The sequence below is a fragment of the Sporosarcina sp. NCCP-2716 genome (assembly GCF_023707985.1).
Classification (GTDB): domain Bacteria; phylum Bacillota; class Bacilli; order Bacillales_A; family Planococcaceae; genus Sporosarcina.
On the sequence record NZ_BRCF01000002.1, the window covers coordinates 126,109 to 180,576 of the forward strand.

69 protein-coding genes, 5 tRNA genes and 1 riboswitch (1 of these 75 only partly in view) are annotated in these 54,468 nt (G+C 51.5%); of the genes, 5 read left to right on the forward strand and 69 right to left on the reverse strand.

The window, feature by feature from the left end; translation table 11 throughout:
* Positions 1–46: 46 nt before the first annotated feature.
* The 5 genes from NFU03_RS04375 to NFU03_RS04395 form a co-directional block, all read right to left on the reverse strand.
* Complete coding sequence (locus NFU03_RS04375) at positions 47–361, reverse strand: DMT family transporter (protein ID WP_285835415.1); 315 nt, start codon at positions 359–361, stop codon at positions 47–49.
* Entirely contained in the window at positions 361–702 is a 342-nt protein-coding gene (locus NFU03_RS04380; protein ID WP_251636444.1) for a DMT family transporter, read from the reverse strand. The genes NFU03_RS04375 and NFU03_RS04380 overlap by 1 nt, the downstream gene beginning before the upstream one ends.
* A gap of 68 nt (positions 703–770) precedes the next feature.
* A riboswitch (guanidine-I (ykkC/yxkD leader) is annotated at positions 771–870 on the reverse strand.
* Positions 871–1,018: 148 nt separating this feature from the next.
* Positions 1,019–1,639 (reverse strand): FMN-binding negative transcriptional regulator, encoded by a 621-nt coding sequence (locus tag NFU03_RS04385; RefSeq protein WP_251636447.1) that lies wholly within the window; start codon positions 1,637–1,639, stop codon positions 1,019–1,021.
* A 2-nt stretch (positions 1,640–1,641) separates the two neighbouring features.
* Complete coding sequence (paiA, locus tag NFU03_RS04390; RefSeq protein ID WP_251636449.1) at positions 1,642–2,178, reverse strand: spermidine/spermine N(1)-acetyltransferase; 537 nt, start codon at positions 2,176–2,178, stop codon at positions 1,642–1,644.
* Between the two features lie 4 nt (positions 2,179–2,182).
* A complete protein-coding gene (locus NFU03_RS04395) occupies positions 2,183–2,656 on the reverse strand; it encodes a MarR family winged helix-turn-helix transcriptional regulator (RefSeq protein ID WP_251636451.1) in 474 nt (157 codons plus the stop codon).
* A gap of 117 nt (positions 2,657–2,773) precedes the next feature.
* Here NFU03_RS04395 and NFU03_RS04400 point away from each other — a divergent pair, with 117 nt between their 5' ends.
* Positions 2,774–3,415: a YczE/YyaS/YitT family protein gene (locus tag NFU03_RS04400; protein ID WP_251636453.1), complete on the forward strand. Its 642-nt coding sequence runs from the start codon at positions 2,774–2,776 to the stop codon at positions 3,413–3,415.
* A 110-nt stretch (positions 3,416–3,525) separates the two neighbouring features.
* On the opposite strand, the gene NFU03_RS04405 is transcribed toward NFU03_RS04400, so the two are convergent.
* The 3 genes from NFU03_RS04405 to NFU03_RS04415 form a co-directional block, all read right to left on the reverse strand.
* A complete protein-coding gene (locus NFU03_RS04405) occupies positions 3,526–3,669 on the reverse strand; it encodes a tyrosine-type recombinase/integrase (protein WP_285835410.1) in 144 nt (47 codons plus the stop codon).
* 62 nt (positions 3,670–3,731) lie between these two features.
* Positions 3,732–5,357, reverse strand: coding sequence for a sensor histidine kinase (locus NFU03_RS04410; protein WP_251636455.1), 1,626 nt, complete (start codon positions 5,355–5,357; stop codon positions 3,732–3,734).
* Positions 5,345–6,922, reverse strand: coding sequence for an amidohydrolase (locus tag NFU03_RS04415; RefSeq protein WP_251636457.1), 1,578 nt, complete (start codon positions 6,920–6,922; stop codon positions 5,345–5,347). The genes NFU03_RS04410 and NFU03_RS04415 overlap by 13 nt, the downstream gene beginning before the upstream one ends.
* 100 nt (positions 6,923–7,022) lie before the next feature.
* Between NFU03_RS04415 and NFU03_RS04420 the strand changes: the two genes are divergently transcribed.
* Together NFU03_RS04420 and NFU03_RS04425 are read left to right on the forward strand one after the other, a co-directional pair.
* Positions 7,023–7,463: a YtoQ family protein gene (locus NFU03_RS04420; RefSeq protein ID WP_251636458.1), complete on the forward strand. Its 441-nt coding sequence runs from the start codon at positions 7,023–7,025 to the stop codon at positions 7,461–7,463.
* Between the two features lie 141 nt (positions 7,464–7,604).
* Positions 7,605–10,418 carry an ATP-binding response regulator gene (locus NFU03_RS04425; RefSeq protein WP_251636459.1) on the forward strand — a complete coding sequence of 938 codons (2,814 nt, stop codon included), beginning with the start codon at positions 7,605–7,607 and terminating at the stop codon, positions 10,416–10,418.
* A gap of 277 nt (positions 10,419–10,695) precedes the next feature.
* On the opposite strand, the gene NFU03_RS04430 is transcribed toward NFU03_RS04425, so the two are convergent.
* From NFU03_RS04430 to NFU03_RS04490, 13 genes are all read right to left on the reverse strand, one after another.
* A complete protein-coding gene (locus NFU03_RS04430; protein WP_251636460.1) occupies positions 10,696–11,076 on the reverse strand; it encodes a response regulator transcription factor in 381 nt (126 codons plus the stop codon).
* A 20-nt stretch (positions 11,077–11,096) separates the two neighbouring features.
* The gene (locus NFU03_RS04435; protein ID WP_251636461.1) at positions 11,097–12,698 is read right to left on the reverse strand and encodes a GGDEF domain-containing response regulator; all 1,602 of its coding nucleotides are present in this window, start codon (positions 12,696–12,698) and stop codon (positions 11,097–11,099) included.
* A gap of 104 nt (positions 12,699–12,802) precedes the next feature.
* The gene (gene glmM, locus NFU03_RS04440) at positions 12,803–14,152 is read right to left on the reverse strand and encodes a phosphoglucosamine mutase (RefSeq protein ID WP_251636462.1); all 1,350 of its coding nucleotides are present in this window, start codon (positions 14,150–14,152) and stop codon (positions 12,803–12,805) included.
* A 39-nt stretch (positions 14,153–14,191) separates the two neighbouring features.
* Positions 14,192–15,550, reverse strand: coding sequence for a CdaR family protein (locus NFU03_RS04445; RefSeq protein ID WP_251636463.1), 1,359 nt, complete (start codon positions 15,548–15,550; stop codon positions 14,192–14,194).
* Entirely contained in the window at positions 15,543–16,382 is an 840-nt protein-coding gene (cdaA, locus tag NFU03_RS04450; protein ID WP_285835411.1) for a diadenylate cyclase CdaA, read from the reverse strand. The genes NFU03_RS04445 and cdaA overlap by 8 nt, the downstream gene beginning before the upstream one ends.
* Before the next feature lie 132 nt (positions 16,383–16,514).
* Positions 16,515–17,153 carry an anti-sigma factor family protein gene (locus tag NFU03_RS04455; RefSeq protein ID WP_251636464.1) on the reverse strand — a complete coding sequence of 213 codons (639 nt, stop codon included), beginning with the start codon at positions 17,151–17,153 and terminating at the stop codon, positions 16,515–16,517.
* An 11-nt stretch (positions 17,154–17,164) separates the two neighbouring features.
* The gene (sigW, locus tag NFU03_RS04460; protein ID WP_251636466.1) at positions 17,165–17,728 is read right to left on the reverse strand and encodes an RNA polymerase sigma factor SigW; all 564 of its coding nucleotides are present in this window, start codon (positions 17,726–17,728) and stop codon (positions 17,165–17,167) included.
* Between the two features lie 211 nt (positions 17,729–17,939).
* Positions 17,940–18,848, reverse strand: a complete 909-nt coding sequence (gene rocF / locus NFU03_RS04465) for an arginase (RefSeq protein WP_251636467.1) — start codon at positions 18,846–18,848, stop codon at positions 17,940–17,942.
* Between the two features lie 153 nt (positions 18,849–19,001).
* A tRNA-Gln gene (locus NFU03_RS04470) sits at positions 19,002–19,073 on the reverse strand.
* Between the two features lie 83 nt (positions 19,074–19,156).
* A tRNA-Tyr gene (locus tag NFU03_RS04475) sits at positions 19,157–19,241 on the reverse strand.
* A gap of 61 nt (positions 19,242–19,302) precedes the next feature.
* A tRNA-Glu gene (locus NFU03_RS04480) sits at positions 19,303–19,377 on the reverse strand.
* Positions 19,378–19,407: 30 nt separating this feature from the next.
* Positions 19,408–19,483, reverse strand: a tRNA-Thr gene (locus tag NFU03_RS04485).
* Between the two features lie 13 nt (positions 19,484–19,496).
* Positions 19,497–19,571 (reverse strand) — tRNA-Asn (locus tag NFU03_RS04490).
* 178 nt (positions 19,572–19,749) lie between these two features.
* Between NFU03_RS04490 and NFU03_RS04495 the strand changes: the two genes are divergently transcribed.
* On the forward strand, positions 19,750–20,412 hold the full coding sequence (locus NFU03_RS04495) for a polysaccharide deacetylase family protein (RefSeq protein WP_251636468.1): 663 nt from the start codon (positions 19,750–19,752) through the stop codon (positions 20,410–20,412).
* Positions 20,413–20,451: 39 nt separating this feature from the next.
* Here NFU03_RS04495 and NFU03_RS04500 read toward each other — a convergent pair whose 3' ends face one another.
* Positions 20,452–21,129: a KinB-signaling pathway activation protein gene (locus NFU03_RS04500; RefSeq protein WP_251636469.1), complete on the reverse strand. Its 678-nt coding sequence runs from the start codon at positions 21,127–21,129 to the stop codon at positions 20,452–20,454.
* A 139-nt stretch (positions 21,130–21,268) separates the two neighbouring features.
* Here NFU03_RS04500 and gerD point away from each other — a divergent pair, with 139 nt between their 5' ends.
* Complete coding sequence (gene gerD / locus NFU03_RS04505) at positions 21,269–21,868, forward strand: spore germination lipoprotein GerD (protein ID WP_251636470.1); 600 nt, start codon at positions 21,269–21,271, stop codon at positions 21,866–21,868.
* Between the two features lie 17 nt (positions 21,869–21,885).
* Here the strand turns inward: gerD and NFU03_RS04510 are convergent, their stop codons facing one another.
* The 47 genes from NFU03_RS04510 to rpoC all read right to left on the reverse strand — a co-directional run.
* A complete protein-coding gene (locus NFU03_RS04510) occupies positions 21,886–22,944 on the reverse strand; it encodes an Mrp/NBP35 family ATP-binding protein (RefSeq protein ID WP_251636471.1) in 1,059 nt (352 codons plus the stop codon).
* An 80-nt stretch (positions 22,945–23,024) separates the two neighbouring features.
* Positions 23,025–23,738, reverse strand: a complete 714-nt coding sequence (locus tag NFU03_RS04515; protein ID WP_251636473.1) for an N-acetylmuramoyl-L-alanine amidase — start codon at positions 23,736–23,738, stop codon at positions 23,025–23,027.
* A 101-nt stretch (positions 23,739–23,839) separates the two neighbouring features.
* Positions 23,840–24,136: a rhodanese-like domain-containing protein gene (locus NFU03_RS04520; RefSeq protein ID WP_251636475.1), complete on the reverse strand. Its 297-nt coding sequence runs from the start codon at positions 24,134–24,136 to the stop codon at positions 23,840–23,842.
* A 98-nt stretch (positions 24,137–24,234) separates the two neighbouring features.
* Positions 24,235–25,047 carry a mechanosensitive ion channel family protein gene (locus NFU03_RS04525; RefSeq protein WP_251636477.1) on the reverse strand — a complete coding sequence of 271 codons (813 nt, stop codon included), beginning with the start codon at positions 25,045–25,047 and terminating at the stop codon, positions 24,235–24,237.
* 18 nt (positions 25,048–25,065) lie between these two features.
* Positions 25,066–26,316 carry a mechanosensitive ion channel family protein gene (locus tag NFU03_RS04530; protein WP_251636478.1) on the reverse strand — a complete coding sequence of 417 codons (1,251 nt, stop codon included), beginning with the start codon at positions 26,314–26,316 and terminating at the stop codon, positions 25,066–25,068.
* A 1,055-nt stretch (positions 26,317–27,371) separates the two neighbouring features.
* Positions 27,372–28,253 (reverse strand): nuclease-related domain-containing protein, encoded by an 882-nt coding sequence (locus NFU03_RS04535; RefSeq protein WP_251636879.1) that lies wholly within the window; start codon positions 28,251–28,253, stop codon positions 27,372–27,374.
* A gap of 1,026 nt (positions 28,254–29,279) precedes the next feature.
* Positions 29,280–29,672: a 30S ribosomal protein S9 gene (gene rpsI, locus NFU03_RS04540; RefSeq protein ID WP_251636479.1), complete on the reverse strand. Its 393-nt coding sequence runs from the start codon at positions 29,670–29,672 to the stop codon at positions 29,280–29,282.
* A gap of 20 nt (positions 29,673–29,692) precedes the next feature.
* On the reverse strand, positions 29,693–30,130 hold the full coding sequence (rplM, locus tag NFU03_RS04545; protein WP_251636480.1) for a 50S ribosomal protein L13: 438 nt from the start codon (positions 30,128–30,130) through the stop codon (positions 29,693–29,695).
* A gap of 170 nt (positions 30,131–30,300) precedes the next feature.
* The gene (truA, locus tag NFU03_RS04550; RefSeq protein WP_251636481.1) at positions 30,301–31,047 is read right to left on the reverse strand and encodes a tRNA pseudouridine(38-40) synthase TruA; all 747 of its coding nucleotides are present in this window, start codon (positions 31,045–31,047) and stop codon (positions 30,301–30,303) included.
* Between the two features lie 11 nt (positions 31,048–31,058).
* Complete coding sequence (locus NFU03_RS04555) at positions 31,059–31,856, reverse strand: energy-coupling factor transporter transmembrane component T family protein (protein WP_251636483.1); 798 nt, start codon at positions 31,854–31,856, stop codon at positions 31,059–31,061.
* Positions 31,853–32,725, reverse strand: coding sequence for an energy-coupling factor ABC transporter ATP-binding protein (locus tag NFU03_RS04560; RefSeq protein WP_251636485.1), 873 nt, complete (start codon positions 32,723–32,725; stop codon positions 31,853–31,855). Before NFU03_RS04560 ends, NFU03_RS04555 begins: the two co-directional genes overlap by 4 nt.
* Complete coding sequence (locus NFU03_RS04565) at positions 32,701–33,546, reverse strand: energy-coupling factor ABC transporter ATP-binding protein (protein WP_251636487.1); 846 nt, start codon at positions 33,544–33,546, stop codon at positions 32,701–32,703. Before NFU03_RS04565 ends, NFU03_RS04560 begins: the two co-directional genes overlap by 25 nt.
* A 273-nt stretch (positions 33,547–33,819) precedes the next feature.
* Positions 33,820–34,200 carry a 50S ribosomal protein L17 gene (gene rplQ / locus NFU03_RS04570; RefSeq protein ID WP_251636489.1) on the reverse strand — a complete coding sequence of 127 codons (381 nt, stop codon included), beginning with the start codon at positions 34,198–34,200 and terminating at the stop codon, positions 33,820–33,822.
* A 32-nt stretch (positions 34,201–34,232) separates the two neighbouring features.
* On the reverse strand, positions 34,233–35,177 hold the full coding sequence (locus NFU03_RS04575) for a DNA-directed RNA polymerase subunit alpha (protein WP_251636491.1): 945 nt from the start codon (positions 35,175–35,177) through the stop codon (positions 34,233–34,235).
* Positions 35,178–35,307: 130 nt separating this feature from the next.
* Positions 35,308–35,697: a 30S ribosomal protein S11 gene (gene rpsK / locus NFU03_RS04580; protein WP_040285504.1), complete on the reverse strand. Its 390-nt coding sequence runs from the start codon at positions 35,695–35,697 to the stop codon at positions 35,308–35,310.
* Between the two features lie 24 nt (positions 35,698–35,721).
* Positions 35,722–36,087: a 30S ribosomal protein S13 gene (gene rpsM, locus NFU03_RS04585; RefSeq protein ID WP_251636492.1), complete on the reverse strand. Its 366-nt coding sequence runs from the start codon at positions 36,085–36,087 to the stop codon at positions 35,722–35,724.
* 23 nt (positions 36,088–36,110) lie between these two features.
* Positions 36,111–36,224 (reverse strand): 50S ribosomal protein L36, encoded by a 114-nt coding sequence (rpmJ, locus tag NFU03_RS04590; protein WP_076758849.1) that lies wholly within the window; start codon positions 36,222–36,224, stop codon positions 36,111–36,113.
* Positions 36,225–36,264: 40 nt separating this feature from the next.
* Positions 36,265–36,483, reverse strand: a complete 219-nt coding sequence (gene infA / locus NFU03_RS04595; protein WP_251636493.1) for a translation initiation factor IF-1 — start codon at positions 36,481–36,483, stop codon at positions 36,265–36,267.
* A gap of 418 nt (positions 36,484–36,901) precedes the next feature.
* Entirely contained in the window at positions 36,902–37,555 is a 654-nt protein-coding gene (locus tag NFU03_RS04600) for an adenylate kinase (protein WP_251636494.1), read from the reverse strand.
* 49 nt (positions 37,556–37,604) lie between these two features.
* Positions 37,605–38,897, reverse strand: a complete 1,293-nt coding sequence (gene secY / locus NFU03_RS04605) for a preprotein translocase subunit SecY (RefSeq protein ID WP_251636495.1) — start codon at positions 38,895–38,897, stop codon at positions 37,605–37,607.
* A complete protein-coding gene (gene rplO / locus NFU03_RS04610) occupies positions 38,897–39,337 on the reverse strand; it encodes a 50S ribosomal protein L15 (RefSeq protein ID WP_251636496.1) in 441 nt (146 codons plus the stop codon). The genes secY and rplO overlap by 1 nt, the downstream gene beginning before the upstream one ends.
* Positions 39,338–39,368: 31 nt before the next feature.
* On the reverse strand, positions 39,369–39,551 hold the full coding sequence (rpmD, locus tag NFU03_RS04615) for a 50S ribosomal protein L30 (protein WP_251636497.1): 183 nt from the start codon (positions 39,549–39,551) through the stop codon (positions 39,369–39,371).
* A gap of 13 nt (positions 39,552–39,564) precedes the next feature.
* Positions 39,565–40,065 carry a 30S ribosomal protein S5 gene (gene rpsE / locus NFU03_RS04620; RefSeq protein ID WP_251636499.1) on the reverse strand — a complete coding sequence of 167 codons (501 nt, stop codon included), beginning with the start codon at positions 40,063–40,065 and terminating at the stop codon, positions 39,565–39,567.
* A 22-nt stretch (positions 40,066–40,087) separates the two neighbouring features.
* Positions 40,088–40,450 (reverse strand): 50S ribosomal protein L18, encoded by a 363-nt coding sequence (rplR, locus tag NFU03_RS04625; protein WP_251636501.1) that lies wholly within the window; start codon positions 40,448–40,450, stop codon positions 40,088–40,090.
* A 33-nt stretch (positions 40,451–40,483) separates the two neighbouring features.
* Positions 40,484–41,023 (reverse strand): 50S ribosomal protein L6, encoded by a 540-nt coding sequence (gene rplF / locus NFU03_RS04630; protein ID WP_251636503.1) that lies wholly within the window; start codon positions 41,021–41,023, stop codon positions 40,484–40,486.
* Positions 41,024–41,053: 30 nt separating this feature from the next.
* Positions 41,054–41,452, reverse strand: coding sequence for a 30S ribosomal protein S8 (gene rpsH, locus NFU03_RS04635; RefSeq protein ID WP_251636505.1), 399 nt, complete (start codon positions 41,450–41,452; stop codon positions 41,054–41,056).
* Between the two features lie 28 nt (positions 41,453–41,480).
* Positions 41,481–41,666 carry a 30S ribosomal protein S14 gene (gene rpsN / locus NFU03_RS04640; protein WP_251636507.1) on the reverse strand — a complete coding sequence of 62 codons (186 nt, stop codon included), beginning with the start codon at positions 41,664–41,666 and terminating at the stop codon, positions 41,481–41,483.
* Between the two features lie 19 nt (positions 41,667–41,685).
* Positions 41,686–42,225: a 50S ribosomal protein L5 gene (gene rplE / locus NFU03_RS04645; protein WP_251636509.1), complete on the reverse strand. Its 540-nt coding sequence runs from the start codon at positions 42,223–42,225 to the stop codon at positions 41,686–41,688.
* 26 nt (positions 42,226–42,251) lie between these two features.
* Positions 42,252–42,611, reverse strand: a complete 360-nt coding sequence (rplX, locus tag NFU03_RS04650; protein ID WP_251636511.1) for a 50S ribosomal protein L24 — start codon at positions 42,609–42,611, stop codon at positions 42,252–42,254.
* A 35-nt stretch (positions 42,612–42,646) separates the two neighbouring features.
* Complete coding sequence (gene rplN / locus NFU03_RS04655) at positions 42,647–43,015, reverse strand: 50S ribosomal protein L14 (protein WP_251636513.1); 369 nt, start codon at positions 43,013–43,015, stop codon at positions 42,647–42,649.
* A 39-nt stretch (positions 43,016–43,054) separates the two neighbouring features.
* A complete protein-coding gene (rpsQ, locus tag NFU03_RS04660) occupies positions 43,055–43,318 on the reverse strand; it encodes a 30S ribosomal protein S17 (RefSeq protein ID WP_251636515.1) in 264 nt (87 codons plus the stop codon).
* 17 nt (positions 43,319–43,335) lie between these two features.
* The gene (rpmC, locus tag NFU03_RS04665; RefSeq protein ID WP_025783856.1) at positions 43,336–43,536 is read right to left on the reverse strand and encodes a 50S ribosomal protein L29; all 201 of its coding nucleotides are present in this window, start codon (positions 43,534–43,536) and stop codon (positions 43,336–43,338) included.
* The gene (gene rplP / locus NFU03_RS04670; RefSeq protein WP_251636518.1) at positions 43,526–43,960 is read right to left on the reverse strand and encodes a 50S ribosomal protein L16; all 435 of its coding nucleotides are present in this window, start codon (positions 43,958–43,960) and stop codon (positions 43,526–43,528) included. Before rplP ends, rpmC begins: the two co-directional genes overlap by 11 nt.
* A gap of 2 nt (positions 43,961–43,962) precedes the next feature.
* Positions 43,963–44,619 (reverse strand): 30S ribosomal protein S3, encoded by a 657-nt coding sequence (gene rpsC, locus NFU03_RS04675; protein WP_251636520.1) that lies wholly within the window; start codon positions 44,617–44,619, stop codon positions 43,963–43,965.
* 3 nt (positions 44,620–44,622) lie between these two features.
* Complete coding sequence (gene rplV, locus NFU03_RS04680; protein ID WP_040285487.1) at positions 44,623–44,967, reverse strand: 50S ribosomal protein L22; 345 nt, start codon at positions 44,965–44,967, stop codon at positions 44,623–44,625.
* Positions 44,968–44,986: 19 nt separating this feature from the next.
* The gene (gene rpsS, locus NFU03_RS04685; protein WP_040285486.1) at positions 44,987–45,265 is read right to left on the reverse strand and encodes a 30S ribosomal protein S19; all 279 of its coding nucleotides are present in this window, start codon (positions 45,263–45,265) and stop codon (positions 44,987–44,989) included.
* A 60-nt stretch (positions 45,266–45,325) separates the two neighbouring features.
* Positions 45,326–46,156: a 50S ribosomal protein L2 gene (gene rplB / locus NFU03_RS04690; protein ID WP_251636522.1), complete on the reverse strand. Its 831-nt coding sequence runs from the start codon at positions 46,154–46,156 to the stop codon at positions 45,326–45,328.
* 27 nt (positions 46,157–46,183) lie between these two features.
* Positions 46,184–46,468 carry a 50S ribosomal protein L23 gene (gene rplW / locus NFU03_RS04695; protein WP_251636524.1) on the reverse strand — a complete coding sequence of 95 codons (285 nt, stop codon included), beginning with the start codon at positions 46,466–46,468 and terminating at the stop codon, positions 46,184–46,186.
* Complete coding sequence (gene rplD / locus NFU03_RS04700; RefSeq protein ID WP_251636526.1) at positions 46,468–47,091, reverse strand: 50S ribosomal protein L4; 624 nt, start codon at positions 47,089–47,091, stop codon at positions 46,468–46,470. Before rplD ends, rplW begins: the two co-directional genes overlap by 1 nt.
* A gap of 25 nt (positions 47,092–47,116) precedes the next feature.
* Entirely contained in the window at positions 47,117–47,746 is a 630-nt protein-coding gene (gene rplC / locus NFU03_RS04705; RefSeq protein ID WP_251636528.1) for a 50S ribosomal protein L3, read from the reverse strand.
* A 45-nt stretch (positions 47,747–47,791) separates the two neighbouring features.
* Positions 47,792–48,100, reverse strand: a complete 309-nt coding sequence (rpsJ, locus tag NFU03_RS04710) for a 30S ribosomal protein S10 (RefSeq protein ID WP_040285481.1) — start codon at positions 48,098–48,100, stop codon at positions 47,792–47,794.
* A gap of 530 nt (positions 48,101–48,630) precedes the next feature.
* A complete protein-coding gene (gene tuf / locus NFU03_RS04715; RefSeq protein WP_251636530.1) occupies positions 48,631–49,818 on the reverse strand; it encodes an elongation factor Tu in 1,188 nt (395 codons plus the stop codon).
* Positions 49,819–49,937: 119 nt separating this feature from the next.
* Positions 49,938–52,016 carry an elongation factor G gene (fusA, locus tag NFU03_RS04720; protein ID WP_251636532.1) on the reverse strand — a complete coding sequence of 693 codons (2,079 nt, stop codon included), beginning with the start codon at positions 52,014–52,016 and terminating at the stop codon, positions 49,938–49,940.
* A 51-nt stretch (positions 52,017–52,067) separates the two neighbouring features.
* Positions 52,068–52,538: a 30S ribosomal protein S7 gene (rpsG, locus tag NFU03_RS04725; RefSeq protein WP_040285478.1), complete on the reverse strand. Its 471-nt coding sequence runs from the start codon at positions 52,536–52,538 to the stop codon at positions 52,068–52,070.
* Between the two features lie 35 nt (positions 52,539–52,573).
* Positions 52,574–52,993: a 30S ribosomal protein S12 gene (gene rpsL, locus NFU03_RS04730; protein ID WP_040285477.1), complete on the reverse strand. Its 420-nt coding sequence runs from the start codon at positions 52,991–52,993 to the stop codon at positions 52,574–52,576.
* Between the two features lie 101 nt (positions 52,994–53,094).
* Positions 53,095–53,343, reverse strand: a complete 249-nt coding sequence (locus NFU03_RS04735; protein WP_251636534.1) for a ribosomal L7Ae/L30e/S12e/Gadd45 family protein — start codon at positions 53,341–53,343, stop codon at positions 53,095–53,097.
* Positions 53,344–53,465: 122 nt separating this feature from the next.
* Positions 53,466–54,468 carry the end of a DNA-directed RNA polymerase subunit beta' gene (gene rpoC / locus NFU03_RS04740; protein WP_285835412.1) on the reverse strand. 2,597 nt of this gene lie beyond the right edge of the window, so 1,003 of the gene's 3,600 nt are visible here — the last part of the coding sequence; the start codon falls outside the window, past its right edge; the stop codon is at positions 53,466–53,468.

Consider the following 54,468-nt stretch of genomic DNA (forward strand, 5'->3'; position numbering starts at 1 on the left):
CGCGCCCGTTTGCAGAACTCAAGTTAACCACAATTATCTCACACGATTATGCGACGAGTTTAAGTCCGATTGCCGAGCATAAAACGAGCGCTATAAAAGCCATCCTTCGCCAATCTTTTGATTCGCCGAAAAACATCATACCAATTATCGCCCCACCGACAACTCCAATTCCTGTCCAAATTGCATAACCTGTTCCCATAGGAATAAATTGTAATGAATAGCTGAGTAACGCAAGGCTTGAACCAAATCCTAAAATGAGCAAGATAACCGTTGGCCAATCACGCTTTATGGAAAGTTGATTTATCATTGCAACACCAAAAGTCTCCAGTAATCCAGCTAAAATCAAGGCAAACCATGCCATCATGATTCAACCCCTTCCTTCGCCTTCTCGGGCGTGACTAATTTTAATCCAATGACCCCAAACAATAACGTTATTAATAAAATAATTTTTCCCCATTTGAATGATTCACCAAAGAAAAGCAACTCTGCAATGACAGTACCCGCTGTGCCTAATCCCACAAAAATGGCGTAAACCGTCCCAGCTGGGAGCACTTGCGCTGCTGTAATCATTAAGTAATTGCTAACTACGATCAGGATAATTGTTCCAGTCCATGTCCAAAAGTCATAAGCATGGGTTAAACCAATCACCCAAAAAATCTCCAAGAATGCTGCAATAAACACCTTTATCCAGTTTCGATTCACTAAGAAACACCTCTCTACTATTTTTTATAAATAAAAATAAAAAGCCCGGGAGAATACTGATAAACAGTATCTCCCGGGCTTTTATCCCTCCGTGGCATAGCCAAAGAGCTATGAGTTTCCTCTCGGTCCAGTCCAACAACTCGTTGCGGAACCCTAGAAAACATTTTGCTAATTCAGTTCAAGTTAGTTAATTACATGATACATTATGACGTGGCAATTTTCTACTACAATCTGGCCTCTACTTGGACATACTTGTTCGGTAATCTTGCCCGTTAGTTTAAGCACATATTTTCACGTAATCACTATGTTGTCACAGTTAAGTAAATGAATTTTTGTCTTTCATCACCTGTGCGATTTGATGAGAATTTAAATTTCTTTCCTCATTCAGTCTATCAATAATGTTATTGAAATCTTCTTCATTCCGATTTTGACTTAATTTATAAGCTGCTTGAACTTCTTGTATTTTAATTTTAAATCCAACAATACCTTTGATTTGTTTTTTTGTTTGTGGAGAAAGACTTTCCCATAAAACTGCATTTTCACGTTGTCGTTCGTACTTTTGCAATAGTAGGATAAGGTCTTCTTCTAATTCTTGATCATTCATAATACGAGCTGTTCCATACATATGAACAGCTTGATAATTCCAAGTTGGGACATTTTCATGGTTATACCAAGATGATGAAATATAAGCATGTGGACCTTGAATGATCACAAGGACACCATCAGGAGTTTCCCTAATCGTTTTCCATTGTGGGTTCCCATATGCCATGTGTCCAGTTATATAGTAATCATCTCCTTGTTTATGCAGCTGTAAAGGTAAATGAGTGGCAATTGGTTTCCCTTGTTTAGTCGTAACAAGCATACCAAAAGAGTTTGTTTGTACAAAATCACAAACTTCATCAATATTTGTGACTCTAAAATACTTCGGGATAAACATCATCATTCCCCTTTCAATGAGTTCTCAAAGGTTTTGGTCAAGATAAAGTCTATTTGTTCTTCATCACCCATGTAAAAGGAGTGGGAGCCAGTTTGAACAAAACCCATTTTCTTATAAAACGCAATTGCATTTTCATTTTTTTCCCATACACCAAGCCAGATCTTCTTTTTATCGCCCTCCTTTGCTATTTCGAAAGCTTTATTGAGTAGGTATTTTCCCAAACCATGTTTTTGAAATTTATTCTTTATATAAATTCTCTCAACTTCAAATGACTCATCACCCATTTTTTCAGATTGAGCATCATTAATGTTTACCTTTAAATACCCAGCGATTTTATTGTTAAAATAAACGAAATAAAATCCTGAAAAACTATTATCCAATTCTATTTTTAATTGGGGTATGTTAAAAGCTCTTTCCAAATAGGCATACATATTTTCTGCTGTATTCAAATCCTTAAAAGTCTCATTAAATGTTTCGGTACTAATTTCTTGTAGTTCGAGGATATCTTTATGGGTACACTTTTTTATATTTACTGTCATCTAATCATGTCTCTCCTTTACACAATAAATAATTTCTCTTATTCCCTTTTTTTACAAAATCCCAGTCTTTTTCAACATTTTCTCTCATTCTTCGAAGAAGATTACAAATGGTCTCTTCTTCTGTTTCGGAAAAACCAACTAAGGCAACGGTACTGGAGTAATCATTTTCTCTTCTAATAATAGGATAAACATTTAATCCCTTCTCTGTCGGAAAAAGCTTTTTTATTTTTTTGTTTTTTTGATCATTTTTCTTTTCAATAAAACCATTTATTTCGAGCTTTTTTAACGCTCGTGCTGCGGTTGTTCGATCTACTTTTATCATCTCAGCTAACTTTTCTTGAATAATTCCTGGATTTTCGCATACTCGTACCAGGTACAAATACTGTCCTTTTGTAAGGTCATATTCTTTAAATTCTATATTACTTATCGAATCTAATGCCCTTGCTATCATTCCAAGCTCACGAAGAATTTCATTCACCCTTATCGCTCCTTAACATATTTTTTGTTGTATGTGCAACAAAATTGGCGTATATTTAATTTAACCTATTTTTATTGTATGTGCAACAATAAAAAATTAAAAGAGAGGTCAGATAGGATGAAATATGTTTTTTATATACTAGGGATATTAATTTTGACCCTTGGTATTTCATTCACAATACAATCAGATCTAGGAGCTTCACCTTTTGATGCAGTTTTGGTAGGACTATCTATAAACGTAGGACTTACTGTTGGAAGTTGGGAAATAATAATAGCTTTATTATTAATTTGCGGTAATTCGTTATTAATTAGACAAAAACCGAAAGTTTCGGGATTGTTAACAGCTTCTATAACAGGTAGTAGTATCGACATGTGGCTTTTTTTATTGCACAATTTTATTACACCTGAATTATGGTACAGTAAGGTTGTTTGTTTCGGTATCGGCTTAGTTGTTGTAGGATTCGGAACAGCCATCTATTTACACACTAATTTTGCTCCTATCCCGATTGACCGTTTAACCTTAATCGTACAAGAATTATTCAAATCAAATATTTTTGTTTCGAGAACATTTATTTACCTCGTATTCTTAATAATGGCTCTGATTTTTAATGGACCAATTGGCATCGGAACTTTATTAACAGTTTGTTTAGGGGGGCTTATACTTAATTTCTTCATGCCACTTGCTAAAAAAGTAATAGACTACATATTACTACATTCTTGTACAACCAATTATTTAAAAGATAAGAAACGTTCAATATAGGATGGCCCGTTTGCGGAAGAGCCGATACTCCTCGGCTCTCCCCCAAACATGGAACTCTATTTCCATTCCAGCAAACGGACTATTCGAAAATCTTCTTTTTCTTGAATACTTTATGGGTAGTAGCGATTGTACAGGTCATCGCGCAGCTTGCTGCTCAGTTGTGCATAGATCCGGGTGGTTTCACTCTTCTCATGTCCCAGGAGACTTTGGATCACTTCGAGCGGCGCACCGTTGTCGATCATATGCGTATGCAAAACCGCCCGGGACAGCGGACTGTCCCCGGCGGTGAATGAGTATTGCTTGCGACTTTTTCGTTTTACAAATAGATATCGGAAAACTCGTATTTGATCAGCTCTGCCCGGTACTGGTCGCTGTTCCGCAGAGCGGGCTGGCCGGTCCCGGTGCCATTAATTTCAGTCGGCAGTTCAATGGTGAAGGTGCTGCCTTTGCCGGGTTCGCTTTCCGCCCGGATTATGCCGCCGTGAAGCTCGGCCAGTGATTTGGCGATCGGCAGGCCGAGGCCGGTGCCTTCGGCGGTGCGGTTCAAGTTGCGGTTCACCTGGACGAATTTGTCGAAGATCGTCTCCAAGTGCTCCGGGTCGATGCCGATGCCTTCATCCCGCACGGAGATGCGGACGGTGCGGGCGTCTTTCCGTTCGAGCCGGACGAGAATCTCCTCTCCCGGTAAGGAGAACTTGATGGCATTGGAGATGAGGTTGAGCAGGATCCGGTCGAACTTCGCGATGTCGACCGCCATGATCAGCTCTTCCACTTCCGGATCGAACAGAATATTGACCCCTTCGGATTTCGTGTATTCCGTGACAGAGTCCACGATCCGGTCGATCATGGTTACGATGTTATAGTTGGCGGTCTGCAGCTCATGCAGCCCCGATTCGATCTTGGAGATATCGAGGATGTTGTTGACGAGCCGGTTCAGCCGGTAGCAGTTGCTGATCGTCCGTTTGTTGACATTGCGGATCTCTTCGCGGTGTTCATCGAGACTGCCTTTCGCCACGTACAGATCGATCAGCTGTGCGCCGCTTGAGATCACGGTCAGCGGTGTCTTCAGCTCATGGGAGGTGTTGATGAACAATTCTTCCTGGTCTTTCAGCAGCTTCTCCATCGAGCGGTTTGCGAACTCTTCGTCGGAGATGTCGATGCCGAGTGCGATGATCTTCTCCACCTCGCCCTGTCCGTTGACGACCGGCTGGAAGATCGTCTTCGTATGATAGGTGATGCCGTCCTTCGTGAACTCCAGTTTGTGCAAGTAGGACGTCCGGTTTGCGACGGCTTCGTCCAGTTTCCGCACCAGCGTGTCCAAGTCTTCGGCCCGGTAGTAATTGAAGAACGGCTTGCCGATGACATCCGCTTCTGTCCGGATTTCCGGCCACTCCTCCGTGAAGGCCTTGAATGCGAACCGGTTCAGGAAGAGGATTGCTTTGCTCTTATAGGCGAAGGAAGCATAGTACAGGGAGATATCATCGACACTTTCCCGCAGTGCGAGGAATTCCTTGTCTTCAGCGGCCGCTTCCTGCCGGCTGCTGTTCTGTCTGATGAGCTGCTGCCGTTCCGTCGCTGTTGCGGTGACGTCGAAGAAGGACACGACCGTGTACTCCTCTCCCCTGTCCCCTGCAAACCGTTTCATCACCAGATCCCAATAGGTGACCGTGCCTGCTGCATTGCATATCCCGACTTCGGATTCGCGGGCGGAGATCCTGCGTTTCAGCAGTTCATCGATCGGAGGAGGAAGCTGCGGGCAAATGCCGGGCGGCCCGTCCGCCTCCATCCCGAGGAGGTGCATCGTTTCCTTGAAGTTGTTATCATGGCCGAGCAGCCGGCAATCGGGATAACTGAAGATCGCTGTTGAGCCGTCCGCCATTGTGTCAGTGCCGCAAAAGTTCTTCAGCAGAAATTCAAGCACAGGTGTTTTCATTCCGTCCATTTGTACATGATCTCTCCTGCAACGACCGTCATGACCGTCTTCGCCGTCAGCATGTCTTCGCTGTCCACCGAAAGCAGGTCGCGGTCGAGAATGGTGAAGTCGGCGTCGAAACCTGCGGCGATCTTGCCGCGGCTGTCGGCTTTGCCGATGGTTGCTGCGCTACCGGAGGTGAACAGGGCGACGGACTCGTAACGGCTCAGTCTTTCTTCCGGCAAATAGCCGTCATGCGTTTCACCCGGTTTGCGGCGGTAGGCGGCTGCGTAGATGCCGAGCAGCGGGTCGACTTCCTCGACTGGCGCATCTGACCCGCCGCCGCAGATGAAGCCGCGGTCGAGAAGCCGTTTCCAGGCGTACGCCCAGTCCATCCGGTCTTCGCCGAGCCGGTCTTTTGCCCAAGGAAAGTCGGACGGTACGAAGACGGGCTGGATGTCGAGGATGACAGGCAGTTGTGCGAGCCGGTCGACGAGATCATCGCGCAGAACGTTGACGTGGATGATGCGGTCGCGCTTGCCCGGTGCCGGCGGGTCCGCTTCGATGGCATCGAGCACTTTCTCGACCGCTTTGTCGCCGATCGTATGGACCGCGACCGCTTCGTCGTACTTACGGGCGAGTGTGACAAGGTTGCGGATTTCATCGTCTGTCAAGACCGCCATGCCGGAATTTCCAGGGTCATCCGCATACGGTTCACTGAGGAGTGCCGTACGGCCGCCGAGCGCCCCGTCGATGAAGAACTTCATCTCCCCGCCATGGATCCACGGTTCGTCGTACGCCGCCCCGTCTTCCATGAGCTGTTCAAATACGGTTGCGCGACGCAGCAGATGCGCCCGGAACTTCAGTTTTTCCGATCCGATCACGTTGCGGAACGCCTGCAGCGGATTTCGGTAATCGGCGTAGTAGCCGAGGTCGTCGGTGACGGCCCCCGTGATGCCGCGGGCGAGCAGATCTTCGACGGAAGCCTGTAGTGCACGTGTAAGCGCCGCTTCGTCCGGCACGGGGATGACGGCTTCGACGAGATCCGCCGCCCCTTCGAGCAGGAGTCCTGTCGCATTGCCGCTGCTGTCGCGGACGATCGTGCCATTGCCGGGATCAGGGGTTTCATCTGTAATGCCTGCAAGTTCCAGTGCCTTCGAGTTCGCGAGCGCTGCGTGGCGGCATGTCCGTTTCATCAGCATCGGTGCTCCGCAGACGGCGTCGAGTTCCTCTTTCGTGACGATCCGGCGGTCAGCGAAATTGTTTTCATTCCACCCGTCCGCTGTGAACCATTCGTCTGCCGGATGGTCTTTTGCCGCCACGGCAAGCTTGCGCAGCATGTCGTCTGCCGACTCTGCGTAGGACAGGTCGAGCTGGAGCGTGCGGGCGCCGTGTCCGATCATGTGCATATGGCTGTCGATGAAGCCCGGGTACATGACTGCGCCATCGAGGTCGACTTCCTGATCCGCCTGCACTTTCAAGCTTTCCGCGTCTCCTGCTGCGATCACTTTTCCGTCTTCGGTCAAGACAGCTCCGACCATTTCCCCTTCGTTTTCCATCGTATAGATCGTGCCATTATGCCAGACTGTCTTCATGTCCCCCACCGACTCCTTTTTCTTCTCAGTGTACTCTTTCCGAGAAGTTGAAGCAATATTCTGCTACACTTGGAATACTAGAGTGAAGGAGGAGATCGGATTGGAATTGGCGGTTTACTTGGCAGGAGAGATCCACAGCTCATGGCGGGAGGAGATCAAACAGAAAGCACAGGCGCTCCGGCTGCCCGTCGTCTTCTACGGGCCGATGGAAGACCATGATCGTTCGGATAATATCGGGGAGGAGATCCTCGGCAAACAGCATGACGCTGTCGCGAAGGACGCAGCCGCTTCAAGCTTCAACAACTTGCGGACGGAGCTGCTTCTTGCGAAGAGTGACTTGGTCATTGCGCTGTTCGGGGAGAAATACAAGCAGTGGAACACCGCGATGGATGCGAGCGCAGCGGTCGCAACAGGCAAGCCTCTCATCCTGATCCGTCCGCACGAACACCACCATGCGCTGAAGGAGCTATCACGCAAAGCACAAGTGACGGTCGAAACACCCGATCAGGCGCTGAAAGCATTGAAGTATATATTTGAATGAGATGGCTCATCCACCTGTCTTTCCCGTCACGCGCGGGAAAGTTTTTTCATGCAGGGGGCTTTACGGGGTTTGCACAGATGCCGATATAATGGGTATCTATTGAAACGTCTCTCAACAACTATTTCAGGATGAGGTGCACGCGTGCGCAAACAAGGGATTCGGAATTCTTTCATTAAAATCATCACACTTCTTTTCGCTGTCATGATGGTGCTGCTCGGCTGTGCGTACTTCTACAGTACGTCGGCCATCCAGAAGAACGAGGCAGCGCTGAAGCAGCAGACGGAAAAGGCAGAAGTGATCGGGGATCTGTCGGACAGCATCTCCAATCTGTTCTTCCGGGCGCGCGGGTTCTATGCGTTCAAAATGGAGAGCGAACTGGATATGGCGTACGAAACCCTCGGTCATATCCGGGAGGAGAACGAGCGCCTGCTGGAGCTGCCGCTGACCGATAAGGAGAAACAGTTCGCACAGGAGATCATGGTGTTCATCGACCATTACGAGTCGGCCGTGCTGCCGGCAGCCGTCCAGCTGGTTGAAGATGATAACTATGAAGGGCTGCGCGAACTGTCCAGCAGCGGTGCCAACTTGTCCGTCAACCAATTCATCAAGTATGCGGATCGGTATGGCAAACAAGCGGATGATGCCAGGGATGAGTTCTACAAACAGTCCGAGCAGCAGCTGAATCTGCTGTACATCACCATGGCAGCGATCGGCGTAGGCGGCCTGCTGTTCCTCATCCTGCTCAGCTGGCGTGTTGTCCGCCGTCTCATTACCCCCATCGAACTGATGACCGCTGCGACCGAGCGGTACGTGGAGGACCAAGACGTCAATTATACGCCGGACAACCGTCAGGATGAGATCGGTTCCCTGTCCCGTTCGTTTGCCGGCATGATGGGGACCATCCAGGTCAAGGAACAGGAACTCGTCGCCCAGAATGAGGAACTGCTGTCACAGCAGGACGAACTCCTTTCCCAGCAGGATGAGCTGTTCAGCCATCAGCGTCAGCTGGAGGATGCGCTGTCGGAAGCCCGCTATGCAAAAATCCGGATGGAGCGCTACAACGGGCTGAGCCATGAGATCTCGTTCTCCGACAATATCCGGGAAATTGCAGAAGCGACATTGCGCTACTTGGATACGCTGTTCGTCATCGACAAAGGGATCGTCTACGTGCCGGCGAACGACCTGCATGTGCTGCATGGCATCTCCGAGGAGGCGTATGGTGCATACGATGAAGGCCGGTCGCTCGAAGCGATGGATCGGCTGACGACGGAACCGTACTTCCAGCTGGAACGGACTCTTGACGATGGGACGGCCGTCTACGATCTGTTCGCCGGGCCTGCGGTGGAAGGCGGTTCGTACAATGCCCTGTTCGTGCTCACCCGCCGCCACCGGCCGTTCTCCGAAGACGATCAGGAGGATTTGTACAGTTTGACGAAGCGTGTGGCCCTCGCCATCGACCGGGCCGATCAGTACAATACGATCCGGCGGGAACGCCAGCTGAACCAGACGATCCTCGACAACCTCGCGGAAGGGGTGCAGTTCATCTCCCAGGAGGAGGCTCCCGTCCAAGTGAACCATGCGCTGGCGAACTTGCTGCAGCTGCCGGCAGAGGAACTTGCGATGCCGGACTGGGCGGAGCGGCTAGCGGCCCTTACGGAAGAGCCGGACAGCTTGCTGCAGTTCACCCGCCAGGCGCTCGACGGACAGGCGGACGGATTGGCGGAAACGGTCTATACACTTGCCGGTGATTCCCCGAAAGTGATCGCTCTTTACCGGTCGGCTGTCCATTACGGCGGCGACCGGATCGGCACGTTGTTCGTACACCGCGACATTACGCAGGCGTTCGAAGTCGATAAGATGAAAACCGAACTCGTCTCCACTGTCAGCCACGAACTGCGGACCCCTTTGTCGAGCATCCTCGGCTTCACTGAGCTGCTGATCGGCAAGGTGATGGACCGCGACCGGCAGTCCCGCTATCTGGACGCCATCTATAAGGAAGCGAAGCGGCTCACGTCGCTCATCAATGATTTCCTCGATGTGCAGCGTATGGAATCGGGCAATCAGGAGTATATGATGCAAGAAGTGGACGTGGCGGCAATTGCGGATCAGACAATCCAGACGCTGGCTGTCCAGCATTCCCATGATATCCGGCTCGTGCGTCTCACCGGCCGGACGCAATGCCTGGCCGACGGGGACCGGCTGATCCAAGTATTCACCAATCTGCTCAGTAATGCGGTCAAGTTCTCTCCGGACGGCGGAACCGTCACGGTGACGCTCGAAGCCCAAGGGAACGACCTGAAAGTGACCGTGCAGGATGAAGGGATCGGGATTCCGGCCGATCAGCTGAAGCACATGTTCGAGAAGTTCTACCGATTCGATAACACCTACCGGCGGAAGATCGGCGGGACCGGACTCGGGCTCGCCATCTGCCGGAAGATCATCGAAAAGCACGGCGGGGAGATTTCCGTCACTTCCGAGGAGAATGTCGGCACGGCCGTCAGCTTCACGCTGCCGCTATTGCCGCTGCAGGCACAACCCGCGGAGCATACCGGCCTCCCGGTGATCGCGGTCGTCGAAGATGATGCGAGCATCGCACTCCTGCTGGAGGAGGAGCTGAAGAACCAGCAGTATGAAGTGATCCGCTTCCAGGATGTCGCCCACTCGCTCGCTTACGCTAAAGAGCATGTGCCGGACTGCATGGTGATCGATCTGCTGCTTCCTGAGGAGCGGACCGGCTGGGATCTGATTCGCCTGCTGAAGGAAGATCCCGTTACCAGCCGTATCCCGATCATCATTTCTTCTGCGCTGGAGCGTGAGGAGCAGCTGACCCGCAAGTTCTCGATCGACCATTACATGACGAAGCCGTATCCGCTGCGGACATTATCCGAGACTGTCGCCCAGGCATTGCATGCCGATGATGGACGGATTTTGTATCCGCTGCAGGAAGAGGAGTAATAGTAATACGCCCGGGTGGATGCCCGGGCTTTTTTGTTTTGGTGCTTGAGCGTTTCCCGTTGTTGCTTGAGCGTTTCCTCCTGCTGCTTGAGCGTTTCCTCCTGCTGCTTGAGCGTTTCCTCTGGCGCTTGAGCGTTCCCCGCTGCTGCTTGAGCGCTTCTCCTGTTGCTTGAGCGTTCCACGCGGGTGCTTGAGCGTTTCTCCTGTCACTTGAGCGTTCCCCCACAAATTGAACAAAAAAATGCCGCACTCCCTGTCTAGGCAGTACGGCATTTCTTCATTGTCTGATCGGGTCTTCGAGCACTTGCTGCACGAGTGCAACCAGTTCAGCCGGACTGAACGGTTTCGGCATGAAATAATCGGCCCCCAGACGCTGCGCCAGCTCCCGGTCGGATGCCTGGGCTTTGGCCGTCAGCATGATGACCGGTATCCCGAGCTGGAGCGGTGCCAGCTGTTCGAGCACTTCGGGGCCGGTCAGTTTCGGCATCATGTAATCGAGAAGGATCGCATCGTACCCGCCGGCAGCCGCCTTGTCGAACCCTTCCTGGCCGTCCGCCGCCTCTTCCACTTCATATCCTTCGAATGACAGCGTATCCGCGATCAGCATCCTCAGGATTTCTTCATCATCCACCACTAAGATCCGTTTGCCTTCGCTCATGCCAGGCTCCCCCTTGTCCGTTAAAACATTCTCGATGCTAAGTTCTGGATGCGTGCCAGCACATCCTCTTTTTGGAAAGGTTTCATCAGATAATCATCTGCGCCGAGACGGAGGGCCGACTTGATGTCTTCGTCGCTCGTGCGGGCGGTCATCATCGACACGAGGATGTTGTTGGCATCCTTCCGACGTTTGAGCCGCTCCAACACTTCCAAGCCGTCCATGCCCGGCATGATGCCGTCGAGCAGGACGATGAAACTCGTTTCGGAATCGTACCAGTCCGCTGCCAGGAAAGACACCCCGTCTTCGAACAGGCGAACGGACAGATCGACGCCCGGCAGCGTCCAGCCCGCCAGCTCTTCTTCCAGCATCGTGCGGATGAGCAGGTCATCGTCGACGATGATCACCTGCAGTCTCCGCTTCATCTCCGCCATCGCTTTTTCGTAGACCGCCGTCCGGTCGCGTCCGGACCGCTTCGCCTGATACAGTGCCTGGTCGGCTTCTACGAGCAGTTCATCGGTGTTATGGGCATATTCCGCGATACCTGCGGAGAATGTCACGGAGAATGTGCGGCCGCCTGCCTGGAACTCCTGCTCATTGAACGCGCTGTGCAGCCGTTCCGTCAAGGTGAACGCCTTTTCTTCCCCTCCCGAAATGACGAGGACAAACTCCTCGCCGCCGAACCGGAAGATCCCGTCCGTCTCGCGCTTCACTTGGAGGGCGATGCTGCTGAACCGCTTCAGCACTTCGTCCCCCGTATGGTGGCCGTATGTATCGTTCACCGATTTGAAGTGATCCAGATCGATCATGACGACCGAGAACGGCTCACCGGCACGGATTGCCATCTTCTCGAAGTATTCCAGCACTTCGCTCAGCCGTTTCCGGTTCCCGATCCCTGTCAGCCCGTCGGTTGTGATCGACTGGCCGATCGTTTTCCGCAGCGTCTCCCGGTTGAACAGATAGGGCAGGAACAGCCGGAGGTCGAGCGGTTTCCGGATACAGTCCATCATGCCTGCTTCGTATGTTTGGATGATGACGTCATCGGTACGGCTGCTGCTCATCAGCATCGAGATCACATGGCGGTCGCTCGCGGTCTCCTGGATTTTCCTGTAGACGTCGATGCCCGTCATATCGGGCAGTTCCAAGTCGATCATCAGGAGATTCGGCTTCATGTCATAGAATTGCTGGATGCCGCGGGCGCCATTCAGGGCGACCAGCACCTGTGCCCCCAGCTGTTCCAGCAAGTCCTTCACAAACGAGATGAATTCCAGGTCATTGTCGATGACGAGGACGAATGTATTCTGGTCGAACCGTTGTGAATAGACGTCCGGCACCAGATTGCCCCGATCCTTCTTCTCGCTGCCGTTGACGAGCATCCGGATGTTCTTCTTGAAGTTTTTCAGGGAAGACACCGGTATGCCTGCCTCGTCTTCCGGCGACAGGATGTCCAGGTGGGCACTGCAGAATTCGGCGAGATCGGTGAGCCCGATCGTCCCCGACGTCCCTTTCAGCGTATGCAGGAATGTATATAATTCCGATTCCGTCACTGTCTTCTGCTGGCTCCACTGGACGAAAGACGTCTCCACCTTTTCGGAGAGCAGTCTCTGATATTTCGCGTAATCCACTTCAACACCTCCTCATTCCCATTCCCCAGGCTGTCCCCGCAGCCTTTTTGAAAAAGAACTGAAGCCCCGTATTACCGGATAACTTCAGTTCTTGAATTGTATGATTACTCGATACCCATTTCTTTCTGTACAGTGTCCACGATCCGTGAGCTGTACCGTTCGCATGCCTCTTCGGTCGGCGCTTCCACCATGACCCGTACGAGCGGCTCCGTGCCGGACGGGCGGACGAGGACGCGACCTTCGCCGGACATTTCCTGCTCCACTTCGCTGATGACTGCGGCGACTGATGCGTTATCCGTCACCTTATGCTTATCACTCACCCGCACGTTGACGAGTTTTTGCGGATAGATCGTCATTCCCTGTGTCAGCTCGGACAGTTTCTTGCCCGTGCGCTTCATGATGTTGACGAGCTGCAGCCCGGTGATCAGGCCGTCACCTGTCGTATTGTAGTCGAGCAGGACGATATGGCCCGACTGTTCACCGCCGAAGTTGTAGTTGTTCTTCCGCATCTCCTCCACGACATACCGGTCCCCGACTGCTGTCTGGGCGCTGTGCATGCCGTGTTCTTCGAGTGCTTTGTAGAAGCCGAGGTTGCTCATCACCGTTGAGACGACCGTATCCGAATGGAGCGCCCCTTTCGAGTTCAGGTAGCTGCCGATCACATACATGATCTGGTCGCCATCCACGATTGCGCCTGTTTCGTCGACTGCGATGACGCGGTCCCCGTCCCCGTCGAACGCCAGACCGATCTGCGCATTCTTCTCCACGACTAGCTTTGCGAGCTCTTCAGGATGGGTCGAGCCGACACCGTCATTGATATTCAGTCCGTTCGGCGACGCGCCCATTGTTGTAAGGTCCGCTTCCAGGTCGGCAAATACGTGTGTCGCGATCGTGGAAGTTGCTCCATGTGCACAGTCGAGGGCGATCTGCATGCCTTCGAAGTCCCCGTCGATCGTCTGTTTCAAGTATTGGATATATTTTTGGCAGCCTTCGAAGTACTCCGTGATCGTCCCGACATTTCCGCCGACCGGACGCGGCAGTGTATCTTCTTCAGCGTTCAGCAGTTCTTCGATTTCCGCTTCGAGTGCATCGGACAGTTTGAACCCGTCCGCCCCGAAGAATTTGATGCCGTTGTCAGCGACAGGATTGTGGGATGCGGAAATCATGACACCCGCCTGTGCGTTCATCGCCCGTGTCAGGTACGCGACGCCCGGCGTGCTGATGACACCGAGTGTCATGACTTCCACACCTGTCGACAGCAAGCCTGCAATCAGTGCGCTCTCGAGCATCTGACCGGAGATCCGCGTGTCTTTCCCTACGAGGACACGTGCCCCTTCCACTGAGTGCTGGGTGAGGACATGACCGCCGAAACGGCCAAGTCTGAACGCCAGCTCCGGAGTCAGCTCCGTGTTTGCAACGCCACGTACCCCATCGGTACCAAAATACTTAGTCATTTTCATTCTCCCTTTCGATCCTATCGGTTGTGCGTTCTGTTATGCCATTTCAATCATCACTGTGACATCTTTCAAATTCACCTCGTACTGTATACCCTCTGGTACTTGTACGCTAACACCAATAGTATGTTCACCAGCACTGGCAATCGAACCGGCATCCGCCGTCACGCTGACATCGGCGGCTGTCAATGCATCGACAGCCTGGGCCTCGCCTGTCACGGTCAAGGTCGCCGTCCCGTCAGCAGGTCTCGTGATCTTGCCGCTGAATTGGGGATCCAGCCCTCTCAGGCCGATCGGGATACCGGTGAATTTTTTCGTTTTTTTTTGTGCAGCCGGCGGTTCAGGCGTATTGTCTGTATCGGTGCCCGCCGCAAGATCCGAGTTGTCGCCGTCCGTTTCAGGAACTTGCGCTTCGTCACCTGCAGCTTCGCCGTCCGGGTCGTCATCCGCTGCTTCGGATGATACTTTCACGTCCACGTTGACATTGACTTTGTCGGCAGACATCTTCGTGACGCCTTTCGGTTTCGCGATGTCCACCGACTGCTTGCCGTTCCCTGAAATCCCGCTGACATCGACAGTGGCGGTCACTTGTTCCACCGCATCGATGGTCTTACGGGGACCATACAAGGTGACGGTCTTCTCATCCGCCACGAGTGAATTCACAGTGACCCCGTCCTTCGGCTTGCCCGTCGGTTTCACGACAACGGGGACTTCTTTGTGATACGCTTCGACTTCCACTTTGACCGTCACTTCTTCCGGCTCGATCGCTACATTCAATTTGTTGAGATCCCGGTCGAGCACTCGTACGCGGCCCTTCTGTTCGAAGGATTTGCTGATCTCCTCTTCCCCTGTCACGGAGACTTTGACAAAACTGATCTCATCCACGACACTTTTGGCGCCAGTCACTTCGATGACCGATGGATCCACTTCCATCTTGACGAGCGTGTAGTCTTCCGCCAGCATCTTATCGTTCATTTCCGCATCGACGCGGAAGGATTTCGTTACTTTTTCTTCGATGTTCACTTCGATGGTCGCTGGATCGAGCTTGACGTTGAGCTTATCGGAGATATTCTCGTGCTGGATCTGCACGGTATGTCTGCCCATCGGCATGCTCCGCAGATCGACTTTCAGTGCAAAGTCTTTCATGAGCTTCGTAGACTGGACGAGGTTCGAAGGTCCTTTGATGGACATGTTGACGGTCTCCGGCACGCCTGTCACTACATAGTTCTCGTTGTCATAATACACTTCGACCGGCACGTCCATGATCGTATCGGCCGTGTCACCGGCATTTGCGCGCGATGTCTTTTCCAGATCAGCACGGACGGAAAAGAACAGGAACAGCGCAAGTGCCAGGGCTGTCATCCGTAAAAACCAGGGACTGTCCATGAATTTATCCATTTTTCCGCTTCCCCCATTTCCAAATGGAGTTTACTGCACTGACAGCTGCCGTATCACCGAACCATGCCTGGCGGACGATGCGTTCGAATTCTTCCATCGATACGTTCCGGTTGATGTCCCCGTCGATGGTGACACTGACCGCGCCAGTCTCTTCGGAAACGACGATCGTGAAGGCATCTGTCACTTCACTGATACCGAGCGCCGCCCTGTGCCGGGTCCCGAGTTCTTTGGAAATGAACGGGCTTTCCGACAGCGGCAAGTAGCAGGCGGCGGCCGCAATCTTGTTTTTCTGTACGATCACCGCTCCGTCATGCAGCGGTGTATTCGGGATGAAGATGTTGATCAGCAGTTCCGAGGATATGTACGAATTCATCGCAATCCCGGTCTCGATGTATTCACTGAGCCCCGTCTCTTTCTCCACGGTGATCAGTGCGCCGATCCGCCGTTTCGCCATGTAGCTCACCGACTTCGTGAAGGCCTCGATCAGCCGGTCACGCTCTTCTTCTTCCTGCATCTGCGTCCGGGCGAACAGGCGGCCCCGGCCCAGCTGTTCCAGTGCGCGGCGCAGTTCCGGCTGGAAGATGATGATGATGGCGAGGAATCCCCACGTGAGCACCTGCTCCACCATCCACTTGAGCGTATCGAGACCGAGCAGATCCGTCAGAATCCGGACAATCAGGATTACGAAGATCCCTTTCAGCAGCTGGACTGCTTTTGTTCCTTTGATAATTGTTATGAGCTTGTAGACCACAAACCAGACGAGAAGCACATCCAAAATGGATTTCAATACTTCCACCGCGTTCATATTCGTAATCATTCCCCAATCCGGCATGCGCTTCCCCTACCTTTACAGACAAATTTCCAGTGTACCTTCAGTATACCATACAGCACTGGCCGTACAGTATTCAGACGGTGTGCGCGGCCGGGAAGTTGCGGATACGAAAAGAGACGGGCTCGGCCCGTCTCATTCATCGATAGGTGGTTCCGTCTTCTCCGGTTTCAGGCCTTTGAAGGCGGTCTTGATCTTATACCAGAGCCAGTCGAACAGCTCATCGATCTCTTCGATATTGCCCGTGACGACCGCGGTGGACGCCATGTACTTCTCTCCGCGTATCACGGTGACATTCCCGTCGACTTCGCCTTCGATCCGCAAGTCGCCGTTTTTGACGACAAGGTCGCCCTTGACGACTTCACCCGCCGGCACGACGACCGTATCCCCTTCGATGACGAGGTTCGGCTGCATCGTGACGGAGAATTGCTCGTTTGTATTATAGCTGGAGAAGAGGGCTGCGCTCATTAAAACGAGGAATAGCGCGGCTGCCGACAGCATCGGGTGCTGGCGCAGCCAGCGTTTCGCCCCTGTTTTCTTCCTGCGGCCCGTTTTCGGCAGGCTCGCCATGACACCGGCAGCGAACCCTTCCGGTGCTTCGAGCGGCTGTGCCAGGTTCAAGAAAGTGACCGTGCCGTTCAGCTCGTCGAAAAGCTGCCTGCAGTCCCCGCATGTCTTCAGATGATCCTGCAGCTCGCGCTCGTATTCCGGCGCAATCTCTCCATCCAGGTACTCGTGCATATACTGGACAACTTCAATCGGACATTTAGTCATCCTAATCCCTCCTACATTGTACCTATCTGTTTTCGTAAAGCGTCCCGCCCCCGGTGCACCCTCGTCTTGACAGTGCCGAGCGGCAGATCCAAGATATCCGCAATCTCCTGCAGCGGGAGTTCCTCCATGTAACGGAGCGTGATGACCGACCTGTATTTCTCCGGCAGCCGGCCGATTTCGTACTGGACCCGTTCCTGGGTCTCCATCCGTTCCACTTCGTCTTCCGGCAGTTCATCCGCCGCGGCGATCTGCGAATACATATCGAGCCCCTCTGTACCCGGGACTTGCGCATCCAGCGAGTAATCCGGTTTCTTCTTCCGGATCCTATCGATACAGAGATTCGTCGCAATCCGGAAAATCCACGTGGAGAACTTGCGTTTCTGATCGAATGTGTGAAGGTTGGAATACGCACGGACAAATGCTTCCTGGGCAATGTCCTGTGCTTCTTCCCGGCTGCCGAGCATCCGATAGCAGACGTGGTACAAGCGATGCTGAAACAGGAGTACAATCTCTTCAAAGGCGTCCTGGTTGCCTTGCAAAACTTCATTTATCCGTTTATTGATCAATTCATCCAACGACTCTCATCCTCCGCTTCCACTGCGGCTGTCCCTTCCTCTACGGATGAAGGGGTCTACAGGTTTCATTCATTCCACATTTTATTTTACCAAATTCCCGGATATTTTTCTCTGTTTTTTCTAAAGCTTGACAACACATAAAAAAGCTGCCCGTATGCGTCACTCTCGTGAAGCGTACGGGCAGCCGGTTATTCAGTTGTCCTGCAGCGGTTTACAGCAGTTTTTCGCCGAACAGCGAACCGATCAGGCCGACTGCTACATCCGCAGTGGCATTTTTGTCGTCGAGGATCGGGTTGACTTCCACGAATTCAGCAGATGTCAGGAGACCTGTATCCTGGAGCATCTCCATTGCGAGATGACTTTCCCGGTAGCTGATTCCGCCTGGTACCGGCGTTCCAACGCCTGGTGTGTACAGCGGGTCAAGGCCGTCCAAGTCGAGTGACAGGTGAAGTCCGTCAATATTGCGTGATTTCAAATAGCTGATCGCTTCGTTCATGACAGCCGTCATGCCGTCACGGTCGATTTCGTGCATGGTGAACACACGGATGCCCAATTCCTTGATCATTTCCCGTTCGCCCGGGTCCACGGACCGCGCGCCGATAATGACGACGTTTTCAGGCTTGATCTTCTGGCCATCTTTGTACAGGTTGACGAGACGCTCATGGCCGATTCCGAGGCTTGCAGCAAGCGGCATGCCGTGGATATTGCCGGATGGCGACGTGTCTCCTGTATTGATATCCGCGTGGGCATCATACCAGATGACACCGAGGTTGCTGTAATGGTCGGCAAGACCGGCAAGTGTGCCGATCGCCATGCTGTGGTCGCCTCCGAACACAAGCGGGAACCGATCGGATTTCACGATTTCAGACACACGCTCTGCAAGTTCCGTGCAGGCTGCTGTCACTTCCTCCAAGTTCTTCAAACCGCTTGTCTCCTGTCCGACGCGCTCCCCTGCCGGAATGTTGACATCACCTGTATCCGTAACGCTGTGCCCGATCGCTTCCAGACGCTCCTTCGCTCCTGCATAACGGATGGCGCTCGGCCCCATATCTACGCCTCTGCGGCTTTGTCCGTAGTCCAGCGGTACACCAAGAAGTGAAATATTCATTTGTTCGTTCATTAATCGTTCCCCCTGAAGTTTACTTTGTGTGTCGTTTTTATTGTAGCCGCTTCAGGCAAATGGCTCAACCGCGCATTTTTTAGAATATTTATTCAGTGGAAGAAGTCACAAAAAAACCCTTCCACGATCAGTGGAAAGGTTCACAAAGATTAGCTGGGGTAGCTGGATTCGAACCAACGAGTGACGGAGTCAAAGTCCGTTGCCTTACCGCTTGGCTATACCCCAATAATGAAAAAAATCGGCTCATCACTGCGCCGTGTGGGTTCTCTTACAGAATACCCTGTTTCATCAAAGTTATTCAATTGAAATGGTGGTGGGGGACGGATTCGAACCGCCGAACCCGGAGGGAGCGGATTTACAGTCCGCCGCGTTTAGCCACTTCGCTACCCCACCAAAGAAAATCAGATAAGTGTGCATGGCAACAGCACTTATCAGTATGAAACTGGAACAAACATGGTGACCCCTACGGGATTCGAACCCGTGTTACCGCCGTGAAAGGGCGGTGTCTTAACCGCTTGACCAAGGGGCCGTCATTCTATGTATGACGGAAATCGAAAACTGGAGCTTCCAACCGGATTCGAACCGGTGACCTCTTCCTTACCATGGAAGCACTCTACCTGCTGAGCTATGGAAGCAAGGACATGGAAATGGCTCCGCAGGTAGGACTCGAACCTACGACCGATCGGTTAACAGCCGATTGCTCTACCACTGAGCTACTGCGGAATAGTGTTATATGATTTTCAAGGACAAGAAAAATTATATCATATCCTTCTCGGAAAGCAAGCATCTATTGAAAAACCTGCTGCCCGGCTGAGGACTTTTACATAATAGCACGGCGCCGCATAATGGTCAAGACCTTCTCATAAAGTACAGTAGTATCTCCAGATGAAAGGGGCCCGCCGTGCTGAAGAAAGTAATTTTCACCCTAGCGCTTTGCGCGCTGCTGTTCGCTCTATTGCCCGCCACTATTACCGCGCCGAAGATTCTTCAGGTGTTCCACGTCGTGAAGGAACCGGACGTCATCACAAGGGGGACCCAAGGATCCGCACTGACCATTGACCTGTCGTTCGGGGATGAACCCGTCGAAGAATGGCTCGCCCGTCTGGAGGCCCCCTACCCGCTGCTGATGATCGATCCGTCATGGGCGGAACGGTTCCCGGACTCGGCCCGTCTCATCGTAAAGAAAAACATCCCTGTCGCCCTCCTCGGAAGTGCCGGCGCCTCCTATGAAGAAGACCCTGCGCTTCTCGGCCGCGAAATTGCGGAATTTGCTGCGCTGTTCGATAAGAAGCCGCTCTGGTTCCGCACGAAGGACGAGCACTTCCCGGACTCACTCTGCAGCTCCTTGTGGAAGGAAGAGGTCAATGCCCTCGGATCCACCGTCCGCTGGAAGGGCGGCAAGCTCCCCGCACAGCAGAAAGGGGAGATCGTAGCCGTCCCGCTCGACGACAGCCAGCACGTATCGGTCAAGGAATTGGATGAGCTGCTGGCAAGCCGTACTTTCCAATCCGTCGAAGACGTCCTATTCGCCACGACAGTCAAAACGAGAAAGATCCCCGAATAGGAAAAACGCACAGCCGGCTTCCGGCATGTGCGCTTTTCGTCATTTCACGTTTGCGGCTTTCTGTTTTCTCCGTTCCGCTTTCCGTGCGTCGAGTCTCGCTTTGTCCTCATCGGATTTGCGGTTGTACTTCGGCAGCGCCAAAAGCTGATAGGCGTTCACGGCGATGAGCGGGAACAGCATGATCGTCACCCACGTATCGACTTCGCCGCTGCGGACCATCAGTGCCGGCAGCCACTCGAGTGTCGTAATGACAATCATGAAGAACAGGGCGGAGATCAGAATGTGCTTCTTCGTCCATTGTGCCTTGAACCAGGCAGTGACAGCAGCGGTCCCGACCAGTATGGCAAGCAGCACCATATACAGGACAGTCCGGCCGGTATCGCCTGAAGTGAGGCGGAAGCGGAAGAAGACCAGGTCAAAAAGGACGACAACGATCAGCAGCACCTGCACCCAGTTCCACAGCGTCAGCGTCCTGAACAGGTTCACACCGAACTGGTGGATCGTCAAATATGCGAAGAACCCCATCTGGGCGATAACACTCATCGTGAAGCCTAAAAAGATCATCCACAGCAGCGCGCCGATGAATTGAAAAATCTCACCTGAGGACAAGTAGGAAGAAAAGAACTCCCAGCGGACGATCAGCCCGACAAGCCCTGTGATCCCGCCGCCGAGCAGCAAAGCACGTATAAAGAATTTCATCCAATTTCGTATAGTCACAACAGCGTTCCTCCGTTTTTCTTACTGCTTCCAGTGTAACAGCGATGTGCGGAAAAATCCATGTCATGTGACCGTCTTTGCATAATCCCGCGAAAGATGTGAACAATAATCGAAAAGCCTGCGGAGGGATACTGAACCTATGAAAAAGTTTGCGCCGCTCCTGATCCTGTCCCTGCTCTTCCTGTCAGCCTGCACGAGCCCGGCGAGCACTTCCCCCTCTTATGACGACACAAAAAAAATGATGACGGACGCCATCCAGACCGAAGAAGGGAAAAAGGCGATCCGCCAGCTGCTGTCGGAAGAGGAATTCAGGAAACAGCTGGTGCTCGAACAGCCGGAGATCACATCCGCCATCGAGTCCACCCTGCTGTCGAAAGAAGGGGAAGAGTTCTGGAAAGATACATTCAACGATCCGAAATTCCAGAAGACGATCGCCAAAAGCATGAAAGACCAGCAGCAGGAAATCATGAAGTCACTCATGAACGACGCCTCCTTCCAGAAAGAGATGGAAGAGTTCTTCGGGACGCCGGACATGCAGAAACAGCTGGAGAACATCCTGCACTCCGGCTCATTGAAAAAGGAATTCCAGAAAGCGATCGAAGAGACGATCAGCAGCCCGCTCCTCCAGGCAAAATGGCAGGAGCTGATCCTCCAGGCCGGGGAAGTGAAGCCGGTGGAGAAAAAAGACAAGGAGAAAGAGAAGAAGAAGGAAGACAAAGGGGAAAGCGGAGGGGAATGATTCCCCTCCGCTTTTTGTCATTTATTCGTTTCGTCGATCACTCTGCGGGCAATCTCCAGATAGATACTGCCGATCGGGTGGTCTTCCGCATAGACGGAAGGTGCGAAATCCGCTTCGTCCCAGTCAGGCTGACCGAGCGGGATCTGCCCGAGCAATTCGGTGCGCAGTTCTTCCGCCAGCCGCTTGCCGCCGCCTGTGCCGAAGACATACTCTTTCTCACCCGTCACTTTCGACTCGAACCAGGACATATTCTCGATCACGCCGAGCAGCGCATGTTCTGTCTGAAGCGCCATCGCTCCCGCCCGGGCTGCAACGAAGGCAGCGGTCGGATGCGGCGTCGTAACGACAATCTCTTTCGATGCGGGAATCATCTGGTGGATATCGAGCGCGACATCCCCGGTGCCCGGCGGCAAGTCGAGGATCATGTAGTCCAGATCGCCCCACTCCACGTCACGGAAAAACTGATCGAGCACTTTCCCGAGCATCGGCCCCCGCCAGACGACAGGTGCGTTGTCTTCGACGAAGAAGCCCATCGAGATCATCTTCACGCCTTTGCGGTCGACTGGAATGATCCGGTCGCCTCGGATGACCGGTGATTCGGTCACGCCCATCATATCCGGCACGCTGAAGCCATAGATATCCGCATCGATCAGGCCGACCTTCTTGCCGAGACGGGCAAGCGCCACTGCCAAGTTGACCGAGACGGTCGATTTCCCGACGCCGCCTTTTCCGGAAGCGATGGAGATGAACGTCACATCATTCAGCGGTGACAGCAGATCCTGCGCTTCTGCAGCATCCGCAGTCCCCCGGAACTTTTCGAGCGTCTCCTGCGGCAATTCTTCAAATCGGATTCCGACCGAGTCGGCACCTGCCGCTTTCAGCACTTCGACAACTTTTGACTGCAAGGCCATCTGTTCAGCGGTGTTGATCTTCGCAATCGCCAATTTTACACTCACATGTTTTTTCTCAGGCTTCAGGGTCACACTGACGACGCCCCCTGTTTCCTTCAACGGTTTATGTAAAAAAGGATCGCTCAGTTTGCCAACTACTTCACGCATGTTTTCTTCCTTCATCATAACGAAACACTCCTTAGAGGTTTAGTACATCCACCCCCAAGTATAGCACAACCAAATGCCCGCGTAAGGCGTTTCGCTCCTTAGTTCATCTGCAGCTGCTGGTGCCGGACAATCCCCTCCACAATGGCGTCCGCGACCTTTTTCCGGTAGGCCGGATCCGCCAGCAGCTTATGCTCTTCCGGATTGGAGATGAACCCCGTCTCGACGATGACCGACGGCACTTGGATGTTTTTCAGCAAGTAGACGCCTTTGATCTTCATCGCTTCCCGGTCGGTGTTCTTCAGGCCGTCCTTGAACGCACTCTGGATGGACTTGGCGAGCGCCTCTCCGCCTTCATGCCCTTCCGGATGATAAAAGACCTGGGCGCCCCGCCACTGGGTCTGCGGGATCGCATTGACGTGGATGCTGACAGCGATATCCGGCTCTTCCGTTTCCGCGAGTTTCACGCGCATCTTCAAGTCTTCGAACTTCCGGTCGCGCATCGACTTGAATTCCTGGTCAGGCGCGTGTTCCGCGATCGCATCCCCCGGCTTCGTCCGCGTCATGACGACTGTCGCGCCCTTCTGCTTCAGCCGTTTCTCGACTTCGTGCGAAATGGACAGCGTAATGTCACTCTCGATGAGCGCCTCGGTGGACGCTCCTCCGTCTTCGCCGCCGTGCCCCGCATCGACCATCACCTTCACCCCTGCAAGCTCTGCAGGCATGAAGAACGCCCGGTCGGAAGCGCCGACCCCCATCCAGACCACTCCAAGCGAACATACTAACAATAAACAAATGATTACAGCACGTTTCATAGGACACCGCCTTTTTCACCCACTATACGCAAGGGACGTCCCCATTATGACGGCATGGAAAAGGCGTTCCCCTTGAATAGGAGAACGCCTTTACTGCACCATTATTCGATCGGACCCTGCCAGCTCAGCATGCCGCCTGTCATGTTCGTTATATCGAAGCCTTCCGACTCGAGAAATTCAGCGGCCCGCCCGCTGCGGCCGCCGGAACGGCAGATCAGCGTATACGGCTTCGTCTTGTCGAGTTCGTCGAGCCGTGCAGGAATCTCGCCGAGCGGGATATGGACAGCACCGATGACCTTGCCTGTCGCAATCTCATCGGCCTCGCGGACGTCGATCATGTTGACGTGCTCGCCCTCTTCCAATTTCTTCTCGAGTTCACTTGCTGTAATCTCTTTCATCTGCTGAACGCCTCCTGTACTTTCGCTACACGTATCATACACACCTGCAGGCCGATCCGTCCATGCATCCGCTTCTCCCTCAGACGCGCTTCCAGCGATCAGGACGGTTTGATGCCCGCCTGGTCGAATGCTTCCTTGACTGCCTTCAGGAGGTCCCGCTCACATGCCCACTGCAGGCCGTTCTCCACCTGTCCGATAACCCGCAGGACGACATCAGATCCGTCGATGGACTGGACACCGATCGTGTTCGGCCCGTCCTTGAAGCGGCTGTCCTGCTGGAACTCGCCGCACACTTGCTTCAGGACGCCGATCGCCTGGTCGATATCCGTCTCATAGTTCACCGTCACGTCAATGAGCGCCCGCATATTGCCCCTCGTATGGTTCGCGACACTCTGGATCACCCGGTTCGGTAAATAGTACAGCGTCCCGTCAAAGCCGCGCACTTTCGTCGTGCGCAGCCCGATTTCCTCAACGACCCCGTCGATGCTTGAAACCGTGACATAGTCATCGACTTCCATCTGCTGCTCCAGCAGAATGAAAAATCCGGTGACGACATCGCTCACGAGCCCCTGCGCCCCGAATCCGATCGCGAGACCGACCACGCCGGCCCCTGCGATGAGCGGGCCGATGTTGATGTGGAACAGCGACAGGACGGATGCGATGAAGAGGAAGATGATCACATAGGAATAGATGTTGAGCAACAGCCTGTCCAGTGTCTTCGCGCGGCTCGGCTTCGTCCGTTTCGACAGCGAAGTTTTGTGGATCGCCGTGCTGATCATCTTCTTGCCCAGCGGAAGGACGATCGAGAACACCACAATCAGGAGGATGAGGCGGACGGCCAGCTCCAATAGCTTCCCCAGGTCGATCGTTTTATTAAAATCGAATAGCGTATGCCAGTCAAATAAATCCATTCCCTTGAAACTCCTCCTTTATTCTTTCTGTTCCAACGCGCTGCTTTTCAGCCATCTAACATCGTTGCCGGCCGGACTCTGGAAGATGCGCAGCCCGAAGTCTTCGACAACAGCGAACAGATGATCGAAGATATCCGCCTGGATCGTTTCATAGACGGCGAACTGCGTCGTCTTCGCAAACGCATAGATCTGCAGCGGCAGCCCGTCCTTATCCGAAGCGAGCTGGCGGGCGATGAGCGCCGCATCCTGGTCGATCTGCGGATGATTCCTCAAGTATTGGGTGATATACATCCGGAATACGCCGATATTCGTCAGGGCGCGGCCGTTAATGCCCTTCCCTTCCACGATGCCGTGCGCTTCGTTGTAGGAGGCGATCTCCTTTTCCCGGCTGCCGATGTAGGCTGCCAGAAGGTCGATCTGTTTGAAACGTTCGATCATCTCCGGCGTGCAGAACCGGATGCTCGTCATGTCGATGGTCAGCGAACGCATGAGCCGGCGGCCGCCGGATTCCTGCATACCCCGCCAGTTTTTGAACGAACTGGAGATCAGTGCATAGCTCGGGATCATCGTTACGGTGCGGTCGAAGTTCTGCACCATCACCGTATTCAGCGAAATGTCGATCACTTCCCCGTCCGCCTCGTAATTCGGCATCTCGATCCAGTCGCCGACCCGTACCATGTCGTTCGCCGACAGCTGGATCCCCGCAACGAGACCGAGCAGCGAATCTTTGAACACGAGCAGGAAGACAGCCGACAGCGCACCGATTCCGCTTAGCAGGATGGCCGGACTCTCGCCCACCCATCTTGCAATGACGATGATGACACCGACAATGATGACGACCAGCTTGATCACCTGGATATAGCCTTTGATCGGCTTCGTTTTTGAAATGTCATACGTCTGATAAATATCATTCAGCACACTCAGCAGCCGGCTGATCGCTACAAGCATCACGACGACCAAATACGTCAGTGCCGCCGTCTCGATCGCATGCTGATACGCTGGAAACGCTGGAGCCGATGAATAGATGATCAGCGCCGGCACGAAGTGGGACATCACACGGAACACATTCCGCTTCAGCAAGTATTCATCCCACCGGAAGCGGTGTTTCTTCAGAAAATGCGTAATCAGGCGGATCAGCACTTTTTTCGTTATCAGGTTGGCAATCAGGCAGAGGAGCGCAATCCCCGCGATGAGGATTATGTATGATAATGCATTCGCCATCACTACGCTCATCCCATAGCCCAACAGCCAGTGGCGAATCAGACTCACAGCTTTCCCTCCAGACAATCCGGTTCTCCGGCCGCACGGCGGCGGCCTGCACTTGACGTTATGGTTTCTTAGTATAACAGAAATCGGACGCCGCTTCTTTCATTCCGCATTCGCGGCGGGCGTGGTGAGGCGAGGTGTGGCGGCTCTTGTGACCGGACGTGCGCGTTTTGGGTATCGACGGGCATTAGGGAGCCGCCTTTGTGACCGGACGTGTGCGTTTTGGATGTCGACGGTCTATAGAGAGCCGGCCTTGTGACCGGACGTGTGCATTTCAGGTGTCGCCGGGCAATAGAGAGCGGCCCTAGTGACCGGACGTGTGCATTTCGGGTGTCTGCGGGCAATAGAGAGCCGGCCTTGTGACCGGACGTGGGCATTTGGGGTGTTGGCGGGCACTAGGAAGCCGGCCTTGTGACCGGGCATGCGCGTTTCGGGTGTCATCGGGCAATAGGGAGCCGGCCTTGTGACCGGGCATGTGCATTTTAGATGTCGACGGGCATTAGGGAGCCGGCCTTGTGACCGGGCACGGGCATGATGCAGGTCGTCGGTAACAAGGAAAGTGCCTTACTGTCCGATACCCCGAGCGGATCATACGCCCGGTCAAAAGGCGGAGCCCACCATTCAATCTCGGTTTTGAATTGCTGAAGTGCACATTTATCGCGAACTTATTATCTTTGGAGCATATAACATCTTGCCGCGGGACAAAACTGCTCCGGCAACTGACTGAATGCGACGGAACAAGCGCCGTCTGGGCAGAAGAAGTTTGCTTTAGTGACCAGGTGCGTACATTTCACAGGACGTTGGGCAATAGGAAGCAACTCTAGTGACCGCAAGTGTATACTCTGCGCGTTATCGGATAATAGAGAGCAGCCCTTGTGACCGTCCCTGTGCATTCAGACAGCGGACAGGCAATAAGGAGCGTCCATAGCGACCGGGCGTATACAATCTGCGTGTTGATGGGCATTAGACGCACTCCTTTCTCGGCGCAAGCGACAGCAGAAATATGAAAATAAAAAAGCATTCACCAGACAAATGTCCAGTGAATGCTCGTCCGCCAATCAGCGGTTTTTCTCAACTATATAGTATCGATATCTGCGTCCGCCACTTGCTTTATAATGGCGGCTCAGCACGCGGCGGATCGACTTGCGAGAATCGATAATACGGCACCAATCTTGTATGAGGCCTGTTGTAATCCGCTTATCCGGAAACAATCGCACAAATTCGCCAACACTCCGAAGGACACTATGTTCCGCTGATTCTGCGGTTTCACATGTTGCACATGTCACCAACTGAGCGCCCTTCCGTTCCATGAATGACCGGCAGTCTCGGCACAAAATGCCCTTCCGCAGTTGAATATACTCATACTTCGGAAGCCGTTCATTTGGCGGATTCGGCAAATGCCTTTCGCGCAAACGTTCCGCGATCTTCCCGTGCCTGCTGTCCAGAATGGAAGGTGTTCGATCAATGTGTGCCATGAATCGCTTCAATTGAGATGGCAGAAGGATCAGACCCTCCGCAGGCGCCTGATACAGCGTGAATTGGTCGTTTACAAACGCGAGATATCCCTGTATCGGTATCTGGAATCCTAAGGAATTCAGCAGAGACCGCAACAGGGTGACACTGCGATTGAGCTGATGCAGGGGATTGAGGATCTCTTGTCCGCTCGCAAGAACCCGGAATTCCCCGTTTTCAAACACGTACTCTCCCTCATAATTCTTCACTTCAAACAAGTAGATCTTTTTCTCGGAAATCATCAGTGTATCAATCTGAAAAATGGAATGCTGATACTCCAGGCAAAGATCACGCAGCAGCAAGACTCCATTTTGAATTGTCTCCGTCAGTGAATCGAACCGCTTTTCTCCTTCAATACCTTTTTTCAAGTTCTGGAACCTTCGACTCTCTGCCTCCGGTATCGCCATCCGGCTATCCAGCAGCTGCATCAAACTAAGTTCCCTGCCGTCCAATCTGTCTTTATATATGATCGTAATGTCCGTCCTCTCCCCTCATCTCATTTTGCTATCTCAGGAAGGAGACACTCTTCGGCATGAACCGCTGAGTTGGGGGGAGTCTCGTGTCTTTCTCTATTCTCCATGCAGATTGTAAAACCCTTCTTTTTCGTTAAAATAATCTGAATTACTATACGGACGCAAATTTCAGATGGAAAGCAGAAGCTTACTGCCCGAAATATCCCGAAATACATTACCGGGCAATCAAACCGGTCCTTTCAGACTGTAGACTGCCTGTATTTACTTCAGCAGGCGCTTGAGCCGTCTCCTACTGCCCACCAGCGCTCAAAATACTTGTGTCTGGTCACTAAGATTGCTTCCTAGTGACCGAGAACCTCAACATCACATGCGATCGGGGACAACAGCCGCCCCCTATTGCCCAGCCGACATCCCATCTTTCCTTTTCGGTAAGTTCGCATATCCAACCCTGCTCCCGCGACACGCCGCTCCATGCATCGGCGGCAGAATGCTCGCGACATATCCGCCTTTCAGCAATTTCTTGAATGGTGGGCTCCGCTCTGCTCCGCCTTTTGACTAGGCGTCGTATTCGCACGAAGTATCGGGCAGTAGGGCGCACTCTTTCTTACCGACGACCTATCGACTTGACGACCCCGGTCACAAAGAACGCTCCCAAGTGACCGAAAACTCCCGATTCACACACGACCGGCACTAGAGCATCCCCCTAGTGACCGATAGCCCCCGATTCACACACGACCGGGCACTAGAGCATCCCCATGTGACCGAGAACTCCCGATTCGCACACGACCAGGCACTAGAGCATCTCCCTAGTGACCGATAGCCCCCGATTCACACACGACCGGGCACTAGCGCCCACCCTTAGTGACCGATGATCCCCAATTCGCCCTCAACCGGGCACTAGACCCGCCTACCACAGCGTATCCGAGCGCACGTAAAAAGCCCCTTTCCGAGAAACTCGGAAAGAGGCTGGGGATGCAAAGATTATCGCTTCGAGAACTGTGGTGCACGACGTGCGCCTTTGAGACCGTATTTCTTACGTTCCTTCATACGTGGGTCACGTGTCAGGAGACCAGCTGATTTAAGAGCTGGACGGAAGTCAGGGTCTACAGTGAGCAATGCACGAGCTACGCCGTGACGGATTGCGCCGGCTTGGCCAGTGTATCCGCCGCCGCTTACGTTGACGTGGATATCGTAGCTGCCGAGTGTACCAGTTGTAACAAGCGGCTGCTTGATGATCTCGCGAAGTGTTTCGAATGGTACGTAGTCTTCCGCGTCGCGTTTGTTGATGGTGATCTTGCCTTCACCAGGAACTAAACGTACACGTGCTGTTGAACTTTTACGTCGGCCAGTGCCGATATATTGTACTTGTGCCAAAAGTGTTTCCTCCTCTTTAATTACCCGCGAAGCTCGTATGCTTCTGGTTTTTGTGCTGCATGTGTATGCTCAGATCCAGCGAATACATGAAGTTTCTTAGCAGTCTGACGGCCAAGCGGTCCTTTTGGAAGCATGCCTTTGATAGCCAATTCAAGCATTTTCACCGGATAGTTTGTGCGCATTTCAAGTGCTGTACGTGACTTGATGCTGCCAGTGTATCCAGAGTGACGGTAGTATTTCTTGTCTTTCAGTTTGTTACCAGTCAAGTGGATTTTTTCAGCATTGATGATGATGACGTGGTCGCCAGTGTCAACGTGTGGTGTGAATGTCGGTTTATGTTTACCGCGAAGCAGTGAAGCGACTTCTGAAGACAGACGTCCAAGCGTTTGTCCTTCAGCGTCGACAACGAGCCATTTCCGCTCTACTTCGTGGCCTTTTGCCATGAATGTTGTACGCATAGTTTCAGTTCCTCCTAAAATGAGTTTCAGTCTGTTCCGTTTTCTCTATCCCTTAAACACAAAGAAAGTTTCGGGGCTTTTTTGTGGGGTTATTGAAATACCATTGATAATCTTACCGGGATTCCCCTGTAAAGTCAAGCGAATTTAGTTAAAACACCTGGAAAAGTTGCTTACTCCCCGTATGTCACTTCCATCAGGTACAATCCGTGTGCGGGCGCGGTTTTACCGGCCCGTTTCCGGTCGCGCGCCTCAAGGATTTCCGTGACGTGAGCCGGTTCGTCCCAGCCGATGCCGACAGCGTACAGGACTCCGGCGATTGTGCGCACCATATTGTACAAAAAGCCGTCGCCTTCGATCGTCATGATCAGCTGATCGCCGTGCTCCTCGAACTCCAGCTTGCGGATTGTCCGCACTTTGGAGGATGTGGCTGTTTTCGATGAACAGAAGCTCGTGAAATCGTGCGTGCCGAGCAGACGGACCGCCCCTTCCCGCATCCGTCCGATATCCGGATCCCATCTCCCGAGATGCACGGCGTAGTTCCGCTCGAACGGACTTTGGATCGGGCTGCGGCTCCAGCGGTACTGATACGTTTTCCCGGCCGCCGAATAGCGGGCATGGAATGCTTCGCTCACCTGCGCTGCGTCGAGGATGCGGATATCTTTCGGCAGCAGCACATTCAGCGCCGTCACCCACTTGTCCACTGTGAGCGACAGCGGGGTATCGAAGTGGATCACCTGGCCGTACGCGTGGACACCGGCATCCGTGCGCCCGCTCGCCACGCTGAAGACCGAGTCGTCCTTATGGAGCTTGCGCAAGACTCTGTCGATGTCAGATTGGACGGTCCGCATCCCCGGCTGGGATTGGTACCCTGAGAAATGCGTCCCGTCGTATGCAACGGTTGCTTTAATACGGTTCATGCCTTTCCTCCTTACGCTCTCAAATACAGCAGCACCGCGCACAGTACGCCGAAGATGATCATGACGGCGGTATCCCCCGCCTGCCAGTTCAGCTTGCGGAATCGTGTGCGTCCTTCTCCGCCGCGATAGCCTTTCACTTCCATGGCGACCGCCAAGTCCTCCGCCCGTTTGAAGGCGCTGACGAACAGCGGGACGAGCAGCGGAATGACCGCTTTGACCCGCTGCTGCACACTGCCGGAACTGATGTCCGAGCCGCGTGCGAGCTGTGCTTTCAAGATTTTATCCGTCTCGTCCATCAATGTCGGGATGAACCGCAGGGCGATCGACATCATCATCGCCAGCTCATGGACAGGCAGCTTCAGCCGCTTCAGCGGGTTCAGCAGTGTCTCCACACCGTCCGTGATCGAAATCGGGGAAGTCGTCAGCGTCAGCACCGTCGTCATCAGGACAAGGATGAAGAACCGCAGCGAGATGTAGATCCCCTGACGAAGTCCCTCTTCGTAGATCGTGATGAACTTCCAGTGGAACAGCACCGGACCTTCCCGTGTCAGGAACAGATGCATCAGCAGCGTAAAGACGACGAGGAAGAGGATCGGCTTCAGTCCACCGAGCAGAAACGAAAAGCGGATCCTCGAGATGATGATCACAAACAGGGTGAAGCCGAGCAGGATCGCATACGTCACCGTGTTATTCGCCAGGAAGACCGCAAAGATGAACAGGAAGATGAACAAAAGTTTCGAACGGGGATCGAGCCTGTGGGTGAATGAATCCCCCGGCAGATATCGTCCGAATATCATTTTTTCCATCATCGGCCGTCACCTTGCTCTCCCGCACGCTGCGCAATCAGGGCAGCGAGTTTCTCTTCGGTCAGCGCCCGTTCTGCAAGGGGTCCGCCGATCAGCCGCTCGATGTCTCGCTGGAAGCGGACGGTGCGCGGCAGTTCGAGACGGTACTGTTCCAGCCGCGTGCCGTCCGTCAGCACGTCTTCCGGCGGGCCCGCAAGCACCGCATGGCCTTCATGCATGACGATGACGTGATCTGCATAGCGCGCTGCATCTTCCATGCTGTGGGTGACGAGGATCGTTGTCAGCCCTTCCTCCCGGTGGAACCGTTCGAACAGTTCCATGATCTCCCGGCGCCCTTGCGGATCGAGTCCGGCAGTCGGTTCATCGAGGATGAGGACGGACGGCTTGAATGCCAGCACCCCGGCGATTGCTACGCGGCGCATCTGGCCGCCCGACAATTCGAACGGCGACTTGTCCGCGACGTCCGCCGGCAGGCCGAGCAGCTCGATCAGTTCAAGCGCCAGCGCTTTTGCCTCCTCTTCCGGTATGCCGAAGTTGAGCGGACCGAACATGATATCTTTCAGCACCGTCTCTTCGAACAGCTGGTGCTCGGGGAACTGGAAGACGATGCCGACATTCCGCCGGACCGTGCGCAGCGCCTTCCCTTTCGTCTCTGAGGTGATCAGCGTATCACCTACGCGCACCGTCCCTTCCGTCGGCTTCAGCAGGCCGTTCAGATGCAGCAGCAGTGTCGACTTGCCGGAGCCTGTGTGGCCGATCACTGCGGTATACGAGCCGCTCGGCACCGCTTCATTTATGTCAAATAATGCTTTCTTTTCAAACGGCGTGCCCGGTGCATAGGCGAAGCTCACTTGCTGAAATACAATGTCCATAGCTCATTCACCAACTCTTCTTCTGACATATGATCACCGGTCAGCGGCAGGCCGGCCTCCCGCAGCAGTTCGGACATCCGCAATGCAAACGGCAGATCGAGCCCGTGCTCCTGAAGCCGGCTGCCCTGTTCGAAGATCGACTCCGGCGTCCCGCTGTCGACTAGACGCCCCTGGTTCATCACAAGCACACGGTCCGCCAGCAGCACTTCCTCCAAGTCATGCGTAATCGATATGACCGTCAGACCCGTCGTCCGCCGCAGTTCCGTGATCAGGTCGATGACTTCCCCCCGGCCTTGGGGATCCAGCATGGACGTCGCTTCATCCAGAATGAGGATGTCAGGGTCCATCGCAAGCGCACCGGCAATCGCCACGCGCTGTTTCTGGCCGCCCGACAAGTGATGCGGCTCGTGCAGGGCGTACGCCGACATGCCGACCTGGGCAAGCGCTTCTTTCACACGGACCTGCATCGTTTCGTACGGTACACCGTTGTTCTCCAGTGCGAACGCCACGTCATCCTGGACGGTGGCACCGACGAATTGGTTATCAGGATTCTGGAAGACGACGCCAAGTTTAGAACGGATATCCCACAGGTTGTCCTCGGTCAGCGGCTCCAGGAACACATGGACCGTGCCGCCAGCAGGGAACAGCAGGCCGATCATCAGTTTGGCGAGCGTCGATTTGCCGGAACCGTTATGCCCGACAATCGAGACCCACTCACCTTCCCGGATCGTGAAAGACACATCCGCAACCGCCTGGACGAACACATCCTCATCCGTCTCATAGGCAAATGACACCGTATCCATGGATAACACTTCGCGCATGCCGACCCGCCTCTTTTCTTTGTTAAGTATGTAGTGGATACCGAAAATTCCGAGAATGGATTCCGGTAAATAAAAAAAGCGCGCATCTCATCCGAAGAATGCGCAGCAAAATGGTTCGATGCCGGGTGCTCACGCCGACATCGCGGATGAGATGCGTAGAGCTAGACCGAACAGGAGAACCTGTCGATCGTAACACTCAGCTTTTCATATTGTCGTATAAATCAGTATGTGGAAAGAGGGTGTGGCTGTCGTATAGTCACACCCCCAAGTTTGTTACACGAGTTCGATTACTACAACAGGTGCTCCGTCTCCGCGGCGCGGTCCCATTTTCATGATGCGTGTATAGCCGCCTTGGCGTTCTGCATAACGCGGTGCTACATCATCAAACAATTTCTGGATCGCAAACGTCTTTGTTTCCTTGCCTTCTTCGTCTTCCCCAAGAATTACTTCCCGGCGGATGAATTCAGCAACCTGACGGCGTGCGTGCAAGTCTCCCCGCTTACCAAGTGTAATCATTTTTTCAACAACTGAACGAAGCTCTTTCGCACGTGCTTCTGTTGTCTGGATGCGTTCATGGATGATCAGGTCTGTTGCCAGGTCCCGGAGCATCGCTTTACGCTGTGAACTTGTGCGTCCAAGTTTTCTGTAACCCATAGAAGATTCCCTCCTTCAATCTGATTCTGCCATCAATCTTCCGAGCGTAAACCGAGATTCAGCTCATCCAACTTCAGCTTTACTTCTTCGAGTGATTTGCGGCCGAGATTACGCACTTTCATCATTTCGTCTTCGGACTTGTTTGCAAGCTCCATGACGGTATTGATCCCTGCACGCTTCAGGCAGTTATAAGAACGAACAGACAGGTCGAGTTCTTCAATCGTCATTTCCAGAACTTTTTCCTTTTGATCTTCTTCTTTTTCCACCATGATTTCAGCAGTCTGTGCTTCGTCTGTCATGCCGACAAAAATATTTAAATGTTCCGTGAGGATTTTCGCCCCGAGCGAAACAGATTCTTTCGGTCCGATACTGCCGTCTGTCCAAACGTCCAATGTCAGCTTATCGAAGTTCGTACTTTGTCCGACACGTGTGTTCTCCACTTGGAAGTTGACACGGGACACCGGTGTGTAGATCGAGTCGATCGGGATAACGCCGATCGCCAGGTCATCACGTTTGTTTTGGTCAGAAGGTACATAGCCTCTGCCCCGCACAGCGTACATACGCATACGAAGGTGGCCATTTTTGCCAAGTGTTGCAATATGAAGATCCGGGTTCAAAACTTCCACATCACTGTCGTGCGTGATATCGGCAGCAGTGACCGCACCTTCACCTTTCACATCTATCTCGATCACTTTCTCATCGTCAGAATAGATCTTAAGGGCAAGTTGCTTCACATTGAGAATAATAGTGGCTACATCCTCGACAATGCCTTCAACAGTTGAGAACTCATGAAGAACACCATCGATCTGAATCGATGTTACGGCTGCTCCAGGCAAAGAAGATAACAGGACGCGGCGTAAAGAATTACCCAGGGTATTCCCGTATCCCCGTTCCAGCGGTTCAATAACGAACTTACCAAACCGTGAATCTTCTGCGACCATAACGGTTTCAATCTTCGGTTTCTCAATCTCGATCATTCATGTACCCTCCTTCAAAACGTCTGTGTGGGCCGTTCCTTATTGAAATCGATTAATAGACGGCAAAATGCAATCGCACAATTCATTCTTACCAAAAATTGTGTTTCTCAATCAATTGGAAAGGAAACTATTACACACGACGACGTTTTGGAGGACGGCATCCGTTGTGCGGAACAGGCGTTACGTCACGGATTGCAGTTACTTCCAGGCCAGCTGCCTGCAGTGAACGGATAGCCGCTTCACGTCCTGCACCAGGTCCTTTAACTGTAACTTCCAATGTCTTCAAACCGTGTTCCATAGAAGCCTTTGCAGCAGTTTCTGCAGCCATCTGAGCCGCAAAAGGAGTCGATTTACGTGATCCGCGGAATCCGAGAGCCCCGGCGCTTGACCAAGAAAGTGCGTTTCCGTGAGTGTCCGTAATCGTTACGATAGTGTTGTTGAACGTCGAGCGGATATGTGCAATCCCGGATTCAATATTCTTTTTTACACGACGCTTACGTGTTTGTTGTTTACGTGCCATGTTCGAAAAACCCTCCTTTACCTATTATTTCTTTTTGTTAGCGACTGTCCGCTTAGGACCTTTGCGTGTACGTGCATTGTTCTTCGTGTTCTGTCCGCGTACAGGCAGTCCGCGACGGTGACGGATTCCACGGAAGCTTCCGATTTCCATCAGGCGTTTGATGTTAAGTGAAGTTTCACGGCGAAGATCCCCTTCTACTTTCAACGCATCCAGCTGTTCACGGATTTTGTCGAGTTCTGCATCAGTCAGGTCGCGAACGCGGGTATCTTCTGATACGCCAGCAGCTGCAAGAACCTTTTGTGCAGTTGTGTTTCCAACTCCGTAGATGTAAGTCAATGAAATTACAACGCGCTTATCGCGCGGTACGTCTACACCAGCAATACGTGCCATATAAGTTGCGCACCTCCTTTAAATTATCCTTGACGTTGTTTGTGCTTCGGATTTTCACAGATTACCATGACTCGGCCGCGTCTGCGAATAACTTTGCATTTTTCGCAGATCGGTTTTACAGATGGTCTTACTTTCATCTTACCCAACCTCCTTCATTAGTCCGGAGTTGCAAAAGTGTTATTTGAAACGGTATGTGATACGGCCGCGTGTCAGATCATAAGGCGACAATTCGATTGTCACTCTATCACCTGGCAGAATACGGATGAAGTGCATACGGATTTTACCGGATACATGTGCAAGCACAGTATGTCCGTTTTCCAGTTCCACTTTGAACATCGCATTCGGCAGCGTGTCGATTACAGTACCTTCAATTTCAATTACGTCATCTTTCGCCATCAGCTCAGTCTCCCTTCTATGTCCTATAAAGGTCAGCACCTTTAAGCGCCATCAGCCGCTTTGCAAGCTCCCTCAACATATGTCCGGTATGCGCGAGTGATGTTCGAAAAGACGCGAATCACAATTCATGCCGATTAGCCGATCCCGAAATCGTGACTGGAACTTCAAATCGGTTCGCACATGACCACAGTCTGGCATCCGGACCGCTGGTTTACACAAGCGTATCCGCACACCACAACACATTATACTCGAAAAAGCAAGGAAATGCATGTATGGAGTATTGAGCGTTCAACTGCCGACTGATCCCGATTTCCAGCTGAGCATCAACTGCTTTTGCAGCCCACTCTGATCAAATGATCTTTCCGTACAGCAGAACGCTGCCGGACGAGATGCCCTGACGTCTGCATGCTTAGGATACTTAGTGAACGTGTGCAGTTAACACAGCATCCACGTCGTGAAATACGTCACCGATGTCTTGTTGACCATTGATGTTTGTCAGCACACCTTTTCCGTCGTAGAACGAAAGGAGAGGTGCTGATTGCTTCATATTTACTTCCAGACGGTTCGTGACGGTCTCCGGATTATCATCGGCCCGCTGGTAAAGTTCGCCGCCGTCTTTGTCACATACGCCTTCAACCTTCGGCGGGTTGAATTCGAGGTGATATGACGTGCCGCACACTTTGCAGATCCGACGTCCTGTCAACCGTGCAACAAGGAGTTCTTTGTCTACCTGGATGTTGAGTACGTGTTCGATTTTCCGGGCCATCCCTTCCATGATGCCGTCAAGCGCTTCTGCTTGAGCGACCGTCCGGGGGAAGCCGTCCAAAAGAAAACCGTTGTCACAGTCAGGTTTGCGAAGCCGCTCACTGACAATACCAATCGTCACTTCGTCGGGAACAAGCGCCCCCTGGTCCATGTACGATTTGGCTTTGACTCCAAGTTCCGTGCCTTCTTCGATGGCAGCACGGAACATATCGCCTGTAGAAATATGAGGGATCCCGTACTTTTCGACAATTTTATCTGCCTGAGTTCCTTTACCGGCACCCGGCAGACCCATTAATACGATATTCATACGTCGTGCCCTCCGTTGTCCCTCCGGCGGAAGAAGTCTCCACACGAAGTTATTTCATGAATCCTCTGTAATGCCGCTTCACAAGCTGCGATTCCAGCTGCTTCATCGTCTCGAGGGCAACCCCGACAACGATCAGCAAGCTCGTACCGCCGATCTGAGCGGACTGAGGAAGGTTTGCTATCTGGATGATAACAATCGGCAGAACTGCGACAGCTGCTAGGAATAGCGCTCCGACGAATGTCAGGCGGTATAACGTGCTTGTCAAGTAGTCCTGTGTGTTCTGACCCGGGCGGATCCCAGGGATGTACGCGCCCTGCTTCTTCAGATTGTCTGCGACATTCTCAGGATTGACCTGGACGAATGCGTAGAAATAAGTGAAAGCGATGATCAGACCGATATACAGCGCCATTCCGACAGGGTGCGAGTAGTTGAGGACCCGCGAGATCGCTGCCATGGTGCTGTTGTCGCTGAAGAACGTGCCAAGCAATTGCGGTGTTGTGAAGAACGCGACCGCAAAGATGACCGGGATAACCCCTGCAGCGTTCAGTTTCAGCGGTAGGTGCGTCTGCTGTCCGGCAGAAGTCTGCTGGCGGCCCGTCACCCGTTTAGCATATTGAATCGGAATTTTACGAAGAGCTTCCTGGAAGTAGATGACACCGACCGTGATCGCCAGTATAGCGATGAGCAGCAGAACCATCGTCGCAATGCGGATGAACAAAGCATCGCCTGCGTCTTGGATCTGTGACACGTACAGCTGGTTCACAGCGTTCGGGATTGCAGCAGCGATACCGGCGAAGATAATGATGGAAATCCCATTACCGACACCTTTCGCCGTGATCTGCTCACCCAGCCAGAGAAGGAAAGCGGTACCCGCTGTCAGGACAAGGGCGATGACGATATATGTCGAAATGCCGTTATCTGCAACGAGCGACCCCTGGAACATCTGGTTGAATCCGAACGACATGGCAATCGCCTGGATGAACGCAAGGACCATGGTGAAGTAGCGTGTGAACTGAGCAAGTTTACGCCGTCCGACGTCCCCTTGTTTCGCCCACTCGGCAAACTTCGGCACAACGTCCATCTGCAGAAGCTGCATGATGATCGACGCTGTGATGTAAGGCATGATCCCCATGGCGAAAATAGAGAACTTGGATAGTGCTCCTCCGCCAAAGATGTTCAGGAACCCGATGAATTGGTTACTCGATTGCTGGAGCGCCGTCGCGTCCACGTTCGGAACGGTGATGAATGTCCCGATCCGGAATACGATGAGCAATAGCAGTGTGAAAATAATTTTAGACCGTATCTCTTTTACTCGCATGAAGTTTGAGATTGTCTGAAACATTATACCACCTCGACTTGCCCGCCCGCTTTCTCAATCGCTTCTTTCGCAGAAGCAGAGAATTTATGAGCTTTGACAGTAATCTTCTTCTCAAGAGTCCCATTACCAAGAATCTTAATTCCAGATTTTTCATTGCTCACGATTCCTGTTTCAATTAACAGTTCCGGTGTTACTTCTGTGCCTTCCTCGAAACGGTTAAGCGTTTCAAGGTTAACGATGGCATACTCTTTACGGTTGATGTTCGTGAATCCGCGTTTCGGCAAACGCTGGAAGAGTGGAAGCTGTCCACCTTCGAATCCAAGACGCACACCGCCGCCCGAACGGGAGTTTTGACCGTTATGACCTCTGCCTGATGTTTTACCATTCCCAGATGCCATACCACGACCAACGCGGTTGCGCTTTTTACGAGAGCCTTCTGCAGGTTTCATTTCGTGTAATTTCATCTTCGGCACCTCCTTATTCAAGAATAACTGATTATTGTTCGCTGACAGTTACCAAATGGCTGACTTTGTTGATCATGCCGCGGATTGCGACATTATCCTGGTGTTCAACGGTTTGGTGAAGTTTGCGAAGTCCAAGAGCTTCTACTGTTTTACGTTGTGCTGGCTTAGCGCCAATCACGCTTTTTGTAAGGGTGATTTCAAGTTTGTTCGCCATTGTGTTTCCCCCCTTAACCTAACAGTTCTTCTACGGATTTACCACGCAGCTGAGCTACATCTTCAGCACGCTTCAAGTTCGTCAATCCTTCGATCGTAGCACGCACCATGTTGATCGGTGTGTTAGAACCAAGAGATTTAGAAAGGATATCCGTGATTCCTGCAAGTTCAAGTACCGCACGGACTGGTCCGCCGGCGATTACTCCTGTACCAGGTGCAGCCGGTTTGATGAGAATCTGGCCTGCACCGAAGCGTCCGATGATCTCGTGAGGCGTTGTGCCTTTGACCATTGGTACTTCGATAAGGTTCTTCTTCGCATCTTCGATTGCTTTACGGATCGCATCTGGAACTTCTTGTGCTTTCCCAGTACCGAAACCAACACGGCCGTTTTTATCACCAACGACGACTAGAGCGGTAAAACGGAAACGACGTCCGCCTTTTACGACTTTAGCTACGCGGTTGATGGTTACGACGCGCTCTTCGAATTCACTTTTGTTTTGTTCATTACGACGCATGGAATATGTCCCTCCTTCTTAATTAAAATTCAAGTCCATTTTCGCGAGCAGCGTCAGCAAGTGCTTTTACGCGGCCGTGGTAAAGATAGCCTCCGCGGTCGAATACGACTGCTTTCAGGTTCTTCTCCAGACCTTTTTTCGCGATCAGTTCGCCGACTTTGCTTGCAGCATCTGCGTTGGAAGAAGAATCCGCTGAGAATTCTTTGTCCATTGTAGAAGCGCTGGCAAGAGTTACACCATTCATGTCATCGACCAGCTGTGCGTAGATGTGCTTGTTTGAGCGGTATACGTTCAAGCGAGGACGCTCTGCAGTACCGTTGATCTTTGTACGAACACGTGCATGCCGTTTTTTACGGACAACGTTCTTATCCTGTTTTGTGATCAATCGAGGTCACTCCTTCCGAATGCCTATGCGGCATTATTTACCTGTTTTACCTTCTTTGCGGCGTACAACTTCGCCTTCGTACTTAATCCCTTTGCCTTTGTACGGCTCTGGCGGACGTACTTTACGTATGTTGGAAGCAAGTGCACCAACGTGCTCCTTGTTGATTCCGCGGACGATGATTTTCGTGTTCGCCGGAACTTCCACTTCGATTCCTTCGATAGGCTCGAACTCAACGGGCTGTGAATAGCCGACGTTCAAGATGAGTTTCTTACCTTGCATCTGAGCACGGTAACCAACACCGACCAGTTCAAGCGAACGCTCGAAACCAGCAGATACACCAGTGATCATGTTCGCAAGAAGCGAACGTGTCGTACCGTGCATCGAACGGTGTTCTTTCGATTCGGACGGGCGTGTCAATGTGATCACGTTGCCTTCCTGCTCGATTTTCATATCTGTGTTTAAGTGATTTGTAAGTTCGCCTTTTGGTCCTTTGACAGTAACGAAGTTATCGTCAGCAATTGTGACTGTTACGTTTTCAGGCACCTCAATCGGACGTTTACCAATACGTGACATTTATGTGCACCTCCATTCTTTTGTTACAGATTACCAAACGTAAGCGACGACTTCTCCGCCTACTTGTTTAGCGCGTGCTTCTTTGTCAGTCAATACGCCGTTAGAAGTTGAAACGAGGGCGATGCCCAATCCGTTCAACACGCGCGGCACTTCGTTCGACTTTGCGTATACGCGGAGACCCGGCTTTGAAATACGCTTGAGTCCAGTGATGACGCGCTCGTCGTTTTTACCGTATTTAAGGAAAATGCGGATGATACCTTGTTTGCTGTCTTCCACATATTCTACATCGCGGATGAAACCTTCACGTTTGAGGATTTCTGCGATCTCTTTTTTAAGGTTTGAAGCAGGTACTTCAAGCTTCTCGTGGCGAACCATGTTCGCGTTACGGATGCGAGTAAGCATATCTGCGATCGGATCACTCATTGTCATTACATTAACCTCCTTCCCAAAATGGGGATTACCAGCTTGCTTTTTTAACGCCAGGAATTTGTCCTTTGTATGCGAGTTCGCGGAAACAAATACGGCAGAGTTTAAACTTCCGATATACAGAGTGCGGACGGCCACAGCGTTCGCAACGTGTGTATTCTTGGACTTTGAACTTCGACGTACGTTTCTGTTTTGCGATCATTGATTTTTTAGCCACGTTTTCGCCTCCCTTATGTTTACTTTTGGAACGGCATGCCGCACTGCTTGAGCAACTCGTGAGCTTCCTCATCCGAGTTGGCAGTCGTAACGATGACGATATCCATTCCGCGTACTTTAGACACTTTATCGAAGTCGATTTCCGGGAAGATGAGCTGTTCTTTCACGCCCAGTGTGTAGTTGCCGCGTCCGTCGAACGATTTGTTCGATACGCCGCGGAAGTCACGTACACGTGGAAGTGATACAGCGATCAGCTTGTCCAGGAATTCATACATACGCTCACCGCGCAATGTCACTTTCGTTCCGATCGGCATTCCTTCACGAAGACGGAATCCAGCGATCGATTTCTTCGCTTTTGTAACAACCGGTTTTTGACCGGAGATGATTGTCAGATCCTCAACAGCAGCGTCAAGCGCTTTTGTATTTTGAACCGCGTCACCAACACCCATGTTGATTACGATCTTGTCGACTTTAGGTGCTTGCATGATAGATGTATAGTTAAACTTGCTCATCAGAGCAGGAACGATTTCGCTTTTATACTTGTCTTTTAATCGGCTCATTCAGAAGAACCTCCCTTCTTAGAGAGTTATTTTTTCAATTCTTTTTTGCTTAGCTGGTCGATCACTTCTCCGGACTTCTTCGCAACACGGTACTTGTAGCGGTATGTTTTGCCGCCTTCGGTTTTTTCTTCGTACTTATAACCGATACGTGTAGGTTCGCCGGATTTAGGGTCTACGAGCATTACGTTCGATACGTGGATTGCCGCTTCCTGGCTTACAATTCCGCCTTGTGGATTCACTTGGTTCGGTTTTGTATGCTTTTTAACGATGTTCACGCCTTCAACGAGGATTCGCTCTTTGTTCGGGAACACAGTAAGGATGACGCCTGTCTTCCCTTTGTCTTTCCCGGAGATCACTTTTACTTTATCGCCTTTTTTAATGTGCATTCTGTCGCACCTCCTTGATTGGCAATGCTCTATTATTAAAGTACTTCTGGAGCAAGGGAAATGATTTTCATGAAGTTGTTGTCGCGGAGTTCACGAGCAACTGGTCCGAAAATACGAGTTCCGCGAGGGCTCTTGTCATCACGGATGATGACACATGCGTTTTCGTCGAATGTGATGTATGTTCCGTCTTTACGGCGCATACCGCTCTTAGTACGAACGATAACCGCTTTAACGACTTCACCTTTCTTGACAACGCCACCTGGTGTTGCTTTCTTAACGGTAACAACGACGATGTCGCCGATGTTGGCAGTCTTACGGCCTGAACCGCCAAGGACTTTGATTGTCAGCACTTCACGTGCGCCAGAGTTATCTGCGACTTTCATGCGGGATTCCTGTTGAATCAATTTGGTTACCTCCCCTCGGATGCTAAGTTCCGAACGTTATTAGATGATGACCGCTTTCTCGATGATGTCAACGAGGCGGAAACGTTTTGTAGCAGACAGCGGACGAGTTTCCATAATGCGGACTACGTCGCCAATTTTAGCTTCATTCAGTTCGTCATGCGCTTTGTACTTTTTCGAGTACTTTACGCGCTTGCCGTACAGTGAATGCTTCTTGTGTGTTTCTACCATTACCGTTACTGTCTTATCCATTTTGTCGGATACGACGCGGCCTGTATACACTTTGCGCTGGTTACGCTCAGTCATGGGTGCAACCTCCTTCATCAGTTATTTGCACTGATTTCTCTTTGACGTATTACTGTTTTCATGCGCGCAATCGATTTGCGTACTTCACGGATGCGTGCAGTGTTTTCTAATTGTCCTGTCGCTAACTGGAAGCGAAGGTTGAAAAGCTCTTCTTTCAGTGATTTCACTTTTTGCTCGATCTCTGCAGTTGTCAAGTCACGGATTTCATTAGCTTTCATTAGATTCACCACCAATTTCTTCACGTTTTACAAACTTGCTTTTAACAGGAAGTTTGTGCGCTGCCAGGCGGAGTGCTTCACGTGCGACTTCTTCAGAGACGCCAGCGACTTCGAACATTACTCGGCCGGGTTTTACTACTGCTACCCATCCTTCAACCGCACCTTTACCAGAACCCATCCGGACTTCCAGAGGCTTCTTCGTGTACGATTTGTGTGGGAAGATGTTGATCCATACTTTACCGCCACGTTTCATATAACGTGTCATTGCGATACGCGCTGATTCGATCTGACGGTTCGTGATCCATGCAGCGTCAAGAGACTGAAGGCCGAACTCACCGAAATTAACCGTTGCGCCGCCTTTTGTCTGCCCGCGCATTTTACCGCGGAATACACGACGATGTTTTACTCGCTTTGGTACTAACATGATTAGTTGCCTCCTTCCCCAGAGTTCTTCTTAACTGGAAGGACTTCTCCCCGATAGATCCATACTTTAACGCCGAGCTTACCGTATGTTGTATCAGCTTCAGCATGTGCATAGTCGATATCTGCACGAAGTGTATGAAGCGGGACAGTTCCTTCGCTATAGTGTTCTGATCGCGCGATGTCAGCTCCGCCAAGACGTCCGGAAACTTGAGTTTTGATACCTTTAGCTCCTGAACGGATTGTGCGCTGGATTGCCTGCTTCTGTGCGCGTCGGAATGATACACGACCTTCGAGTTGACGTGCGATTGATTCTGCAACCAATTTCGCGTCAAGGTCAGCACGCTTGATCTCTACGATGTTGATGTGTACACGCTTGCCGGAGATTTCGTTCAGCTGCTTACGGAGTGCTTCGACTTCCGTACCACCTTTACCGATAACCATACCAGGCTTAGCTGTGTGGATTGTGATGTTGACGCGTTTAGCAGCACGTTCGATTTCCACTTTGGAAACAGAAGCGTCCACTAGGCGTTTTTCGATGTATTTGCGGATTTTCAGGTCTTCGTGCAAGAGAGTCGCATAGTCTTTTTCTGCGTACCATTTCGAATCCCAGTCACGAATAATTCCGACCCGCAGACCATTAGGATGTACTTTTTGACCCACGAATTATCCCTCCTTCTTTTCAGATACCACTACTGTGATGTGGCTGGTGCGTTTGTTGATTGCGCTCGCACGGCCTTGTGCACGCGGACGGAAACGTTTCATTGTCGGACCTTCGTCAACGAATACTTCACTGACAATCAGGTTCTCAAGATCCATTTCGAAGTTGTGCTCAGCGTTAGCGATAGCAGAGTTCAATACTTTTTCTACGACTGGAGATGCCGCTTTAGGCGTCAAGCGCAGAATGGCGACCGCTTCACCGATTTTCTTGCCCCGGATAAGATCAACGACTAATCGTACTTTACGAGGAGCAATGCGGACTGTGCGGACAGATGCTTTAGCTTGTTGCATCAGAATTTCCTCCTCTCAATTAGCGTTTCGTTTTCTTGTCGTCAGCACCGTGACCTTTATATGTGCGGGTAGGTGCGAATTCACCCAATTTGTGGCCGACCATGTCTTCAGTGATGTAGACAGGTACGTGTTTACGTCCGTCATATACAGCGATTGTCAATCCGATGAAGGAAGGGAATACTGTAGAACGGCGTGACCAAGTCTTGATGACTTGTTTCTTTTGTGCATCTTTTTGAGCATCGACCTTCTTGAGCAGATGATCGTCTGCAAAAGGTCCTTTTTTCAAGCTGCGGCCCATTTTGTTACCTCCCTTTGTGTTTGTACTACGGTCCAGTCATTGAACCGCAGCGCAATCACATTATTTTTTGCGGCGACGAACGATAAGTTTGTCGGATTTAGCACGCTTCGAGCGCGTTTTGTAACCGAGAGTCGGTTTACCCCAAGGTGTAACTGGGCTTGGACGGCCGATTGGTGTACGTCCTTCACCACCACCGTGCGGGTGATCGTTCGGGTTCATGACAGATCCGCGGACAGTTGGGCGTTTGCCCATCCAGCGTGAACGTCCTGCTTTACCGATGTTGATGAGTTCGTGCTGTTCGTTGCCGACTTGGCCGATTGTAGCACGGCAAGCTGCAAGGATCATACGTACTTCACCAGATTGCAGACGGATGATGACATATTTGCCTTCACGTCCGAGCAATTGTGCGGATGTACCAGCTGAACGGACCAGCTGGCCGCCTTTTCCTGGTTTCATCTCGATGTTATGGATTGTCGAACCCATTGGGATGTTTTCCAATGGAAGTGCGTTCCCGACGCGGATATCCGCTTCTGGTCCTGACATGATAGTCATGTCCACTTTCAATCCTTTTGGAGCTAGGATGTAACGTTTTTCTCCATCTGCATAGTTGATCAATGCGATGTTTGCTGAACGGTTCGGATCGTATTCGATCGTAGCAACGCGTCCTGGTATGCCATCTTTCCGGCGCTGGAAGTCGATGACACGGTATTGGCGCTTGTGGCCTCCACCCTGGTGACGAACTGTAATCCTACCTTGGTTGTTCCGTCCGCCTTTGCGCTTGATCGGTTCAAGCAATGATTTTTCCGGTTTGCTTGCTGTGATTTCAGCGAAGTCCGAAGTTGTCATGTTACGACGGCCGTTGGAGGTAGGTTTGTATTTCTTAATCGCCATTGGTGTTCCCTCCTTTGTTTAATGTGATCAGATATCGAACAGTTCGATGTCTTTTGAGTCAGCAGTCAATGTAACAATCGCTTTACGGCGTTTGTTTGTATAGCCTGCGTGTTTACCCATACGCTTGAATTTGCCTTTATAGTTCTGGACGTTCACTTTTTCCACTTTGACTCCGAAGATTTCTTCGACAGCTTGTTTGATGTGCGTTTTGTTGGCACGAGTGTCGACTTCGAATGTGTACTTGTTGAATTCCATCGCTTCAGAAGATCGCTCGGTAATGACCGGACGCTTCAATACATCACGTGCTTCCATTAACCAAGCACCTCCTCGATTTTTTTGACAGCATCTTTTGTGATGAACAGCTTGTCATGAGCGACAAGGTCAAGCACGCTGATGCCGTTTGCAGTTACGACGCTGATTCCAGGGATGTTGCGTGCAGACAATGCAACGTTCTCATCGAGGTCAGCTGTAACGAATAATGCTTTTTTGCTGATTGAAAGATCAGCCAGCACTTTTTTGAAGTCTTTTGTCTTTGGTGCATCGAAAGTCAATCCTTCCAATACAACCAGTTCCTCTTCACGCACTTTGCTGGACAAAGCCGAGCGAAGAGCAAGACGACGGACTTTTTTCGGTAATTTGTAGCTGTAGCTGCGTGGTGTAGGTCCGAAGACGATACCGCCTCCGCGCCATTGCGGGGATCGGATGGAACCTTGACGCGCACGTCCTGTTCCTTTTTGACGCCATGGCTTACGGCCACCGCCGGCTACTTCTCCACGTGATTTCACTTTGTGGTTCCCTTGGCGCATTGCTGCACGCTGCTGAACCAATGCTTCGAAAAGGACTGCTTCGTTCGGCTCAATTCCGAATACGAGGTCGTTCAATTCGATTTCGCCTGCTGCAGATCCTGTTTGATTCAATACGGATACTTTTGGCATTAGTGTTTCCTCCTTCCTTCGTTAATTAGTTCCCTTTGATAGCGCTTTTCACGATAACGAGTGATTTCTTAGCGCCTGGAACGTTACCTTTTACGAGCAGCAAGTTGCGTTCTGTATCAACCCGCACGACTTCAAGGTTTTGGATAGTGATTGTTTTGCCGCCTGTACGACCCGGCATTTTCTTCCCTTTGAACACACGCTGCGCGTCAACCGAACCGATTGAACCCGGTGCACGGTGATGGCGGGAACCGTGAGTCATTGGTCCGCGTGAGAAACCATGGCGTTTGATAACACCTTGGAACCCTTTACCTTTTGATACTCCTGTAATGTCGATAACGTCGCCTTCTGCGAATGTATCAACTTTGACTTCCTGACCAACTTCGTACTCTGCTGCGTCGATTCCGCGAATTTCGCGAATGAAGCGCTTAGGTGCCGTTTCAGCTTTTGCAACGTGTCCCATCGCTGGTTTGTTGGAAAGCTTTTCACGTTTGTCCTCGAATCCGAGCTGGATCGCTTCGTAGCCGTCTGTTTCGTTTGTCTTCTTCTGAAGAACAACATTAGGAGCAGCTGCGATGACTGTAACTGGGATCAAGTCGCCGTTTTCAGCAAATACTTGCGTCATGCCGACTTTTCTTCCTAAGATTCCTTTGGTCATTTGTCACACCTCCTGATTGTTTTTAAGTAGTTTTATTGTTTGCCATTAAAGTTTGATTTCAATGTCCACGCCTGATGGTAAGTCAAGCTTCATCAATGCGTCGACTGTTTGTGGTGTCGGATTGACAATATCGATCAGACGTTTGTGCGTACGCATTTCGAACTGCTCACGTGAGTCCTTGTATTTGTGGACCGCACGAAGAACTGTGTAGACCGAACGTTCTGTCGGCAATGGAATCGGACCTGATACACTAGCTCCGGAACGCTTTGCAGTTTCAACAATCTTTTCAGCCGACTGATCGAGTACACGGTGATCATACGCTTTCAAACGGATACGAATTTTTTGTTTTGCCATTATTTTCCCTCCCTCTCGCCTATTTTCTAGACATTCTCCACGGAAATTTTCCCACACACATGCCATGGCAAAGCGGCCGGGTGTGTCGGTAACCTCCCGCTTCATCGCAGTCAAAGACCAACACTAACCATTATACACATAAAAAAAGAATGTCGCAATAGGTTTAGCGATATTCTTTAACAACTTTCTAAGTATAAAACGAAATGGTGCAAGATGCAACTATTATGTAGAGTTTGTGTGGAGTTTTATGAAGGTGTTTTTGCCGGTACAAAAGCTTGAGCGGTTGACAGGGAGGTATGGACGGTTCTTACATACCATGAGCGCTTCGTCACATGCCTCGAGCGGTTCTCGTGATGCTTGAGCGCTGCGTCATAATGCTTGAGCGTTCGGAGCGGCGCTAGAGCGGTTCTCCCCTTCCCTTGAGCGGCTGCCGGGCATCATGAGCGCTTCCCGGCTCTGCTTGAGCGTTCATGAAAGGCTGCTGAAAGTGTGCATAAAAAAACCCGCCACGAGGGCGGGTTTTAAATGGATTACTTTACGATAGAAGCTACAACGCCAGCGCCAACTGTACGTCCGCCTTCACGGATTGAGAATTTAGTTCCTTCTTCAATCGCGATTGGGGAGATCAGTTCAATTGTCATTTCAACGTTGTCGCCAGGCATAACCATTTCTACGCCTTCTGGAAGAGAGATGATTCCAGTTACGTCAGTTGTACGGAAGTAGAACTGCGGGCGGTAGTTTGAGAAGAATGGAGTGTGACGTCCGCCTTCTTCTTTTGACAAAACGTAAACTTCAGATTTGAAGTTTGTGTGCGGAGTGATTGTACCTGGCTTTGCAAGTACTTGTCCGCGTTCGATGTCTTCACGAGCTACCCCACGAAGAAGTGCACCGATGTTGTCTCCAGCTTCTGCATAGTCAAGAAGTTTACGGAACATTTCCACACCAGTTACAGTTGTAGATTTAGGCTCTTCAGACAAACCGATAATGTCAACAGTGTCGCCGACTTTAACTTGTCCACGCTCAACACGGCCAGTAGCAACTGTTCCGCGTCCAGTGATCGAGAATACGTCCTCGACTGGCATCATGAATGGTTTTTCAGTGTCACGCTCTGGAGTTGGGATATACTCGTCAACTGCGTTCATGAGCTCAACGATTTTCTCTTCCCACTCTTCTTCGCCTTCGAGCGCTTTAAGAGCAGAACCTTTGATAACTGGAAGGTCATCGCCAGGGAAGTCGTATTCAGAAAGAAGATCACGGATCTCCATTTCTACGAGTTCAAGAAGTTCTTCGTCGTCCACCATGTCACATTTGTTCATGAACACTACCAAGTAAGGTACGCCTACTTGACGTGAAAGAAGGATGTGCTCACGAGTTTGTGGCATTGGGCCGTCAGCTGCAGATACAACCAAGATTCCGCCGTCCATTTGAGCAGCGCCTGTGATCATGTTTTTAACATAGTCGGCGTGTCCTGGGCAGTCTACGTGTGCGTAGTGACGAGTTTCAGTTTCATACTCGATGTGTGAAGTATTGATTGTGATACCGCGCTCTTTTTCTTCAGGAGCGTTGTCAACGTCAGCGTAAGAACGTGCTTCCCCGCCGCCGCGCTTTGCAAGTACTGTTGCGATTGCAGCAGTCAAAGTTGTTTTACCATGGTCAACGTGGCCGATTGTACCGACGTTAGCATGCGTTTTGGACCGATCGAATTTTTCTTTAGCCATTTTGGAGTTCCTCCTCTAAATTGAGTGTGATTTTAGTTTTATAGATACGGACCGGAGCCGCGCGACTCCGGGTCCATAACTTATAAAGTAGTTATACTTCAAACAAAGCCGAATTTCAATTATTCGCCTTTATTCTTTTTGATAACGTCTTCAGCAATGGATTTCGGCACTTCTTCGTAGTGGTCGAATGTCATCGAGAATACGCCGCGTCCTTGCGTGTTCGAACGGAGAGATGTCGCATAACCGAACATTTCTGCGAGTGGAACCATTGCACGGACTACTTGTGCGTTACCGCGTGCTTCCATACCTTCTACGCGGCCTCGGCGTGAAGTGATGTCACCCATGATATCCCCCATGTATTCTTCAGGGATGATGACTTCCACTTTCATCGTCGGCTCGAGAAGGACCGGGTTACACTTGGATACTGCATTTTTCAAAGCCATGGATGCTGCGACTTTGAAGGCCATTTCGTTGGAGTCGACGTCATGGTAAGAACCGTCGAAGAGACGGGCTTTTACGTCGATCAATGGATAGCCTGCAAGGACACCGTTCGAGAGCGAGTCACGAACACCTGCTTCGATAGCCGGGATGTATTCACGCGGAACGACACCGCCGACGATCGCGTTTTTGAATTCGAAGCCTGCTCCTTCATCGTTCGGAGAGAATTCGATCCAAACGTGACCGTATTGTCCGCGTCCGCCTGACTGACGTACGAATTTACCTTCGACTTCAGCTGCTGAACGGAATGTTTCACGGTACGATACTTGAGGAGCTCCGACGTTCGCTTCCACTTTGAACTCACGGCGCAGACGGTCTACGATGATATCCAAGTGGAGCTCACCCATACCGGCGATGATGACTTCACCAGTCTCCTGGTCAGTGTGTGCACGGAATGTCGGGTCTTCTTCTTGAAGTTTACCGAGAGCCTGTCCCATTTTGTCTTGGTCGGCCTTTGTTTTCGGCTCGATCGCAACAGAGATGACCGGCTCAGGGAATTCCATGGACTCAAGAATGATTGGCGCTTTGTCGTCACAGAGCGTGTCACCAGTTCCTGTATCCTTCAGTCCGACTGCTGCTGCAATTTCACCAGCATGGACTTCTGAAATCTCTTCACGGTGATTCGCGTGCATCTGCAGGATACGACCTACACGTTCACGCTTATCTTTTGTTGAGTTCTTGATGTAAGAACCGGATTGCAGAACGCCTGAATACACACGGAAGAATGTCAATTTACCGACGAACGGATCCGTCATGACTTTGAAGGCAAGTGCAGAGAATGGAGCATCGTCGCTCGCCTTACGCACTTCTTCTTCTTCAGTATTAGGGTTGATCCCCATCATTGGTGGAAGATCGGTCGGAGCCGGAAGGTAGTCGATGACTGCATCGAGTACGAGCTGAACCCCTTTGTTCTTGAATGCTGTACCGCAGACGACCGGGTAGAATTCTACTGCCAGTGTCGCTTTGCGGATAGCGCTTTTCAGTTCTTCAACGGAAAGCTCTTCGCCGCCCAGGTATTTCTCCATGAGGTTCTCATCGAAATCAACGACAGCTTCGACTAAGCGCTCACGTGCTTTTTCAGCGTCTGCACGGTATTCTTCCGGGATTTCGCCGACTTCGACGTTCATGCCAGTGTCATCCGGATAGAAGTTGGCTTTCATCTCCACGAGGTCGATGATCGCTTCGAATGCATCTTCTGCACCGATCGGCATTTGGATCGGGTGTGCGTTCGCCTGGAGACGGTCATGCAGTGTGCCGACCGAGTAAAGGAAGTCAGCTCCTGTTTTGTCCATCTTGTTGACGAAAACGATACGCGGTACGCCATACGTAGTTGCCTGGCGCCATACTGTTTCAGTCTGCGGCTCAACTCCTGACTGTGCGTCAAGAACTGTTACAGCACCGTCAAGTACACGGAGGGAACGTTCAACTTCAACAGTGAAGTCTACGTGTCCCGGTGTATCGATGATGTTTACGCGGTGACCTTTCCAGCTCGCTGTCGTTGCAGCAGATGTGATCGTGATTCCGCGTTCCTGCTCCTGCTCCATCCAGTCCATCTGGGAAGCACCTTCGTGCGTTTCCCCGATTTTGTGGATTCGGCCTGTGTAAAATAGGATCCGCTCCGTCGTTGTTGTTTTACCAGCATCGATGTGAGCCATGATACCAATGTTACGAGTATTCTCTAAGGAGAACTCTCTACCCATTTTGTATTGCTCCTTCCATATCGGAATAACGATTTAATGAACGAGTGGATCTTACCAGCGGTAGTGGGCGAATGCTTTGTTAGCTTCTGCCATCTTGTGCATTTCTTCACGGCGTTTCACAGAAGCGCCTGTGTTGTTGGATGCGTCAAGAATTTCGTTCGCAAGACGTTCTTCCATCGTCTTTTCACCGCGAGTACGTGAATAGTTCACGAGGTAGCGGAGACCGAGAGTCGTACGGCGCTCAGGGCGGACTTCAACCGGTACTTGGTAGTTCGCTCCGCCGACACGGCGTGCGCGGACTTCAAGAACTGGCATTACGTTATTGAGAGCTGCTTCGAACACTTCGATCGGATCGTTGCCTGAACGTTCCTTCACAAGTTCGAATGCACCGTATAAAATTTTCTGAGAAGTACCTTTTTTACCGTCTACCATCATTTTGTTGATAAGACGTGTAACTAGCTTCGAGTTATAAATCGGATCTGGCAAAACGTCACGTTTTGCGACTGGACCTTTACGAGGCATGTTGTGTTCCTCCTTTCAAAATAGTTGCTGCTTTATTATTTTTTCTCTTTTGGCTTTTTCGCACCGTAGTGTGAACGGCTCTGCATACGGCCGGTAACACCAGCTGTATCAAGCGCACCACGGACGATGTGGTAACGGACACCCGGTAAGTCTTTTACGCGTCCTCCGCGGATAAGAACAACACTGTGTTCTTGAAGGTTGTGACCTTCACCAGGGATATAAGCGTTGACTTCCAAAGTGTTCGTCAAACGTACACGAGCATATTTACGAAGGGCCGAGTTCGGCTTCTTCGGTGTCATTGTGCCCACACGTGTGCAGACACCTCGTTTTTGTGGCGAGTTGACGTTAGTCATCGACTTTTTGAAACTGTTGTACGTTTTTCCAAGTGCCGGAGCTTTTGAACCGCTTGTATTCGATTTACGAGGTTTGCGGACCAATTGGTTAATTGTAGGCATCGGTATTTTTCCTCCTTCCAACTTCTTTTTAAGACCACACATCCAGGTGGTTCATTTTTGGGTAAAAACAAAGGTTTTGCACGGTAATCGCGCAAAAACCGTTAATCAGTGATGACGACCACTGATGCAGCTACTTGAATGCCGCATGCTTTTCCAAGTTTCTCCCGCGAATCGACGATTGTCAGCGGAATATCCTGTCGGGCAGCCTCTTCAATGACCGGGCTCGTCACCCGTTCTTCTGCATCTTGTGCAATGAAGACTTCATGCGCCTTATTCCGGCGAATCGCTTTCACTGCTTGCTTTGTACCGATGATCAGCTTTTCTGCCTGTGAGACTTTATCATAAGACATGATGATATCCTCCAAAGTACAGACATTCAACTATCAACCTTTTGTATAGTACCATTTCCAAGAAGTCGTGTCAACAATAAAAATGGTACGGGAGGAGAGGGCCCCTCCCGTTTTGCTGAGGATTATTCAGCAGTCACTGCGTCTTCTTCAAGTTCTCCGCCATGCTCGAGCTCGATGCCGCGGTAGCGCTGCATGCCAGTACCGGCCGGAACGAGTTTCCCGATGATGACGTTCTCTTTCAAGCCGAGCAGTTCGTCCGTCTTCCCTTTGATGGCTGCGTCTGTAAGGACACGGGTCGTCTCCTGGAACGAAGCGGCCGAAAGGAATGATTCCGTTTCGAGGGACGCTTTCGTGATTCCGAGGATGACCGGCCGTGCCGTCGCAGGAAGTTTGCCTGCTTTCAGCACTGCTGTATTGGCATCCGCGAACTGGTGGATGTCGAGCAGTGAGCCCGGGAGCAGATCCGTGTCACCCGCTTCGATGACCCGCACTTTGCGCATCATCTGGCGGACCATGACCTCGACGTGCTTGTCGCCGATTTCAACGCCCTGCATCCGGTATACTTTCTGAACTTCTTTCAGCAAGTACTCCTGGACAGTGGAAACGTCTTTGACGACGATCAGCTCTTTCGGGTCGATGGATCCTTCTGTCAGAGCCTGGCCGCGGGTAATCGTGTCTTCGACAGCGACTTTCAGACGGCCGTTGTAAGGCGCAAGGTATTTACGTGTTTCCACGTCGCCTTTGATGGTGATTTCTTTTTGTCCTTCACGGATTTCGTCGATGTCGGTTACAACACCTGTGATTTCCGAAATGACTGCCTGACCTTTCGGGTTCCGGGATTCGAAAATCTCCTGGATCCGCGGAAGACCTGACGTGATGTCGTCCCCTGCAACGCCGCCTGTGTGGAATGTACGCATCGTCAGCTGGGTTCCCGGTTCACCGATCGACTGGGCAGCGATGATACCGACCGCTTCGCCCACTTCGACCGTTTCGCCAGTCGCCAGGTTGATGCCGTAGCATTTCTTACAGACGCCGTGCTTCGTGTTACATGTGAACGCCGAACGGATGGACATCGTAGTGATTCCTGCATTGATGATCGTTTGCGCGACTTCAGCCGTGATGAGC

What these genes read in the sequence shown, in the direction of transcription:
- rpsS (WP_040285486.1), bottom strand. Translation starts at nt 45,265, where the DNA reads ATGGGCCGCAGCTTGAAAAAAGGACCTTTTGCAGACGATCATCTGCTC.
- truA (WP_251636481.1), bottom strand. Translation starts at nt 31,047, where the DNA reads ATGAACCGTATTAAAGCAACCGTTGCATACGACGGGACGCATTTCTCA.
- rpsQ (WP_251636515.1), bottom strand. Translation starts at nt 43,318, where the DNA reads ATGACTGAGCGTAACCAGCGCAAAGTGTATACAGGCCGCGTCGTATCC.
- secY (WP_251636495.1), bottom strand. Translation starts at nt 38,897, where the DNA reads ATGTTTCAGACAATCTCAAACTTCATGCGAGTAAAAGAGATACGGTCT.
- rpsK (WP_040285504.1), bottom strand. Translation starts at nt 35,697, where the DNA reads ATGGCACGTAAACAACAAACACGTAAGCGTCGTGTAAAAAAGAATATT.
- rplV (WP_040285487.1), bottom strand. Translation starts at nt 44,967, where the DNA reads ATGCAACAAGCTAAAGCATCTGTCCGCACAGTCCGCATTGCTCCTCGT.
- rplQ (WP_251636489.1), bottom strand. Translation starts at nt 34,200, where the DNA reads ATGGGTTACAGAAAACTTGGACGCACAAGTTCACAGCGTAAAGCGATG.
- rpsJ (WP_040285481.1), bottom strand. Translation starts at nt 48,100, where the DNA reads ATGGCAAAACAAAAAATTCGTATCCGTTTGAAAGCGTATGATCACCGT.
- rpsH (WP_251636505.1), bottom strand. Translation starts at nt 41,452, where the DNA reads ATGACAATGAGTGATCCGATCGCAGATATGCTTACTCGCATCCGTAAC.
- NFU03_RS04565 (WP_251636487.1), bottom strand. Translation starts at nt 33,546, where the DNA reads ATGCGCGAAGTGTTATCCATGGATACGGTGTCATTTGCCTATGAGACG.
- NFU03_RS04385 (WP_251636447.1), bottom strand. Translation starts at nt 1,639, where the DNA reads ATGTTTATCCCGAAGTATTTTAGAGTCACAAATATTGATGAAGTTTGT.
- NFU03_RS04415 (WP_251636457.1), bottom strand. Translation starts at nt 6,922, where the DNA reads ATGAAGACAGTCTGGCATAATGGCACGATCTATACGATGGAAAACGAA.
- rplD (WP_251636526.1), bottom strand. Translation starts at nt 47,091, where the DNA reads ATGCCAAAAGTATCCGTATTGAATCAAACAGGATCTGCAGCAGGCGAA.
- glmM (WP_251636462.1), bottom strand. Translation starts at nt 14,152, where the DNA reads ATGACTAAGTATTTTGGTACCGATGGGGTACGTGGCGTTGCAAACACG.
- NFU03_RS04535 (WP_251636879.1), bottom strand. Translation starts at nt 28,253, where the DNA reads ATGCAGCTGCTGGATAGCCGGATGGCGATACCGGAGGCAGAGAGTCGA.
- NFU03_RS04560 (WP_251636485.1), bottom strand. Translation starts at nt 32,725, where the DNA reads ATGGACATTGTATTTCAGCAAGTGAGCTTCGCCTATGCACCGGGCACG.
- rplC (WP_251636528.1), bottom strand. Translation starts at nt 47,746, where the DNA reads ATGACCAAAGGAATCTTAGGAAGAAAAGTCGGCATGACGCAAGTATTT.
- rpsE (WP_251636499.1), bottom strand. Translation starts at nt 40,065, where the DNA reads ATGCGTCGTAATGAACAAAACAAAAGTGAATTCGAAGAGCGCGTCGTA.
- rpsG (WP_040285478.1), bottom strand. Translation starts at nt 52,538, where the DNA reads ATGCCTCGTAAAGGTCCAGTCGCAAAACGTGACGTTTTGCCAGATCCG.
- rplM (WP_251636480.1), bottom strand. Translation starts at nt 30,130, where the DNA reads ATGCGTACAACATTCATGGCAAAAGGCCACGAAGTAGAGCGGAAATGG.
- fusA (WP_251636532.1), bottom strand. Translation starts at nt 52,016, where the DNA reads ATGGGTAGAGAGTTCTCCTTAGAGAATACTCGTAACATTGGTATCATG.
- rpmD (WP_251636497.1), bottom strand. Translation starts at nt 39,551, where the DNA reads ATGGCGAACAAACTTGAAATCACCCTTACAAAAAGCGTGATTGGCGCT.
- NFU03_RS04515 (WP_251636473.1), bottom strand. Translation starts at nt 23,738, where the DNA reads ATGAAACGTGCTGTAATCATTTGTTTATTGTTAGTATGTTCGCTTGGA.
- NFU03_RS04555 (WP_251636483.1), bottom strand. Translation starts at nt 31,856, where the DNA reads ATGATGGAAAAAATGATATTCGGACGATATCTGCCGGGGGATTCATTC.
- NFU03_RS04375 (WP_285835415.1), bottom strand. Translation starts at nt 361, where the DNA reads ATGGCATGGTTTGCCTTGATTTTAGCTGGATTACTGGAGACTTTTGGT.
- rplE (WP_251636509.1), bottom strand. Translation starts at nt 42,225, where the DNA reads ATGAGCCGATTAAAAGACAAGTATAAAAGCGAAATCGTTCCTGCTCTG.
- rplF (WP_251636503.1), bottom strand. Translation starts at nt 41,023, where the DNA reads ATGTCACGTATTGGTAAACGTCCGATTGAGGTGCCTGAAAACGTAACA.
- NFU03_RS04575 (WP_251636491.1), bottom strand. Translation starts at nt 35,177, where the DNA reads ATGATCGAGATTGAGAAACCGAAGATTGAAACCGTTATGGTCGCAGAA.
- NFU03_RS04430 (WP_251636460.1), bottom strand. Translation starts at nt 11,076, where the DNA reads ATGAGCGAAGGCAAACGGATCTTAGTGGTGGATGATGAAGAAATCCTG.
- NFU03_RS04520 (WP_251636475.1), bottom strand. Translation starts at nt 24,136, where the DNA reads ATGAAAGAGATTACAGCAAGTGAACTCGAGAAGAAATTGGAAGAGGGC.
- tuf (WP_251636530.1), bottom strand. Translation starts at nt 49,818, where the DNA reads ATGGCTAAAGAAAAATTCGATCGGTCCAAAACGCATGCTAACGTCGGT.
- NFU03_RS04525 (WP_251636477.1), bottom strand. Translation starts at nt 25,047, where the DNA reads ATGGATTTATTTGACTGGCATACGCTATTCGATTTTAATAAAACGATC.
- NFU03_RS04445 (WP_251636463.1), bottom strand. Translation starts at nt 15,550, where the DNA reads ATGGATAAATTCATGGACAGTCCCTGGTTTTTACGGATGACAGCCCTG.
- rocF (WP_251636467.1), bottom strand. Translation starts at nt 18,848, where the DNA reads ATGAACGAACAAATGAATATTTCACTTCTTGGTGTACCGCTGGACTAC.
- NFU03_RS04400 (WP_251636453.1), top strand. Translation starts at nt 2,774, where the DNA reads ATGAAATATGTTTTTTATATACTAGGGATATTAATTTTGACCCTTGGT.
- NFU03_RS04735 (WP_251636534.1), bottom strand. Translation starts at nt 53,343, where the DNA reads ATGTCTTATGATAAAGTCTCACAGGCAGAAAAGCTGATCATCGGTACA.
- cdaA (WP_285835411.1), bottom strand. Translation starts at nt 16,382, where the DNA reads ATGCCGGATTGGGGAATGATTACGAATATGAACGCGGTGGAAGTATTG.
- paiA (WP_251636449.1), bottom strand. Translation starts at nt 2,178, where the DNA reads ATGACAGTAAATATAAAAAAGTGTACCCATAAAGATATCCTCGAACTA.
- NFU03_RS04600 (WP_251636494.1), bottom strand. Translation starts at nt 37,555, where the DNA reads ATGAATATCGTATTAATGGGTCTGCCGGGTGCCGGTAAAGGAACTCAG.
- NFU03_RS04410 (WP_251636455.1), bottom strand. Translation starts at nt 5,357, where the DNA reads ATGGACGGAATGAAAACACCTGTGCTTGAATTTCTGCTGAAGAACTTT.
- rpsL (WP_040285477.1), bottom strand. Translation starts at nt 52,993, where the DNA reads ATGCCTACAATTAACCAATTGGTCCGCAAACCTCGTAAATCGAATACA.
- rpsM (WP_251636492.1), bottom strand. Translation starts at nt 36,087, where the DNA reads ATGGCACGTATTGCTGGTGTAGACGTACCGCGCGATAAGCGCGTTGTA.
- rplB (WP_251636522.1), bottom strand. Translation starts at nt 46,156, where the DNA reads ATGGCGATTAAGAAATACAAACCTACCTCCAACGGCCGTCGTAACATG.
- rplP (WP_251636518.1), bottom strand. Translation starts at nt 43,960, where the DNA reads ATGTTAGTACCAAAGCGAGTAAAACATCGTCGTGTATTCCGCGGTAAA.
- rplO (WP_251636496.1), bottom strand. Translation starts at nt 39,337, where the DNA reads ATGAAATTACACGAAATGAAACCTGCAGAAGGCTCTCGTAAAAAGCGC.
- rplW (WP_251636524.1), bottom strand. Translation starts at nt 46,468, where the DNA reads ATGGAAGCACGTGATGTATTGAAGCGTCCGGTCATTACCGAGCGATCT.
- rplX (WP_251636511.1), bottom strand. Translation starts at nt 42,611, where the DNA reads ATGCACATTAAAAAAGGCGATAAAGTAAAAGTGATCTCCGGGAAAGAC.
- rpmJ (WP_076758849.1), bottom strand. Translation starts at nt 36,224, where the DNA reads ATGAAAGTAAGACCATCTGTAAAACCGATCTGCGAAAAATGCAAAGTT.
- rpmC (WP_025783856.1), bottom strand. Translation starts at nt 43,536, where the DNA reads ATGAAAGCTAATGAAATCCGTGACTTGACAACTGCAGAGATCGAGCAA.
- infA (WP_251636493.1), bottom strand. Translation starts at nt 36,483, where the DNA reads ATGGCGAAAGATGACGTAATTGAAATTGAAGGTACTGTAATCGACACG.
- gerD (WP_251636470.1), top strand. Translation starts at nt 21,269, where the DNA reads ATGAAAAAGTTTGCGCCGCTCCTGATCCTGTCCCTGCTCTTCCTGTCA.
- NFU03_RS04455 (WP_251636464.1), bottom strand. Translation starts at nt 17,153, where the DNA reads ATGACTAAATGTCCGATTGAAGTTGTCCAGTATATGCACGAGTACCTG.
- NFU03_RS04510 (WP_251636471.1), bottom strand. Translation starts at nt 22,944, where the DNA reads ATGATGAAGGAAGAAAACATGCGTGAAGTAGTTGGCAAACTGAGCGAT.